At 43.4% G+C, this 57,671-nt stretch carries 45 protein-coding genes and 2 pseudogenes (1 of these 47 running past the window's edge); 26 read left to right on the top strand and 21 right to left on the bottom strand.

Annotation, left to right across the window (positions count from 1 at the left end; genetic code table 11):
- A pseudogene (locus tag ACE01T_RS05905) lies at window positions 1–267 on the top strand (class I SAM-dependent methyltransferase) (it extends 345 nt beyond the left edge of the window).
- Window positions 268–377: 110 nt separating this feature from the next.
- Here the strand turns inward: ACE01T_RS05905 and pta are convergent.
- The 4 genes from pta to ACE01T_RS05885 all read right to left on the bottom strand — a co-directional run bounded on the left by pta (window position 378) and on the right by ACE01T_RS05885 (window position 5,895).
- Window positions 378–2,519 carry a phosphate acetyltransferase gene (gene pta, locus ACE01T_RS05900; protein ID WP_395518913.1) on the bottom strand — a complete coding sequence of 714 codons (2,142 nt, stop codon included), beginning with the start codon at window positions 2,517–2,519 and terminating at the stop codon, window positions 378–380.
- A 55-nt stretch (window positions 2,520–2,574) separates the two neighbouring features.
- Window positions 2,575–3,798 carry an acetate/propionate family kinase gene (locus ACE01T_RS05895; protein ID WP_086197489.1) on the bottom strand — a complete coding sequence of 408 codons (1,224 nt, stop codon included), beginning with the start codon at window positions 3,796–3,798 and terminating at the stop codon, window positions 2,575–2,577.
- Window positions 3,799–4,101: 303 nt separating this feature from the next.
- Window positions 4,102–4,503 carry a hypothetical protein gene (locus tag ACE01T_RS05890; protein ID WP_016168218.1) on the bottom strand — a complete coding sequence of 134 codons (402 nt, stop codon included), beginning with the start codon at window positions 4,501–4,503 and terminating at the stop codon, window positions 4,102–4,104.
- A 126-nt stretch (window positions 4,504–4,629) separates the two neighbouring features.
- The gene (locus tag ACE01T_RS05885; RefSeq protein WP_180044058.1) at window positions 4,630–5,895 is read right to left on the bottom strand and encodes a glutamate-5-semialdehyde dehydrogenase; all 1,266 of its coding nucleotides are present in this window, start codon (window positions 5,893–5,895) and stop codon (window positions 4,630–4,632) included.
- A 303-nt stretch (window positions 5,896–6,198) separates the two neighbouring features.
- Between ACE01T_RS05885 and ACE01T_RS05880 the strand changes: the two genes are divergently transcribed.
- Window positions 6,199–7,530, top strand: a complete 1,332-nt coding sequence (locus ACE01T_RS05880; protein ID WP_180176171.1) for an alpha/beta fold hydrolase — start codon at window positions 6,199–6,201, stop codon at window positions 7,528–7,530.
- A gap of 29 nt (window positions 7,531–7,559) precedes the next feature.
- Here ACE01T_RS05880 and ACE01T_RS05875 read toward each other — a convergent pair whose 3' ends face one another.
- Both ACE01T_RS05875 and nagZ read right to left on the bottom strand, forming a co-directional pair.
- Window positions 7,560–8,420, bottom strand: a complete 861-nt coding sequence (locus ACE01T_RS05875) for a class I SAM-dependent methyltransferase (protein WP_395518912.1) — start codon at window positions 8,418–8,420, stop codon at window positions 7,560–7,562.
- Between the two features lie 183 nt (window positions 8,421–8,603).
- Window positions 8,604–9,626 (bottom strand): beta-N-acetylhexosaminidase, encoded by a 1,023-nt coding sequence (gene nagZ, locus ACE01T_RS05870; protein WP_180080887.1) that lies wholly within the window; start codon window positions 9,624–9,626, stop codon window positions 8,604–8,606.
- Window positions 9,627–9,825: 199 nt separating this feature from the next.
- Between nagZ and ACE01T_RS05865 the strand changes: the two genes are divergently transcribed.
- The 11 genes and pseudogenes from ACE01T_RS05865 (at window position 9,826) to ACE01T_RS05815 (ending at window position 26,456) form a co-directional block, all read left to right on the top strand.
- Window positions 9,826–12,024 carry a carboxy terminal-processing peptidase gene (locus ACE01T_RS05865; RefSeq protein WP_180080889.1) on the top strand — a complete coding sequence of 733 codons (2,199 nt, stop codon included), beginning with the start codon at window positions 9,826–9,828 and terminating at the stop codon, window positions 12,022–12,024.
- 357 nt (window positions 12,025–12,381) lie between these two features.
- Window positions 12,382–14,451: a putative bifunctional diguanylate cyclase/phosphodiesterase gene (locus tag ACE01T_RS05860; protein WP_086197483.1), complete on the top strand. Its 2,070-nt coding sequence runs from the start codon at window positions 12,382–12,384 to the stop codon at window positions 14,449–14,451.
- Window positions 14,452–14,575: 124 nt separating this feature from the next.
- Window positions 14,576–14,641, top strand: a pseudogene (locus ACE01T_RS05855) (hypothetical protein); the annotation flags it as partial.
- Between the two features lie 574 nt (window positions 14,642–15,215).
- Entirely contained in the window at window positions 15,216–19,001 is a 3,786-nt protein-coding gene (locus ACE01T_RS05850) for an autotransporter outer membrane beta-barrel domain-containing protein (RefSeq protein ID WP_395518911.1), read from the top strand.
- Between the two features lie 74 nt (window positions 19,002–19,075).
- On the top strand, window positions 19,076–19,618 hold the full coding sequence (locus ACE01T_RS05845) for an OmpA family protein (RefSeq protein ID WP_180044048.1): 543 nt from the start codon (window positions 19,076–19,078) through the stop codon (window positions 19,616–19,618).
- Window positions 19,619–19,971: 353 nt separating this feature from the next.
- On the top strand, window positions 19,972–21,561 hold the full coding sequence (locus tag ACE01T_RS05840; RefSeq protein ID WP_180043844.1) for a peptide chain release factor 3: 1,590 nt from the start codon (window positions 19,972–19,974) through the stop codon (window positions 21,559–21,561).
- 154 nt (window positions 21,562–21,715) lie between these two features.
- Complete coding sequence (locus ACE01T_RS05835) at window positions 21,716–22,540, top strand: hypothetical protein (RefSeq protein ID WP_180043842.1); 825 nt, start codon at window positions 21,716–21,718, stop codon at window positions 22,538–22,540.
- Between the two features lie 67 nt (window positions 22,541–22,607).
- Window positions 22,608–23,603 (top strand): RsiV family protein, encoded by a 996-nt coding sequence (locus ACE01T_RS05830; RefSeq protein WP_395518910.1) that lies wholly within the window; start codon window positions 22,608–22,610, stop codon window positions 23,601–23,603.
- A complete protein-coding gene (locus tag ACE01T_RS05825; RefSeq protein ID WP_395518909.1) occupies window positions 23,603–24,424 on the top strand; it encodes a TatD family hydrolase in 822 nt (273 codons plus the stop codon). The genes ACE01T_RS05830 and ACE01T_RS05825 overlap by 1 nt, the downstream gene beginning before the upstream one ends.
- Before the next feature lie 316 nt (window positions 24,425–24,740).
- Window positions 24,741–25,475 (top strand): Bax inhibitor-1/YccA family protein, encoded by a 735-nt coding sequence (locus ACE01T_RS05820; RefSeq protein WP_200223698.1) that lies wholly within the window; start codon window positions 24,741–24,743, stop codon window positions 25,473–25,475.
- 174 nt (window positions 25,476–25,649) lie between these two features.
- Window positions 25,650–26,456, top strand: coding sequence for an enoyl-ACP reductase FabI (locus ACE01T_RS05815; RefSeq protein ID WP_086197475.1), 807 nt, complete (start codon window positions 25,650–25,652; stop codon window positions 26,454–26,456).
- 178 nt (window positions 26,457–26,634) lie between these two features.
- Here the strand turns inward: ACE01T_RS05815 and secB are convergent, their stop codons facing one another.
- The 4 genes from secB to rsgA all read right to left on the bottom strand — a co-directional run bounded on the left by secB (window position 26,635) and on the right by rsgA (window position 28,963).
- Window positions 26,635–27,090: a protein-export chaperone SecB gene (gene secB / locus ACE01T_RS05810; RefSeq protein ID WP_395518908.1), complete on the bottom strand. Its 456-nt coding sequence runs from the start codon at window positions 27,088–27,090 to the stop codon at window positions 26,635–26,637.
- Window positions 27,091–27,129: 39 nt separating this feature from the next.
- A complete protein-coding gene (grxC, locus tag ACE01T_RS05805) occupies window positions 27,130–27,384 on the bottom strand; it encodes a glutaredoxin 3 (protein WP_086197473.1) in 255 nt (84 codons plus the stop codon).
- 18 nt (window positions 27,385–27,402) lie between these two features.
- Complete coding sequence (locus ACE01T_RS05800) at window positions 27,403–27,810, bottom strand: rhodanese-like domain-containing protein (RefSeq protein ID WP_092820866.1); 408 nt, start codon at window positions 27,808–27,810, stop codon at window positions 27,403–27,405.
- Between the two features lie 94 nt (window positions 27,811–27,904).
- Entirely contained in the window at window positions 27,905–28,963 is a 1,059-nt protein-coding gene (rsgA, locus tag ACE01T_RS05795; RefSeq protein ID WP_180080905.1) for a small ribosomal subunit biogenesis GTPase RsgA, read from the bottom strand.
- 125 nt (window positions 28,964–29,088) lie between these two features.
- On the opposite strand from rsgA, the gene orn reads away from it, so the two are divergent.
- Together orn and ACE01T_RS05785 are read left to right on the top strand one after the other, a co-directional pair.
- On the top strand, window positions 29,089–29,643 hold the full coding sequence (gene orn, locus ACE01T_RS05790; protein ID WP_086197470.1) for an oligoribonuclease: 555 nt from the start codon (window positions 29,089–29,091) through the stop codon (window positions 29,641–29,643).
- Between the two features lie 220 nt (window positions 29,644–29,863).
- Window positions 29,864–30,640, top strand: a complete 777-nt coding sequence (locus tag ACE01T_RS05785) for a tRNA threonylcarbamoyladenosine dehydratase (RefSeq protein WP_180080907.1) — start codon at window positions 29,864–29,866, stop codon at window positions 30,638–30,640.
- Between the two features lie 89 nt (window positions 30,641–30,729).
- On the opposite strand, the gene ACE01T_RS05780 is transcribed toward ACE01T_RS05785, so the two are convergent.
- Window positions 30,730–31,773, bottom strand: a complete 1,044-nt coding sequence (locus tag ACE01T_RS05780) for a hypothetical protein (protein WP_180080909.1) — start codon at window positions 31,771–31,773, stop codon at window positions 30,730–30,732.
- Window positions 31,774–31,930: 157 nt separating this feature from the next.
- Between ACE01T_RS05780 and pheS the strand changes: the two genes are divergently transcribed.
- From pheS to ACE01T_RS05765, 3 genes are all read left to right on the top strand, one after another.
- A complete protein-coding gene (gene pheS / locus ACE01T_RS05775) occupies window positions 31,931–32,911 on the top strand; it encodes a phenylalanine--tRNA ligase subunit alpha (protein WP_180080911.1) in 981 nt (326 codons plus the stop codon).
- Window positions 32,912–33,048: 137 nt separating this feature from the next.
- Window positions 33,049–35,430, top strand: a complete 2,382-nt coding sequence (pheT, locus tag ACE01T_RS05770) for a phenylalanine--tRNA ligase subunit beta (RefSeq protein ID WP_395518907.1) — start codon at window positions 33,049–33,051, stop codon at window positions 35,428–35,430.
- Entirely contained in the window at window positions 35,427–35,723 is a 297-nt protein-coding gene (locus ACE01T_RS05765; protein ID WP_086197465.1) for an integration host factor subunit alpha, read from the top strand. The genes pheT and ACE01T_RS05765 overlap by 4 nt, the downstream gene beginning before the upstream one ends.
- A 179-nt stretch (window positions 35,724–35,902) precedes the next feature.
- Here the strand turns inward: ACE01T_RS05765 and ACE01T_RS05760 are convergent, their stop codons facing one another.
- The 3 genes from ACE01T_RS05760 to trxA form a co-directional block, all read right to left on the bottom strand.
- Window positions 35,903–36,151, bottom strand: coding sequence for a hypothetical protein (locus ACE01T_RS05760; protein WP_395518906.1), 249 nt, complete (start codon window positions 36,149–36,151; stop codon window positions 35,903–35,905).
- A gap of 421 nt (window positions 36,152–36,572) precedes the next feature.
- Window positions 36,573–37,841 carry a transcription termination factor Rho gene (rho, locus tag ACE01T_RS05755; protein ID WP_005007569.1) on the bottom strand — a complete coding sequence of 423 codons (1,269 nt, stop codon included), beginning with the start codon at window positions 37,839–37,841 and terminating at the stop codon, window positions 36,573–36,575.
- Between the two features lie 329 nt (window positions 37,842–38,170).
- Window positions 38,171–38,497: a thioredoxin gene (gene trxA / locus ACE01T_RS05750; protein WP_092820879.1), complete on the bottom strand. Its 327-nt coding sequence runs from the start codon at window positions 38,495–38,497 to the stop codon at window positions 38,171–38,173.
- A gap of 261 nt (window positions 38,498–38,758) precedes the next feature.
- Here trxA and ppx point away from each other — a divergent pair, with 261 nt between their 5' ends.
- The 6 genes from ppx (at window position 38,759) to ACE01T_RS05720 (ending at window position 44,425) form a co-directional block, all read left to right on the top strand.
- Window positions 38,759–40,279, top strand: coding sequence for an exopolyphosphatase (ppx, locus tag ACE01T_RS05745; protein WP_395518905.1), 1,521 nt, complete (start codon window positions 38,759–38,761; stop codon window positions 40,277–40,279).
- Window positions 40,280–40,329: 50 nt separating this feature from the next.
- A complete protein-coding gene (locus ACE01T_RS05740; protein ID WP_086197461.1) occupies window positions 40,330–41,154 on the top strand; it encodes an acetyl-CoA carboxylase carboxyltransferase subunit alpha in 825 nt (274 codons plus the stop codon).
- Window positions 41,091–42,440, top strand: coding sequence for a tRNA lysidine(34) synthetase TilS (gene tilS, locus ACE01T_RS05735; RefSeq protein ID WP_395518904.1), 1,350 nt, complete (start codon window positions 41,091–41,093; stop codon window positions 42,438–42,440). The genes ACE01T_RS05740 and tilS overlap by 64 nt, the downstream gene beginning before the upstream one ends.
- A gap of 29 nt (window positions 42,441–42,469) precedes the next feature.
- Window positions 42,470–43,300, top strand: coding sequence for a pyrroline-5-carboxylate reductase (gene proC, locus ACE01T_RS05730; RefSeq protein WP_180174721.1), 831 nt, complete (start codon window positions 42,470–42,472; stop codon window positions 43,298–43,300).
- 27 nt (window positions 43,301–43,327) lie between these two features.
- On the top strand, window positions 43,328–43,897 hold the full coding sequence (locus ACE01T_RS05725; RefSeq protein ID WP_086197458.1) for a YggT family protein: 570 nt from the start codon (window positions 43,328–43,330) through the stop codon (window positions 43,895–43,897).
- Window positions 43,898–43,978: 81 nt separating this feature from the next.
- Window positions 43,979–44,425 carry a DUF2314 domain-containing protein gene (locus ACE01T_RS05720; protein WP_395518903.1) on the top strand — a complete coding sequence of 149 codons (447 nt, stop codon included), beginning with the start codon at window positions 43,979–43,981 and terminating at the stop codon, window positions 44,423–44,425.
- Between the two features lie 214 nt (window positions 44,426–44,639).
- Here the strand turns inward: ACE01T_RS05720 and polA are convergent, their stop codons facing one another.
- Entirely contained in the window at window positions 44,640–47,405 is a 2,766-nt protein-coding gene (gene polA / locus ACE01T_RS05715; protein WP_180044345.1) for a DNA polymerase I, read from the bottom strand.
- Window positions 47,406–47,568: 163 nt separating this feature from the next.
- Between polA and ACE01T_RS05710 the strand changes: the two genes are divergently transcribed.
- Window positions 47,569–50,283, top strand: a complete 2,715-nt coding sequence (locus tag ACE01T_RS05710; protein WP_180174719.1) for a DUF2339 domain-containing protein — start codon at window positions 47,569–47,571, stop codon at window positions 50,281–50,283.
- 100 nt (window positions 50,284–50,383) lie between these two features.
- Here the strand turns inward: ACE01T_RS05710 and ACE01T_RS05705 are convergent, their stop codons facing one another.
- Together ACE01T_RS05705 and ACE01T_RS05700 are read right to left on the bottom strand one after the other, a co-directional pair.
- A complete protein-coding gene (locus tag ACE01T_RS05705) occupies window positions 50,384–51,310 on the bottom strand; it encodes a mechanosensitive ion channel family protein (protein WP_395518902.1) in 927 nt (308 codons plus the stop codon).
- 9 nt (window positions 51,311–51,319) lie between these two features.
- Window positions 51,320–52,150: a DUF432 domain-containing protein gene (locus ACE01T_RS05700; RefSeq protein ID WP_086197453.1), complete on the bottom strand. Its 831-nt coding sequence runs from the start codon at window positions 52,148–52,150 to the stop codon at window positions 51,320–51,322.
- 93 nt (window positions 52,151–52,243) lie between these two features.
- Between ACE01T_RS05700 and gspE the strand changes: the two genes are divergently transcribed.
- The gene (gene gspE / locus ACE01T_RS05695) at window positions 52,244–53,731 is read left to right on the top strand and encodes a type II secretion system ATPase GspE (RefSeq protein WP_180174717.1); all 1,488 of its coding nucleotides are present in this window, start codon (window positions 52,244–52,246) and stop codon (window positions 53,729–53,731) included.
- 129 nt (window positions 53,732–53,860) lie between these two features.
- Here gspE and ACE01T_RS05690 read toward each other — a convergent pair whose 3' ends face one another.
- The 4 genes from ACE01T_RS05690 to ACE01T_RS05675 form a co-directional block, all read right to left on the bottom strand.
- Window positions 53,861–54,685: a carbon-nitrogen hydrolase family protein gene (locus tag ACE01T_RS05690; RefSeq protein WP_395518901.1), complete on the bottom strand. Its 825-nt coding sequence runs from the start codon at window positions 54,683–54,685 to the stop codon at window positions 53,861–53,863.
- Between the two features lie 24 nt (window positions 54,686–54,709).
- Window positions 54,710–55,228: an anti-anti-sigma factor GigB gene (gene gigB, locus ACE01T_RS05685; protein ID WP_131274982.1), complete on the bottom strand. Its 519-nt coding sequence runs from the start codon at window positions 55,226–55,228 to the stop codon at window positions 54,710–54,712.
- 113 nt (window positions 55,229–55,341) lie between these two features.
- Window positions 55,342–56,310, bottom strand: a complete 969-nt coding sequence (gigA, locus tag ACE01T_RS05680; protein ID WP_131274980.1) for an RsbU family protein phosphatase GigA — start codon at window positions 56,308–56,310, stop codon at window positions 55,342–55,344.
- 97 nt (window positions 56,311–56,407) lie between these two features.
- On the bottom strand, window positions 56,408–57,376 hold the full coding sequence (locus tag ACE01T_RS05675; RefSeq protein WP_395518900.1) for an MlaA family lipoprotein: 969 nt from the start codon (window positions 57,374–57,376) through the stop codon (window positions 56,408–56,410).
- Window positions 57,377–57,671: the final 295 nt, after the last annotated feature.

The following is a 57,671-nucleotide window of genomic DNA, read 5'->3' as shown; positions in this document are numbered from 1 at the left end:
TTTTTTCATTTGACTCAAGATGATCAGCGCAAGATGTTTGCTCAGTTTTCTAAGTTGGCTGAAACAGGGGCAGCTTTGATGTTCACCAGTGGGCCAAGTCATGGAGAGACTCTTGGAGATCTGTTTGGTGATGTACTGTATCATGCCAGTTTGTCGCAAGATGAATATCGCCAATTATTGAAAGATCACGGTTTTGAAGTGGTAAAGATGGTCGCGGAAGATCAGGACTGTACCGGGCATACGGTGTGGTTGGTGCAAAAGTTTTGATTAAGCCATGCTTAATAAAATGTCGGTGAATAGATAAGTTAAATTTTAAAATATCAAAAAAAACCACCCAATTTTTCAATCAGATGGTTTGGAAAACTTAAATTTACGAATTATTGAGCCGCTTGTTGCTCTGCCTGAATGGCAGTCAATGCAATAGTGAACACGATGTCATCGACCAATGCACCACGTGATAAGTCATTCACAGGTTTGTTCAGGCCTTGTAACATTGGACCAACACTCACCACATTGGCAGAACGTTGCACTGCTTTATAGGTAGTGTTACCTGTGTTCAAGTCAGGGAAAATAAATACATTCGCGCGACCTGCAACTGGCGAGCCTGGTGCTTTAGACTGAGCTACGCTTTCAACCGAAGCTGCGTCATATTGCAATGGACCATCAATCAGTAAGTCTGGACGGCGTTGCTTGGCAATTTCAGTCGCTTTGGCTACTTTTTCTACATCCGCCCCTGCACCTGAAGTACCGGTTGAATAAGAAATCATCGCGATGCGCGGATCAATACCAAACGCTTTAGCAGAGTCTGCAGATTGAATAGCAATTTCAGCCAGTTGTTCTGCATCTGGATCAGGATTAATCGCACAGTCACCATAAACATAAACTTCATCCGGCAACAGCATAAAGAATACTGAAGATACCAGTGAGTAATCCGGTGCAGTCTTGATTAACTGGAATGCAGGACGAACCGTATTGGCTGTCGTGTGGACTGCCCCAGATACCAAGCCATCAACCTGATCAAGAGCCAGCATCATGGTGCCTAAAACTACCGTGTCTTGTAGCTGTTCACGCGCTTGTAACTCGTTGAGTTTGCCTTTACGTAAATCAACCATTTTTCCGACATAATTCTCGCGAATCAGGTCTGGGTCAAGAATTTCTAAATCATGCGGTAATTCAATTCCACGTGCTTTTGCTACTTCAACCACAGCTTCAGGTTTTGCCAGCAGAATACAGTGGGCAATTCCACGAGATTGACAAATTGCTGCGGCCTGAATGGTACGTGGTTCATCCCCTTCAGGAAGAACAATGCGCTTTTTCGCTGCAATTGATTTTTGCACCAGTTCATGACGGAATGCAGAAGGAGATAAACGTGGTTTATGTGTATCGCTGATTAACTGTGTTAACCAGTCTGCATTGATGTGGCTGGCCACGAAACGGGTCACCTGCTCAGCACGCTCGGTATCATCTACCGGAATTTCATTGCTTAAATTCAGCAATTGTTGTGCTGTGTCAAAAGTGCTCAATTTGGTGTGTAAAATTGGCAAGCCATTTTTGATTGCTGTTTGACAGAATTCTAAAGCTTGAGTGCTTGGTGCCTGATGTTCAGTTAAAACCAAACCTGCCAGTGGAATGCCATTACTGCTTGCCAAGCTACTTGCAAGCAAGACATCAATACGATCAGAACCGCTGATGATGAGTTCACCTGCCACGAATTTATGCATTTCGTGTTCAATATTTGATGCAATTAAGCTGCTGTGTAATACACGGCGTTGTGCTGCTTCACCTTGGTTAATCCATTCTGCAGAAATATGCACAGCCAAGTCAGACATGCGTGGCACACTTAAAGTGTTGCTAAATGGAACTAAGCCAATGACTGGCATACAGTCTTTACCAATCATTGGGTGCGTGCTTTGAATTGCACTCACAAATCGGTTGGTATCACTAATTAAACGCAGGTTTGGATCAAGCGTCACAGGAATCTGTGCAGAATCTTCCGGCAAGCCTTTGGTACGCATGAACAATACGCCTGCAGTACGCTCGCAAGTCGCACCACCAAAGAAGCGTAATTGATTGTCAACTTTTGCCGCGGTTTTTGCCGCATTGTTAATGTCGGCATTGCTGACAATAATCACTTTGGCATCAAGCGCTTTCGCCAGAGTGGCATTGAGTTCTGTCGCAAAAGGATCACGTCCGTTTGGTAGCACGCCTTCTACAATAATGACATCGTGATGTTTGGAAATTTCACGGTGTAAACGTACTGCATCTTCAAGCAGCTCGTCATTTTCATCATTTTTTAAACGTTCAGTCAGGGCCGCATAGGAAATCGGTTCAACGGTTTCATGCTTGAACAGGTGACGATACAGTGCAGTGGTGCGATCTGCTTCAGGCTGTAATTCTTGAGAGAAAGGCTTTAGAAAACCTGCTTTTACACCTTGGCATTCCAATGCATAAATTAAACCAAGACATGCAGACGTTAAGCCAACACCAATTTCTGTAGGAACCAAAAGTATTGTTTTCATAATTTTTTCTAAATCATAAAGGGACTTATTGAAAGCATAAGTAGGCTACGATTGCTTAAGCAATCGTAGTCTCACATTCAGGCTTTTTTGCAGCTGACTGATTTACCTCGCCTTCTACAACGTGTGCTGTTTCTTTGGCAATACGGCCTTCTTCATCGGTTGGAATGACCCAGATTTGAGGACCTGTGCCAGCATCAATACGACCTTCTGTACCGCGTTTTAAATTATTGTTTTGTTCTTTGCTTAAGTTGAAACCGAAGTGAGGTAAGTAAGCCATGGTCTTTTCACGGATATAAGCCGAGTTTTCGCCAATACCGCCGGTAAAGAACAGACCATCAAGACGTGGCAGGCCACAGCTTAAAGCAGCCAGAGATTTAGCCAAACGGTAGCAGAATACTTCAATGGCCAGCGTTGCATCTTCATTGCCTTGTTCTGATGCTTCAATCAAGGTACGCATGTCATTTGAAAGATTGTCTGATAGACCGAGCAAACCACTTTCTTTGTTCAGCATTCTGTCAATTTTATACACATCCCAGCCCAAGTTGGCAGCCAGGAAGCTGTGCAAACTTGGATCGACATCACCGCTACGGGTACCCATCACAATGCCTTCAAGCGGGGTCAGGCCCATTGACGTATCTACACTTTGACCATTCCAGATGGCACAGGTCGAGCTACCATTGCCTAAATGTGCAGTTAACCAGCCACCTTGTTTTAAGCTGCCTGCCAATTCTGAACCGCGTTCAGACACGTAAGCATGGCTGGTACCGTGGAAGCCATAACGACGCACGTTGTGCTCTGTATATAAGAATTTTGGTACAGCATAACGGTAAGCATGCGCTGGCATGGTTTGGTGGAATGCTGTATCGAATACTGCCACTTGTGGAAGGTCCGGGAACAAACGCATGGTCGCGTCAATTCCTACAAGGTGAGCAGGGTTGTGAAGCGGGGCAAGTGGCGTCGCTTCACGAATACGATCAATGATTTCTGGTGTTAATAACTCAGCTTTGGTCAATGTGCCACCATGTACGACACGGTGCCCAATCGCTTGAGGATTATAATGAGAAAGACGTTCTAAAATGGTTTCCAAAGCCTTTTCATGATCGGCATGTGGAATAGACAGTTCGAGTGGCGCGCCACCAACAGTGACACCCTTAATGCGTGCTTCAGCAGAACCTAAATTTTCTGCTAAACCAAAAATACGATCTTCACGACGTTCTGAAACGAGTGCATATTTAATAGAAGATGAGCCGCAGTTAATAACTAATACTGATGTAGACACGTTTTAATACCCGAATTTTAATTGAAATAAGTCGTCCCTAAAGTGATCTTTATGCAGTACATTTCAATGCAATTCAGATCAGTCTGCATGTTGTATCATGTGTTGATTTTCTGTCCTAGATAGACTTTAGGAGATTAGACTTAAGCACTATCGACCAGTGAAATAATAATAAATAGAATTTATTGGTTGATGGTTTTCATTTATTAATAAAATAGTACTCAAGCATAAACGCTCTTTCCTGTACGCCTTTAACCCTAGCATGAGAAATGAATTTTGAGCAGGAGCTAAGTGTTGTTTTTATGCTTAGTTTTGATACTTGATTTCTGACCAGCGTACAATAACATAGGCAATCAATGCCACCATAAAAAACACCAGCATCATCCAGGCCAGACCTTGCAAGGTTTCAATAATTGTCCGGTAAATTTCCAGTACCCAGCGCTCTTGAGTCAGTTCAATCACAATTTTCTTGTCATTCTCGGTATACGTCAGCGGCGTGATATATTTTTCCATATCGTAAATACGAATGCCTGAAGATGTTCCGACCACCATGCCGGCAAATTTGGTGTATTTTGCCCAGGCTTCATGAATCGGATCGTGAATAATGCGTGCCAGAATGGCATTAATCGAATTGGAAAAAATTTTCATCACTGTAAAAGAAACCAGTAATGCCAGTAAAAAGGTACAAATGATCAAATAATAAAACATGTGATTTCCCTTTTATCTTTTTCAGTTTTTTTATCATGTTACAAAATTTAGGGCAGGGATAGTGTAGTCGCTGTGTCCAGCTTCAGGGTTGAAACTGAACACTTAAGGATGCTTTAAATAGAGGAATTATTGGCGAATTTGACCGTCACCAAACACTATCCATTTTTGCGAAGTCAGGCCTTCCAGACCGACGGGACCACGCGCATGAATCTTGTCGGTAGAAATCCCGATTTCAGCACCCAGACCATATTCAAAACCGTCGGCAAAACGGGTAGAGGCATTGATCATTACTGAACTTGAGTCGACACGTGCCAGGAACTGACGCGCAAGACTAAAGTTTTCGGTAATGATCGCATCGGTATGGTGTGAGCCATATTTGTTAATATGATCAATCGCTTCATCAATCCCGCTCACCACTTTAACCGCCAGAATTGGACCTAAATATTCAGTGTACCAATCTTCTTCGCTGGCTGGCTTTACGCTTGAACCGAGAATGCGCTGGGTTTCACGGCAGCCACGCAGCTCGACCTGTTTTTCTGCATACAGTTCAGCAATGCTTGGCAAGAAATCTTCAGCAATTTTTTCATCGACCAGCAAGGTTTCCATGGCATTACATACGCCATAACGATGGGTCTTGGCATTCAGTGCAATTGGCAGGGCTTTTTGCAAATCGGCCTGTGCTTCAACAAAGACATGGCAATTACCATCCAGATGCTTAATCACCGGAATACGTGCTTCATTGCTGATCCGTTCAATCAGCCCTTTGCCTCCACGTGGAACAATCACATCCACATATTCAGACATGGTAATCAGATGGCCGACTGCGGCACGATCAGCCGTATTAATGACCTGTACAGAAGTTTCAGGCAAGCCTGAAGCCTTTAAGCCATGTTGAATGGCTTCGGCAATGGCTTTATTGGATTCCAGCGCTTCCGAACCACCACGCAAAATAATGGCATTGCCTGATTTCAAGGCAAGTGAAGCAGCTTCCAGCGTTACGTTTGGTCGCGATTCATAAATCATGCCGACTACACCTAAAGGCACCCGCATTTTCCCGAGCTGGATGCCTGAAGGACGGTAAGCCAGGTCAGTGATTTCGCCAATCGGGTCAACCAGACTCATTACATCTTTTAAGCCATGGAGCATGCCTTTAAAGCGGCTGGGGGTAAGTTCTAAGCGATCAAGTAATGCACTGTCCAAATGATTATTACGACCATTGGTCATATCGATTTGGTTGGCAGCCAGAATTGCAGCTTCACTGTCTTGTAATGCAGTGTAAATTGCAGATAAGGCATTGTTTTTGGTTTGGGTAGAAGCGCTTGCTAACACGCGAGAAGCTTGGCGTGCCTGTTGTCCTACCGTTTGCATATATTGTTCAATCGAATCTTGCATAGCGGTTTGATCACTTAGAAATTACATCTTCGATAGTAACAGCCTGGAACCAGACAATGAAGCATCTGCTCAGAAAAAAGTCCCTGAAACTTTCGGTCTGTTAATATTTTGAAATCCTTTTGTAGGTAAATTTAGATAAGTGGTCATGGAATCAGTTGCTTGAGCTAACCTCCTCTGTATATTATGAAATGATAAGGACAGTGAAGTCTGATAATTACAGCGAAGAATGGATGCAGCATGACGCAGAAATTCTATATTTATTTTCTTGCAAAATAACAATAAGGCAAGAATGGAGGAAGGGATATGAATTCCATGATCCAAATGGACTCGGAAGTAGAAGAATCAAACTCAAATTCTGGTTTTTTTGATCTTTACCATAGGAACAGTTTTAAAGAACCAGCACGTACCACCTGGATTAATGGCTGGAAAATTGAATATATGGCTATTGCTCAGCCAGAAACCATCCATAACACTCCAATCGTTATTATTGGGGGGGCTTTTCAAAATTTTAATTCTTATAAATATTGTGTGGAGCAATTGCTCAGTGCAGGCCCGATCATTTTAATTGATCTGCCTTCCATGGGTGCCAATCAGCAAATTACCAATCGCGATACCGGCATTTCTGCAGGCACACTGGAATTACCTGATTTGGCTCGAATGTTGGGTGAGTGGGTCGATATTGAAAACTTATCTAAAGTTTCAGTGATGGGCATGTCGCTCGGTTCTGTTGTGGCTTCAAGTTTTGCCGTGCAACGTCCGGAACTGGTCGATCGCATGATTCTGATGGGCGTGATGCAAAAAACGCGTAAAAGCTGGCGTATGTTGCTGGAAGAATCCTTGCATTTAATGAATGAACAGCGCATGGATGAATTCGGTCAGGCGGTGATTTTGTATTTGGTCAATCATGCCAAAATCGATCAAACCCGAATGTCACCGACAGCAAAGCGTTTATTCTTTAAACAGATGGCTGAATTTACCGCAACAGAGCAAGACCGCTATGAAATCAACTGTAGCCGCTTATTGCGTTTAACCGATGTCCCTATTCCGCAATGTAAAGTACTGGTTGCATGTGGGCAATATGACAGTTTTACCTTGCCGCATGAAAATGCCAATTTTGCTTTGCAATGTCCAGATATGGAATTTGCAATGATTGCAAATGCCGACCATGTACCGCAATTACAGCGCCGTAAAGAAACCATGAGCCTGTTTGCAACCTTCTTGCAGGGGCAATCTATCCAGACTGTAGAAGGGATTATCCCGATGACACGTGCTCAGTTATTGACTTTGGAGCGCCGTGGTGAAGAACGTATTGCGGTACAAAAACCGATGACTGTATTAACGCATCGCCATTCAGATTTGCAGTTACCTACCCATATTGTTGATTTAAACTTTTTTGGCGTTTTACTTGAGTTTACTCAAGGCGCGGCAGAAAAAGCTGCACAATATCCACGTGATTTGGCCTTGCATCTGGAAGATGAAGAAGGTCGATTTAAAATTGAGTGCTTAATTTTTGAAGTTTATCCAACCCGAGTTCGGGCTTTATTCAAGCATGGTAGTTTTGATGTGGCGGAACGTTTATTGCGTTATGTGCAACGACAAAAAGAAGTGATGACGGTTTTAGAATCGGTCAGTTAATTTGTGATCCATCCCAAATAAAAACAGCGTTATATAACGCTGTTTTTTTTGCTTGCATGAATCATCCAGACCAGATCACCTAGATGCTCCTCGTTAGAGGTGAGGGGCACAGCTGAATTTTGAAAGTACTGCTGTGGCTGTACAATACTGACCTGTTCAAAACCGGCTTGCTGGAAAAATTCCTGGGCTTGCTGGGGATTAATAAAATGGAAACTAAACGCACTCTTGGACATCCATTTCAGCAATTTACTGCTGGCCCAAATAAAATTGGCTAGTTTATTTTTCACCGGTTCTGGATAGATGTCGGTAAGGTAATGCAGTTCTTTGAAATTCTGACCGTAATGTCTAATGGCTTGCAGCAGTTGTAATAACATGTCTTTGTTAAAATAGTTGATCAGACCTTCACTAATCACCACCAAGGGGCGCTTGGGATCAAATACATGAAAAGCCTGTTCAAAATCTGCAGTGAATAAGTCTACCGATAAAACCTCTGGACTATGGGTATCAATCTGTTTTAAAGCCTGGGTTTTGATTTTTGCCATATCGGGTAAATCCAGTTCACGATAATCAATATCAGGAAATTTCTGCCGGAAACTCCAGCCACGCGGAGAAAGCCCGCTGGCAATTTCAAGCACCTGTAAATCTGGATGCTGTTCGATCAGTTGGGCCAGATGCTGATCAATCATGCAGTGGCGTTGTTTTAAGGTGGTACGCATACTGCCGCCGACAAATTTTTCAGCCCAGCTTTCTAAAGGATGCACCAGTTTGGCCAGCATTTTCCCTTTAGAGGTCGCAAAAACTGGATGAGAAATTCCCATGGTATACCAGATGTAACCAGTGTAATGGGCAGTAAATGAAATATGTCGATGTTCTGAAAGTTGTTGTGTCATGTCATCTTGACCTTATCTTTTTTTTAGTTTTTAACTTTGGTTGTTTATTGGTCGATTATCTTACGTTGCCAGTTTTGCTTATTTTTAGTTTTGATGCAAAGCAAAATGAGCTGAATTAAGCATACTTTTATTTTTGTTTATCATAAAGAAAAAGGAACACCTTGTCGTGTTCCTTTTGTCGTATTAATTCAATGATTTTTTAAAGTTTTCGATGCTATCGCGAACTTTTTGCCATTCTGCTCCCAAGTCCAGCGCTTGCCCAACACTAATCTCTGGAATTTTACCACGCATACGCTCCAGACGTGTTTGATTCGGTAAAGGCAAATCACGAATCCCTTCTAATGCCGTACATGCTGCTGAGCGGTCATTACAGACCAGACCCATATCACAACCAGCTTTGAGTGCAGCCTGAATACGGGCATCGGCACCACCGGCAACACAGGCTGCCTGCATGGTTAAGTCATCGGAGAACAGCACGCCATCAAAGTTGAGTTGCTGACGCAAAATATTTTGAATCCAGTAGGGTGAGAAACCAGCAGGATTCGGATCAACCTGGTCATAAATCACATGTGCGGGCATCAAGGCATCCAGTTGCGGCATCAGCTGGATAAAGGTTTGCATGTCCTTATGATAGATTTCTTCATAGGAACGTGAATCTACTGGTGCGGCTATATGTGAATCGGCCTTAACCGAACCATGGCCCGGGAAATGTTTACCGGTATTGGCCATGCCCGCACGTTTCATACCCTTGATGAAAGCACGGGCAAGGGGAACAATATCATCAATATTTTTGGCAAAACCGCGATCACCAATCACATCACTGACATCATTCAAATCCAGTACCGGGGCAAAACTGAAATCAATCCCAACAGCAAGCACTTCGGTGGCCATCAGCCAGCCACATTGTTCAGCCAATTCCACAGCACGTTCAGGTTCAGTCAGATAAAGTTCGCCTAAGCGACCCATGGCAGGCAGCAAGGTAAAGCCCTGTTTTAAACGCTGCACCCGACCGCCTTCCTGATCGACGGCAATTAAAATATCGGGTCTGATATGACGCATATGATCGGTTAAAGCACGAACCTGCTCAGGTGATTGTATATTTCGTGAAAATAAAATCATGCCGCCTACTTGCGGTGCCTGTAATAGTTCAATATCTTCTTGAGTAAGTTCTGTGCCAGCGATGTCTAGCATCAATGCGCCAATCATATCGGTGTCCGTGTTGGAATTTTATAAAGAAAAACAATACCCGAATTCTGCAATGATTTGCTACATTTTGACAGTACAGAATATGATAAAACTACACGACATACACATATTAAGTTGTTTAAGATTTTGAATATACTGCGTTCATGTCGAAAAACGACGTTGTAATATTGGTCAAAGACCAAGGAAGTACGAATTATTTATGAAACTTCAATCATTAGCTTGTGCAGTTGCAATTGCGACTGGAGGGTTTTTCTTTACTCATGTAGTAAATGAGGCAATTGCTGCAAACAATACCATTGCAGTTTCTCAAAGCATTCAGCCAACGCAGGAACAAGCCCTTGTATCACGCCAATTGGCGACTTTGGTTGACCGTCAGCATTATTTAAATCAGCGTTTAGACGCGGCGACTTCCAATCGTATTCTTGACTTTTATCTAGATAGTCTGGATGCAGACCATTCATTATTTTTGGCATCTGAAGTTGAACAATATAAGAAAAAGTATGGTGCAAATTTTGGTGCAGCATTAAAAGCAGGCGATTTATCAGGCCCTTACTTGATTCATGCCCAATATCGTGACCGCTTGAAACAGTTTTATGAGTTCATGTTGGCGGAATTGAAAAAGCCGCAAAACCTGAAACAAACCAATGTCTATATTGATACTGATCGCGAAAAAGCGCCTTATTTCAAGTCCGCAGCAGAGCAGCGCGCACATTGGCAAAAAATGCTGGTATCGCAACTCATCAACTTAAACATTAGTAAAGAAGAAGAGTCTGCGAAGCAAAAAGCCTTAAAAGATGATCCGACACTGGCCAATGGTCAGGATCTGGCTAGCCCTGAAGATTTAACTCCAGTTCAAACCTTGACCAAGCGTTATACCCGTCAACTTGAACGCATTACCCGTGTTAAAAGTGATGATGTTCTCGACAAGACGTTGAATGCGATGATGCTGACCTATGATCCGCATAGCAATTATTTCCCGCCGGTTGATGCGATGGAATTGAACCGTCAAACCACCTTGCAGCTAGAGGGGATCGGGGTTTCGATTCGTCCTGAACGCGGTAATGAAGATTACACCAAGATTGAAACGATTGTTGAAGGTGGTCCGGCCAGCAAATCAGGTCAGATTAAACCGGGAGACCGTATTATTGGTGTAGCACAAGACGGCGATAAAATGGTCGATGTGATCGGTTGGGCTAGTAATGAAGTGGTCGGCCTGATCCGTGGCAAGCGTGGAACCAAGGTGAGTCTACGTTTGTTGGGTGCGGGTGCATCAATGGGGCAGGCACGTACAGTCAGCCTGGTGCGTGATGTCATTCAGGAAGAAGATGCGGGTGTTCGTTCACGTACAGTTGAGATCAAACGGGATGGCAAAAACCATACCTTTGGTGTAATTGAAATTCCGTCATTTTATTTGAATTATCGTGCGCGCCGTGCAGGTGCGGATTATCGTTCGGTTTCTGAAGACACCAACAATGCTTTAAAAAGCCTGGCAGCCAAGAATGTAGAAGGGATTATTATCGATTTGCGTAATAACCCGGGCGGCTCGCTGGAAGAAGTTGCACGTATGCTGGGACAAGTCATCAAATCTGGTCCAGTGGTGCAAATTCGCGACGGTAATGGCAATGTCAGCGTATTTGAGGACGATGACGGTGGTGCACAAACCTATGCCGGTCCACTGGCGGTCATGGTTAATCTGGCTTCAGCATCGGCCAGTGAAATTTATTCTGCTGCTATTCAGGATTATGAGCGTGGTATCGTGATTGGCAGTACCACCACAGGTAAAGGTACAGCCCAGGTTCAACTGGATACTTTGGCCTATGGTCAGGCAACCTTGACCCAGCGTAAGTTCTATCGTGTTACGGGTGGAAGTACCCAAAATAAAGGGGTAGTACCTGATATCAAGCTGGTTGATATCTACAATGAAGAGTTTGGCGAGCGTAAGGCGAAGAATGCCTTGAAATGGGATACCATTCCAACTGCACCATTTAAGCGTGAAGGTTCGGTACAACCTTATGTGCAAAATCTGGCACAAATGTCACAACAGCGTGTAAGTGTTGATCCGCAATTTAAATATCTGGAGCAACGTAAAGCGATTGCGAAAAAAACCGATGAGCAAAAGCGTGTAGTGCTGGATATTGATCAGCGCAAAGCCGAGCTGAACGCACTTGAGCAGAAAACTTTAGAGGCGGAAAATCAGCGCCGCAGCCTGACGGGGCAAAAGCCTTATGCTAATTGGGAAAGTTATCAAGCCTCAATGGATGCTTTAATCGAGTCGCGTGCGAAAATGAAAGCAACACAACGACCTGCTTTACCCGAAGAAGAAAGCTTTGTTATGGAATCTGCCAATATTTTATTAGATTATGCAAAATTACAATCCACTAAGGCTGCTGGCCAGTAGGCGCTGTAATTTGGTATTTTTCATTTAAATTTTCCGAAAAAGCCAGTTAGTTGATCTGACTGGCTTTTTATTGATGCATGAGCAAACAGAGGCATTAGTTTTAAAATGATTTTAAAAATATGAACGGTGTGAGGATAATGATAAAAATGTTGAACTATGTTTCTATTGTAAAATGAATACATTAGAAATAAAAAAGAATAGAGCAATTATCACTTGACCAAAATGGAATAGTATTAGATTCTTGTTTTAATTGATTGTTTTTATAACCACTCTTTAAAGATAAAAATTTTCTTGCTTGTATGAAAAGTATCAATCACGTGGATTAAAACAAGAAAGATACCTTATACGGAACTGAATATGGTTCATATACATTATGATTTTAGTCTGGTGATTGCTTCGATAGTTGTTACTATTTTGGTCTGTTATTTTACTGTTTCATTCGAACAATTATTATTCCGTGGCCTGCGTCAGAAATATGAAAAAATGCTTCTCATCATCAGTGGTCTGATGCTTGGAGCTGCAATTTGGTGTATGCACTTTGCTGGTGTGCTCGCTTGTCATTTACCAGCAGATTACTCTTTTGATTATAGTCTTACTTTTGTTTCCTATATTATTGCGTTCATTGCATCTACTTTTGCCATTTGGTTGACTACACGAGAAACCTTACCCTTCGGCCGGCTTGTTTTAGGTGCGGTACTGATGGGAATAGGTAGTGCCGGAATGCACTATACTGGCATGATGGCGCTGATCATCAATCAGCATCGGATTTATTATGATCCTTTGCTGACAATTTTTTCTGTTTTAATTGCAATTGCAGGTTCAGGTTTAACGTTCTGGCTTATTTTTAAATATAAAAATGCAGTACAGCAAAAGCTGATGATCAAGATTTTTCTGGTATTGATGATGGCGCTAACCATTGTCGCGATGCACTATGTCGGTATGTGGGCAATCGCTTTTTATGAAGTTTCTGCAGATCAACAGATTGCACCTTATCAAACTGGCCAGGGATTAATTTTATTAAGTGTGATTTTAGTCACCAGTTTAATTTTTCTCGCTGCATTTTGTGTCGCTGTGCTGGAACAAAGACTGGAAATCCGAAATATACAGCTTTCTAAAGCCAATCGTGAACTGGCCAATCAGGCTGTGCAGGACAATTTAACTAAGTTGCCCAATCGTTTATTCCTGGCGGAATATTCACATTTTTTATTTACCGATCATCGTTACAGGGATGATAAAATTGCCTTTCTCTATATCGACTTAGATCGTTTTAAAGCGGTCAATGATGTATTTGGGCATCATATCGGTGATCAGTTGCTGGTGCAATTGGCGACCCGCATTCAGCAGAATCTGAAACCAAACGAAAAACTGCTTCGTCTAGGGGGAGATGAGTTTTTGATGGTGCTGGAACAGGCTACCCTCGAACATGCAGTTGAAAAGGCCGAGCAGTTATTGGAACAAATCCAGGACAGCTTTTTGATTGCCGGTAAAGAGATCAATATTTCCAGCAGCATTGGCATCGCCCTGTATCCCGATCATGGTAATAATTTGCAGGATCTACTGATTAATGCGGATGCAGCCATGTTGACGTCGAAATATCAAGGGAGAAATACCTATTCGCTGTTTAGTTACAGTGCTGATCAGCAGGAGACCAAAAGTCAGACCAAGCTGATTAATGATTTATATAAAGCAGTTGAAGAACAACAATTTGTTCTGTTTTATCAGCCCAAATTTACCACTGGGGATTATGCCATTTGCGGCGTAGAAGCCCTGATCCGCTGGAATCATCCAAGCTTGGGAATGTTGACGCCAAACATGTTTATCGCGGGGGCTGAAAAAACCGGGCTGATTATTCAAATGGGCTATTGGGCACTCGAGCAAGCCTGTAAGCAAATTCAAATCTGGGAACAGACCGATTCCAACTATTTTCCAGTCGCAGTGAATTTATCCGCCGTACAATTTGAACATAAACATCTGTTTACAACACTAGAAAAATTATTTGCTCAATATCAGATTAATCCTAATCATTTAGCCATCGAAATTACAGAATCGACAGCTATGCATCACGTGGACTCTACCATTCGGAGTTTTGAGCGCTTACGTCAGATGGGAATTAAACTGGCGATTGATGATTTTGGAACCGGGCATTCCAGCTTTTTATATTTGAAGAACCTGCCTGTGGATGAGTTGAAGATAGACCGGGAATTTATCCGGGATCTGGCAGTCGGCTCAAAAGATGAAATCATTCTGGCAAGTATTATCCAGCTGGCCATAAAACTGGGTTTGGTGGTCACTGCAGAAGGGGTTGAAACACCTTTGCAGGCAGACATCCTGACCCGTTTAGGCTGTCAGCAATTGCAGGGTTTTCTGTTGGGAATGCCAATGGATGTGAACCGTCTGGAAACAATGGACAAGGCACTATTTACTTAAAATTGATGCGGGTTGAACAGGTTTAGTTTATTTCAAAAGTTTTATGATCTGTTGCAATATGGTCAATTTTTCATATTGATCGTATTTGATCTTGAGCACTCTGGTTCTGCAGTAAGTATTTTCCATAAGTTTTAAAGATGAGTTAGCGGTGCAGGTCGCTCAGCGACGTACATTTGCCATTATTTCCCACCTAGGGTGAATAATATCATTAAGTTTATTTGATAAATTCATAGTCTGGCTGAAGAGTAGTTTGAAAATCCACTTTATATTTCAACTATATTCAGCTGCTTTTGATTTGGTCTAGTTACAATGGAATAAAATGTCAGCATTACAAATATAAGATAAAAATAATAATGATTGCTTTTACCAGTTCCAATCATCTTTAAAAAGTTATTTTTTAACTAAGTTGTTGATATAAATAAATATAATTATTTTTTATTCAATGGACTTTTTTGTGCAACTTTAGTCGGAGATAATGTATATGGTTGAAATTTATACATTTTACAAAAAATTAAAGTATTGTTTCCGATTTAGGTGACTTAGATGATTTTGTCTAAAAATGATACAAAAAGCCATATTTGTGTTGTTGGAAAAGCTCTAAATTGTAAACATTATGAATAAAAAGTGAAGGAAACACTTTAGTAATCTTTAAATGTATTTTCACGAAATCATTAACTTTTAAATAAAACGTTTCAATTTAAGAAAAAAAGGATGCTGGTCAAAGGCATCTAATTTCCACCTCATTTTGTTGAGAGGACTAGATTATGAATAAGATTTATCGTTGTATATATAATGAAGCATTAGGTACATGGGTGGCTGTTAGTGAGCTAGCACAGGCAAAGGGCAAGCGCAGCCGGGGACGTTTAGCAAAAACCATTTTGGCGACCAGCCTTGCTGTGGCGGGAACCGTAGGCAGCTCTGCAGCTTTTGCAGTTGATTTACCAGCAGCCAGTTATTCACAAATTATTGTAGATGGAAGTGATGCGAGCGTTACTCTGACTTCTGCAACAACGCCTGTTGTTGTAGGGCCGATTGATGCTGAAATTGGATCTTATCCTGAAATTTTGCCAGATCCTCAACCAGATTCAACCATTGTCGTGGCCAATGGCGCGCAGTTTAATTATTCATCGCTGGAAGCTACCAATAACTATGCATCAACTGCTTTCAATTTATTGGGAGATGGAAGCGGTACATTAACGCAAGCACAGCAGGCCTATTTGGATAAGAATGCCACCGATATGGCCAAGACCACCAAAGGCAAGCATGGTGAATTAGAGCTCGCCGCTGTTCCTGCCGGTGTTGTACAGATTGTTGGCAATGGTACATTTGGAACTGTCGGGCAAGCTGCCGATGCAGGCAATACTTTAATTCATTTAGGTGCTGAAAGTAGTTTGACTGCTACAGGTACTGCACATGGTATTTATGCAGCCAACCAGACCGGTAATGTGAACGTAACCATTGCGGGAGATATCAATACCCCAGATCGTGTGTTTGGTGCCACGTATACCGGAAATGTATTAGGCCCTGCTGTGGATGGAAGCGGCAATCCTCTCTATGTTCAGCAAACCGATGGAAATGGTGAATTGGTTGTTGATGAGTTCAATAATCCTGTCTATGTCCAGTTAATTGAACACGACAAACCTGTATTTGATGAAAATGGTGATCCTGTTTATCTTCAGGTCATGGAGCCCACCGGGGATACCCGCGAAGTAGCTGTAGTGACCGCCGGTGGTGGTCATGGTGTTTATGTCGATACTCTATCACCAACAGGAATTTATCCTGAAACGCCACAAGCCATTTCTATCACACAGCTGTCTACGAGTACCATTGCGGCTGGCGGTGCTGGAATTAAGGGAGTTGCAGGTGGCTTGGGAACCGTAAGTATTAGTCAGGATGCGGGTGCAGTCATTGGTGCTGGTGATGGTGGTATCGCTGCGGAAGGTGAAGCCGGTGATGTCACTGTAGCGATGGCTGGCACGATTAATTCTGGCGGTAACGGTATTCATGCGCATGCTGGCGCAGGCGATGTAACAGTGAATTTGGCTTCAACTGCGCAAATTGTTGCTGGTGAAAGTGGTATTCATGCCCATACTAGCAACTATAAAGGCGAAGATGGATTAGCATCGGGAAATAAAAGTGTTGTAACTGTCGCGACCGCTGATGGTAGCTCGATTCAAGCTGCTGAATCCGGCATTCATGCCCATTCCGGTGGTGGTAACGTGATTGTCAATAATGCTGCTAATATTGTGGCTGCAACGCTTGAGCCTATCAATAATGAAGTGGTTTATGCCAATAGTTCAACCGCCATGCAGGATATTAGCAATGGTGGACGTGCGATTCATGCCCATTCTGGCGGTGGAACCGTTACAGTAAATTCTTCAGGTGATTTGTTGGCCTATGAAGATGGAATCTATGCTCACTCAGGTGGTCATAATGACGATGGCACCGAGTTTGTGAATGCCAACAAAGTTGTCGTCAATACATCTGGAAATATAATCAGTGCTATTGGTAATGGTATTCGTGTCAATACCGCGGGTGCTGCTGAAATTACCAATACTGCAAATATTACGGCTGCTTTTAGAGATTATGTCCCAGTTGAAGGTGATTTACCTTTCCCTAACGAACCAGAAAATCCTGCGAATTGGGAGTTGGCAGATATGTACGCCATTTTAGGTGGCGCTGGTGACGAAACGGTTAATCAGCAAGGTGGTACGCTAGTCGGTGGTATTAATCTGAAAGCAGGTGACGATACGCTGATTGCAACTGGCGGTAAAATAGTCGGTGATATCTGGATGGAAGCTGGTTCAGATACCCTGAGCCTGAAAGCAGGAACTGATGTTTCAGAACTTAGCTATCTGGACGGCGGTTCGCAAGCGGATACCTTAAATATCGGTGTGGATTTGACGGGTTTTTCAGCCGAAGAGCCAGCCGAAGTGACTTATCCTGATAAGCCTATCTTGCCAGGTGCAGCGGGTAATGTCGCACTGGTAGGCTGGGAAACCGTTAATGTGCAGGATGGTGCAGTCTTTAGCCTGAGTGGTGATCTTAATTTATCAGGTGATTCTGAGCCTGTGCCAACAATCATGATGCTCGCGCCAACTACAACAGGTACATTGAATATTGAAGAGGGTAGTACGCTCGCGTTGGCACCAGGAACCCTTGCATCGACAGTAACTGCGAATGTGAACAATTTTGGTACTATCGACTTGCATCGTGGTGATGCAGCACCTGTCAACACGTTAACCGTTGAAGGGAATTATGCTGCTGGTTCAGATTTAATTGTGGATGTGAATCTGGCTACAGGCGCATCAGATCAACTTGTGATTAATGGGACTGCAACAGGGAATACCCATGTGACCGCGATTAACGGTTTAGGCGATGTTACTGCGGCAGATCAGATCACTCAACTTCCGACGGTCATTGTTACAGATCCAACAGGTGGTGGTACATTTACTGGAATGGCAGGAACGTCAAATGCTGGTGAAGGTCAACTAATATCAAATGAACTAGGAACGGAATATAGCTGGACGCTGAATGCCTTGAATGCAGAAGGTACTCCAATCTATAAAGCGGAAGTATCGGGCTATACCCAAATGCCATATGCCAACACCTTGCTGGGCTATGACATGCTGGGTACCTTGCATGATCGTGTCGGTGAGCAGCAGACTTGGGCTTGGGACAAGTGTGGTGAATGCCAGGAAACTCAGGGCAACCAGGTATGGGCACGAGTACGTGGCGGCAATACCGAGTTAACGGGTGATAACCGTCTGGATATGGAAATGGATAACTTCGTAGCGCAACTGGGCTATGATTTTTCAGTCAACTACAATCCGGACAATGGTTCACGTCGTCATACCGGTTTCATGCTGGGCTATGGCCAAAGCAAGATCGACTTCTTTGACCAATACCGCGCCGAAAATGCACAGATCGTTGCAGATAAATTTACCGGTGAAGGCACTACCGATGCAGCAAGTGTAGGATTGTACTCGACTTATTACGATAAAAATGGCAGCTATCTGGATTTAGTTGGTCAAGTGTCTTATTTGCAAAACGAATATAAAGCTCGTGATGGTCATAATGCTGATCAGGACGGTTGGGGTGCTGGCTTATCCGCTGAGGTGGGTCGTCCGTACAAATTGGGCAACAGCCACTGGCTGATTGAACCGCAGGCTCAATTGTCTTATCAGTTTGTTAGCTTGGAAGACTTCAATGATGGCAGTGCACATGTAGATCAGGATGATCAACACAGCCTGAGAGGTCGTATTGGTACACGTTTAGCCTATAACGCACCGACTGCAGACTACCGTACCAAAACTTTCTATGCAGTTGCCAATGTACTGAGCGACTTTATTGAACCGACTGATGTCAATATTGGCCGTGACAAGTTGAATGAAGACTATAGCCGTACTTGGGGTGAGGTTGGTTTAGGGATGCAGTTGCCGATTGCCACATCTGCCTATGTTTATGCAGATGCACGCTATCAGCAAGAGCTGTCTGGTGAAGACCGTAATGGTTACACCGGCACGATTGGTCTGAAACACAGCTGGTAATTCTGAAGCAGGTCATTCCCGGCATATGCCATGCCGGGGATGACCATTCAAGCATGAAATAGAAGGAAATCGTGATGAAACAAAAACTGATAATGACATGTGCGGCTTCAGCTTTGCTTAGTTTGACAGCGTGTGCCAGCCTGCAGAATGTTGATAATAAATGGTGTCCGCCGGTAGAAGCGGCTCCTGCACCAGTTGTGGTTCCACCAGCACCTGTACAGATGGAGCGTGTGGAACTGTCTGCGGATGCCCTATTTAAGTTCGACCGTTCCACTGTTGCGGATCTGTTACCTGAAGGACGCCGTCAGCTGGATGAACTGGCGAGCCGCATCAGTAATGGTTATGTACGGATTGAACAGATTCGTATTACTGGTCATACTGACCGTCTTGGTTCGGAAAGCTACAACCAGCGTCTGGGCCTAGCCCGGGCAACCACGGTCAAGGATTATCTGATGAGCCAAGGTGTGAATGTGGCGATGGAAGTGGCAAGTGCCGGTGAAAGTCAGCCTAAAACCACCAGTTGTGTGGGCAATAAGGCAACTGCAACACTGATTGCCTGTTTGCAGCCGGATCGCCGGGTAGAAGTTGATGTCACTGGTGTGAAGAAAGCAGAATAATTTAAGTGTTAATTGGGCCCGGGTGAAATCATCCGGGCTTTTGTTTATCTACAGTTTGTTTATTGTTGTGTAGAATTATTTTCTCATGCTGATGATGTTTATGTGTGAACAGCAGCCTCATTGCTACAGCAATTCTTCTTAATTTTCACTGAATAGATAGCTAGGGGATAGAATGATGCCATCTAGAGATATGAACCGTCTATCAGTGTTGATCAGAGTGCTTTAATCACCAACACCCCGATACAATAATTATAAATCTGCTACAATTGCGCCAATTTTAAGTTATCACTTCACTGGCTTGATACACATTGATACGTGTGTACAAAACGGTGTACATATTGAAGATTTTTCCTATGTTTAAAGAGCAACTCGCTAGAGAAGTCGCGACTCGCAGGACGTTCGCGATTATTTCCCACCCCGATGCCGGTAAAACTACCATGACAGAAAAACTGCTGTTATGGGGTCAGGCGATCCAGGTTGCCGGTATGGTGAAAAGCCGTAAGTCTGACCGTGCGGCGACTTCAGACTGGATGGAAATGGAAAAAGAGCGTGGAATTTCGATCACCACCTCGGTGATGCAGTTCCCGTTTAAAGACAAGATGATCAATCTGCTGGACACCCCGGGGCATGAAGACTTCTCGGAAGATACCTACCGTACCCTAACGGCGGTGGACTCTGCACTGATGGTAATTGACGGTGCGAAAGGGGTCGAGGAACGGACCATTAAATTGATGGATGTGTGTCGTATGCGTGACACGCCAATCATTTCTTTTGTCAACAAAATGGACCGTGAAATCCGGGAGCCTTTAGAGTTGCTGGATGAAATTGAAAACGTCCTGAAAATTAAATGCGTGCCCTTAACCTGGCCACTCGGCACCGGGCGTGATTTTGCCGGTGTTTATAATCTTCTGGAAGAAAAATTCTACGTTTATAAAGCCGGTTTTGGTTCCGTGATTACCGATATCGAAGTCCGTGATGGTTATGATCATGCCGATCTGCGTGAGAAAGTCGGGGAACTGGCTTGGGCTGCATTTGAAGAATCGCTGGAACTGGTACAAATGGCCAATGAGCCACTGGACCATGAAGCATTCCTTGCTGGTCGTCAAACTCCGGTCTTGTTCGGTACCGCGCTGGGTAACTTTGGTGTAGATCATGTACTGGAGGCTTTCAGCAATTATGCACCTGAACCTAAAGCACATCCGACCCAAGACCGTAAAGTAGACGCCACTGAAGAAGGTTTTACCGGTTTTGTCTTCAAGATTCAGGCCAATATGGATCCGAAACACCGTGACCGTATTGCTTTCATGCGAATCTGTTCAGGTAAGTACGAAAAAGGCATGAAAATGAAGCATGTGCGTATTGATAAAGACGTGCGCATCAGTGATGCCTTGACCTTCCTGGCCGGTGACCGTCAGCACCTAGAAGAAGCATGGCCGGGCGATATTATTGGTTTACACAACCACGGCACCATCCAGATTGGTGACACCTTTACTTCAGGGGAAAAACTACAGTTTACCGGTATTCCACACTTTGCTCCGGAAATGTTCCGCCGTGTGCGTCTGAAAGATCCATTGAAGTCGAAACAGCTACAAAAAGGTCTGAAAGAGCTTTCAGAAGAAGGTGCAACCCAGGTGTTCATGCCGCAAAACAGCAATGACCTGATTGTGGGTGCAGTCGGTGTGCTGCAGTTTGAAGTGGTCGCGTACCGTCTGAAAGAAGAGTATAAAGTAGACTGCGTCTACGAGCCGGTCAGCATCAATACCGTTCGTTGGGTATCTTGTGAAGATGAGAAGAAATTCAACGAATTCAAGAAAAAAGCCCATGACCAGTTGTCAGTGGATGGGGGCGGTCACTTGACCTATCTTGCACCAAGCCGGGTGAATTTGCAGCTGATGCAGGAGCGTTATCCGGATATCGTGTTCCGTAATACCCGTGAACACTAAGACAACCAGAAAACAGCTTCTTTATGAAGCTGTTTTTTTAGGGAGTTGATGACATTTCATCAATATGTATCGTCGCAAACATAGATGAAGTGTCAACAGACCCTGTGTAAAATTATTAAGATAAATGAATTGCTTGAAAAAAAGAGTGGTCAGCATGAACGGAAAACTCGGGGCTACATCCGTAATCATCATGGGGCTGATGCTCAGTGCCTGTGATGCTTCAAAACAAGAATCCAAACAACCTGATCAGGAACAGTCATCCACTTCGGTATTTAAAACCGAAAAGGCAGATGTCTTGCCGTATTTAAATATTCAGGAACAGCCGGCAAAAATTGCCTTGCCTTTTTGCGAAACCAAGAACTGTATAGACCTGAGTATTCAAACGGTACATACCGAAGATGCCTGGTTAAATGACTGGATTGCCAAGAGTCAAGCCAAGGTTATTCAAGATCAAATTGGCTTAAAACAGGACATGAGCCTGCAGCAGGCCGTAAATGCCTATGTGAAAAAGTCGGATGCCTGGCAGGCAAAATTTGCCAAAAATAAGCCCTATGAACTGTCAATGTATACCCGAATTGCCTATCAGCGGAACCAGTATGTGCTGATGCAATTAGGAGTTGACACGATGCAAGAAGAAATAAAAGTAAAAGAGCGCTATTATTTCTTTGTAGCTGACCGTAAAAAACACAAAGCGGTGACGTTGCTGGATATTCTGGAACCTCAGCAGCAAACCGCCATGAATAGTATTGTGCAGCAGGCTTATCAAAAATGGTTAAAGCAACAAAAGGCTGAAGTCAGACAGAAAGCGCCAAAGAAACTGTATTGGGGACAGGCAGACTGGTTCTTTGATCAGGAAGGGATCGGTTTGCATTATCGCACCCATGAAATTGTTAAAGATGGTGCCCAGCTGGATATTTATTTAACCAAAGAACAAACCAAGCAGATATTGAAAGCTGACGCTTATCAGCATATGTTTTAGTCATCGGTAATCAATCCAGATATTGAGTGAACGTCCATTTACCAGATTTAAGTTTATAGGTCAGATGATGCTAAAAAATAAAACGATCTTTACTCTCAGTGTTGTTGCGGCGGCAATTACCTTGAGTGCATGCCAACCTAAACAAGCTGAGCCTAAAAAAGAGGACAAAGTAGCCCAATCGCAAGCTGCTCAAGCCAAAGCTTTAACATTGGCAGGCGACACGGAAAAGCTGACTTTAAATTTGCCTGAATGTGATGGGAATAGTTGTCCTGAAATAAATGTCGAGCGTCTTTCCAGTAACCAGGCATTTATTGATGAATTTATTGATCAACAAGTTTTAAAGCAGCTGGATCAAATTTTAGATATTTCGCCGAAATTGTTGAAGACAGAGCAGCAGGCGACTACAGCAAGTGGAAATTCGAAAGATTTAAATCCAGCTCAGGCATCTGAAGCTGCTGCATCGGAAACTATTGAAACACCGAAACAGAAACTGGAAAAACAGGTGGCGCCTTATCTACAGACCTTTTTATCGCTGGATAAAGAACTAAAAGCCTTAAGTGCCAATCATCAGATCAGCCTGATGATCAAGCCGAAGATTCTCAATGCAGGCCAACCTTTGGCAACTGTGGTGTTAAATTCCAGCAGTTATCTGGGTGGCGCACATGGTTCATCCTCACAGTATTATTATAACTTTGATTTGAAAAAGAAAAAAATGGTCGAGTTGGATGATATTCTGGCGCCCAAGCAGAAAGCTGTACTGGAACAGAAAGCTCATGAAGAGTTTAAACGTTGGGTTATTGAGTCCAAGTTGGCAAATAGCGTTGAAGAATACGAACAGGCGTGGAAATTTACTTTATCGGACAATTTTTACCTATCCACTCAAGGTCTGATTTTGCAATATGGCGAATATGAAATTGGGCCTTATGTGGTGGGATTGCCACGTTTGACCATTCCTTATGAGCAGTTGCAAACCGTACTGAAGAAAGAGTACTTGCCTCCAGTTGAAGTCAAAAATGATGCTGCATCGGCAAGTGCACCTGTCGCAAATAAAGCCCGATCTTAATGTCTTATTCACTGTTTGATACCCATACCCATTTTGACGTTCCCGATTTCGATGCAGATCGCGAGCAACTGGCGCATGCGGCCAAAGCAGTTGGAGTAGAACGCCTGATTTTGATTGGTTTTGTTCAGTCACGTTTTCAGGATCTGCTTTACACGCAGCATTTTCTCAATCAATTAAAAGATGCTCCCCAAAGTTATTTAGCACCGGGATTGCATCCTGTTTATATTGAACAGCATCAAAATGCACATTTGGCCGCTTTAGAATCATTTTTGAAAAAGGAAGATTGTGTCGCAGTTGGAGAAATTGGTTTAGATAGCTTTTTATTACAGCACAAGCAGCCAGCCATGTTTCAGAAACAAAAAGATTTTTTTGCTGCACAACTGGAATTGGCGCAACAGTTTGATAAGCCAGTGTTATTGCATATCCGCAAATCACATGCAGAAACGCTGGCGATATTAAAACAGCAACAATTTAGCTTGGGGGGAATTGCCCATGCCTTTAGTGGCGGCATAGAAGAAGCCAAGGCCTTTATTCAACTGGGCTTTAAAATTGGCGTCACTGGGCAAATTACCAATCCCAATGCCAAAAAACTGCATCGCGTGGTTCAGGCTATAGGTGCTGAACATCTGGTCCTGGAAACTGATTGTCCGGATATGACACCCTTATGCTGTCAAAGTTCCACTGAACATCGAACTCGCAATACGCCAGTCAATTTACCTTATGTTCTGGATGGATTGGCACAATCGCTGAATCTGGATCAGGCTTTTCTTGCCGCACAACTCTGGCAAAACTCCCTGGATGCTTTAAAGTTGGCATCTTGAAAAATATTGTAAAAGCAGGTTTTATCCATCAGTATGGGTTTTTAATGGCATGTTTTGCCATGAATCGGTTTTGTTCTCTGACCGATATTTTATGCAATGTTGCAAAGATTCATTTTCTGTTCTTAAATGCGTTTTATACTAGGGCGTGTCCTCATTTCATTTAACGAAGCAAATTGCTTTGTATCTTGTTTAATAAATCAGCAATTTCTTCATTAAACATTCAATTTTAAACATCTAAATAGTCATTTTTTTGAGCTATTTATCAAATGAGGACAACCCCTAATTCAAAAATCTAAATGACAATAATGAGGGAATTATGCAAAGTAATAATCCTATTTTAACCCGGGTCGAAACCCAGAGTGATTTTAACCATGCCATGACGGTGCAAGGTGCCATTCAAAAGTCGGTGATATTGACAGTAATTGCTGCTGTAGTCGGTATATCACTCTTTTTATATAGCTTTCTGACCCTGAATATATCGATGGCTTATGCTGCCGCAATGGTGGGAGCGATTGGTGGATTTATCCTGGCACTCATCGTCACATTCAAGCCGAATACCGCCCCCACATTAGCCATTCCTTATGCACTGTTTGAAGGGGCATTTTTAGGGGGAATTTCGGTTGTATTTCAGCTGAAATTTCCAGGTGTTCCTTTACAAGCCTTGCTGGCAACCTTTGTTACCACATTGGTCATGTTTGGGTTATACCGCTTCCAGATTATTCGTGCCACAGAAAAATTTAAAGCTGTAGTGATGTCCGCTTCGATTGCCATTGCCATTGTATTTGTGGTGCAAATGGTTATGGGGTTGGCTTTTGGTTCTAGTATTCCCTATATTTTTGAAAGTAACTGGTTGGGGATTGGCTTTGCTGCCTTTGTCGCCGTGATTGCTTCTTTAAACCTTATACTCGATTTTGACCTGATCGAATCATCTGCGGCACAGTATGCGCCAAAAGCGATGGAATGGTTGTGTGGTATTGCCTTGTTGGCGACCTTGGTCTGGATGTATTATTCCTTCCTGCGCTTGCTGGGTTTATTACAAGGGGATGATTAATCCTTTTAACCAGGACAGCGAGCTAGATAGCACGATCAGTTCGGAAATGCTCCCCAATGGTGGAGCATTTTTTTTTGATTTTTACACAACATGTTAAAAAAAGGCGCATTATGCAATTTCGCAAATGCTTCAGACTTGGCATTATGCTGCTAAATTATTTTGAGTGAGATTCACATGGCACAAGGACTATTGGCGGGTAAGCGTTTTCTCATCGCGGGTATTGCAAGTAAATTATCCATTGCATTTGGTATTGCTCAAGCCTTGCATCGTGAAGGTGCTGAACTGGCATTTACCTATCCGAATGAAAAATTAAAAAAACGTGTTGATGAGTTTGCTGCACAATTCGGTTCAACACTGGTTTTCCCTTGTGACGTGGCGGTAGATGCTGAAATTGACCAAGCTTTTGCAGAATTGGCAAAACATTGGGATGGTCTGGATGGCGTGGTTCATTCAATCGGTTTTGCACCAGCACATACTTTAGATGGTGACTTTACCGATGTTACCGACCGTGAAGGTTTTAACATTGCCCACGACATTAGTGCATACAGTTTTATTGCCATGGCACGTGCTGCAAAACCTTTATTAAAAGTTCGCCAAGGCTGCTTGCTGACTTTGACTTATCAGGGTTCTGAACGTGTAATGCCAAATTACAACGTTATGGGTATGGCGAAGGCATCATTGGAAGCGGGTGTGCGTTATTTGGCATCAAGCCTTGGCGCAGAAGGCATTCGCGTAAATGCCATTTCGGCAGGTCCAATCCGTACTCTTGCAGCTTCAGGTATCAAGTCTTTCCGTAAAATGCTCGACCTGAATGAAAAAGTTGCGCCACTGAAACGTAATGTGACCATTGAAGATGTCGGTAATGCGGCATTGTTCCTGTGCTCACCTTGGGCAAATGGTATTACTGGCGAAATTATGTATGTTGATGCCGGCTTTAATACTGTGGGTATGAGCGCTGATTTAATGATGGATGGTGAGTAAATTCATCTAAAAGCTCCTCCCTTTTTTAAAGGAGGGTTGGGGAGGATTAAATTTATGGAAATTATAATCTAGATTTTTTAATCCCTCCCAGCCTCCCTTTATTAAAGGGAGGAGTAAAAGAAAGCCAATAAAAAAGACCGCATATGCGGTCTTTTTTATATCAGGTTGGCTTAAACAATTAAGCCTGGCCTTCAGCAGCGGCTGCTTGTGCACGCTGCATATTCGCTTCGAATTCAGCATCGAAGTTAATTGGTGTAAGCAGCAATTGCGGGAAGCTTCCTTTGGTGACCATGTCATTGACTGCTTCGCGTAAGAACGGGAACAGGATATTTGGACAATAAGCACCCAGAATATATGGCAGGCGTTCTTCTTCAACACCGTCAACCAGGAAAATACCGGCTTGAGTTACATCCACGATAAATGCAGTATCACCTGCATTGTTCGCTTGAACCACGACTTGTAATGACACTTCGTAATGCGTCGCATCAATTTTTTCTGCAGAAGAAGACAGGTTGATATTTAATTCAGGCTGCCATTCTTTAGTAAATACTTGTGCCCCAGGTACTTCAAAAGAAATATCTTTAGTGTAAATACGTTCTAGTGCTAATTGTGGTTGAGCTTGTTGTTCACTCATTCTTTAATCCTTAATATGAAGAGCTGACTTAATATAGGGTTAAGCCAATAGTTCGTTTAGTTTTCCTTCACGCTCTAAAGCATAAAGTTGATCAAAACCACCAATAAACTGGTCGTTAATAAAAATTTGTGGAACAGTACGATGGTTAGTGCGTTGCATTAGTTCCACACGTACTTCAGGCGCTTCGTTAGATAAGTTAATTTCTTTATAAGCCACGCCTTTACGCTCAAGAAGTTGCTTTGCGCGAATGCAATAAGGGCATACGGTGGTGGAATAAATAATTACTTCAGCCATTCAAAATCTCCAAGCGTATTATTTGCTTTTAATCAGGGGTAAGCCTTGAACTTTCCAGTTATTGATTCCACCATCCAGGCGGTAACTGTCAGCATGCCCCACTTGTTGTAATGCTGAGCCTGCGATTTGACCCAGGTTACAAATGAACACCAGTGGTCGATCGGCAGATTTTAACTCTTCAATATGACTACTAATCTGGCTATAGGGAATATTACGGCTACCGCTGATATGACCTTCACGGAAATCTTTGGCATCACGTAAATCAATCAGCATGGCATTTTTAGCTTTGACTAAAATACCTAAAGATTGTGGTGAAATTTTACGGCCATTGCGTTGTCCTTCTAAAATAAAGAACAAAACAACCAACACCCCGAGTGTTCCAAACAAGAAGGGGTGATTCCCCATAAATTCGAACCAACGTTCCACAAGTCACCTAATTACAATTTCAAAATTGCGTAGAGTATAGCCTATAAATATGGCGATCAAAATCACCGCTTCAAGGGCTAAGGGTTAAGAAAAATTAATTTTTTTGCTGCGCTTCAGTAATTTCATCCATTAAACGCAAATAACTGTCTAAACGGCGTTGCAAGATTTCACCAGATTGAGCGGCCTGACGCAAAGCACATTGCTTTTCATGTTTATGGGTACAGTTACGGAACTGGCAATGTCCCAGCAAATTTTCAATTTCAGGAAAGCCATGCTGCACTTTGGCCAGGTCCAGATGCCATAAACCAAATTCACGGATTCCCGGAGAGTCAATCAGTGCTGCACCTTCACCAAAGGCAATTAAACGGGTAGAGGTGGTGGTGTGCTGACCCAGCGCCGAGTTTTCCGAAATGATATTGGTTTTTTGCGCCGCTTCGGGAACCATGGCATTAATCAGCGAGCTTTTGCCGACACCGGACTGACCGACAAAGGCGACCGTTTCACCGGCTAGGCGTTTTGCCAGTTCAGTTAAATCGCCATCAGATTGAGTTTGCATCACTTCATAACCCAAGGCCTGATATTCTTTGACCAAGTCTAAAATCGGGTCATTTTCCTGAATTAAATCTGCTTTATTTAGTACCAGTAAAGCTGGAATTTCGGCATCGGCACAGGCCACCAGATAGCGGTCAATCAGGCTGGGGGCAACTTCCGGAAAAGAGGCAAACACAATCACAATCAGGCTGACATTGGCCGCAACAGGTTTAACCTTGTGATAACGGTCAGGGCGGGTTAGCAGTGATTTACGTGGATGAATGGCGGTAATAATACCGAGTCCGGTATTCGGATCGGCCTGCCATTTGACCCGGTCACCTGTGACCAGTGCTTCCAGATTGGTTCGGGTATGACAGCGCCATACACTGCCGACTTCGATCGGCTTCCAGAACGGTTCGGGTTCACCTGCTGCAACGACAGGTTTACTCGGGTGGTTTTCGGGTGTTGATAAGGCTTGCACTTCAAGTTGACGGCCATAATGTTGAACCACCAGGCCTTCTAAATCATTTGAAGTGTCGGGTTCTTCTTGACGTGTTTGATGCTGTTTCTGAATGCGACGTTGCTGCTGTTCAGTTAAACGACGTTTACGAATTAAAGCCATTCATATCCTAAAAAAAGCATGGACTAAGAATGGCAAAAATAGCATGAAGCGGGGTCGGAGTTACAGCCAAGTTGCAATAAATTTGCTACTATAGTCGTTTTTAAGCCCAATAAGATTGCACATTTATGAGCAGCACCCCTGATACCCGCCTGATTTGGATTGACCTGGAAATGACAGGTCTGGATACGGATAACGATCAAATTATTGAAGTTGCAACGATTGTGACTGACGATAACCTGAATATTCTGGCGGAAGGGCCGGTGCTGGCTGTGCATCAGTCGGATCGCGTACTAAATGCGATGGATGAATGGAATACGCGTCAACATGGACAATCAGGTCTGATCGAACGGGTACGCCGCAGTAAATTGACTGCACAAGATGCCGAACAGCAAACCCTCGAATTCTTGAAAAAATGGGTCAATCCAAAATCATCCCCGATGTGTGGTAACTCGATTTGCCAGGATCGCCGTTTCTTGCACCGTTTAATGCCGGAAATGGAACAGTATTTCCATTACCGTAACCTAGACGTCTCTTCAGTAAAAGAGCTGGCAAAACGCTGGCGCCCGGAAATTATGAGTGGCTTGAAAAAGAATGCCTCACACCTGGCAATGGATGACATCCGTGATTCCATTGCAGAGCTCAAATATTACCGTGAATATTTCTTTATCATGAATAAGTAACAGGATTCTTTCATCACGCTTTTTATTTCTCCCTCTGGGAGAAAAATAAAGAGGGTATAAACAGTGATGAAAGAGGACTGAACAGGGTTCAAAGAAAAAGAGGCGAAAGCCTCTTTTTTTATGTCTGCTACAGTTATTGAATGATGCGAAAGAGATAGATTATCGAATTGAGCCGGAATTTGATAAAATGCGTCGGTGTTTTTTAGCTGTTAGATGACGAATGACTGATCTTCCTGAAGATGATGAATATGAGCGCCGCTTTGCCGGGGTAGAAAAAATTTATGGAGATGAAGCTTTTCGTCAGTACGAACACAGCCATGTGATGGTGATCGGGATTGGCGGCGTGGGTTCCTGGGCGGTTGAAGCCTTGGCACGTACCGGCATTGCTGAGCTGACCCTGATTGATATGGATGTAGTCGCGGCATCGAATATTAATCGTCAATTGCCCGCCATGAGTTCGACCTTGGGTCGGGAAAAAATAGAAGTGATGGCCGAGCGCTGTTATTCAATTAATCCACGGATCAAAATTAACGTGGTGGATGATTATCTAACCCCGGACAATGTCAAAGAACTATTAGCAAATAAACCTGATGTGGTTCTGGACTGTATTGATGATGTCAAAGCCAAACTGGCTTTAATGCTGCATTGCCGTTTTAATAAAATTCCGCTGATTGTATCGGGTGGGGCTGGCGGAAAGCTGGATCCGTTAAAAATTCGGGTTGCCGATTTGTCTAAGACGGAACAGGACCCGATGCTGGCGAAACTGCGCAGTCAGTTACGTGCCAAAGGTATTTGTAAAAAGCCGAAAGAAAAATTCGGCATTACCTGCGTTTATTCTATAGATAATCCGTTCTCTAGCGCAGAAGTTTGTGCCAGTGCCGGCTTGCGCTGTGGTGGTTATGGCTCGGCAGTGGTGGTCACTTCAAGTTTTGCTATGGTAGCAGTATCAGAAGTGTTAAAAAAACTGGCACTAAAAAAGCCTAAAAAATTGCAATGACTCAATCACGATAAAAATTAGAAGCCCATAAAAAGATGAACTCGATGCGATTGGATCGGGTTCATCCAGATTTTGAAAGCTTATAAAAATTAAAGTCCAAAATAATAAGCCAATACACAAATCACAATAGTCAGCAGAATCAGTTTAATCACGCCCGATGTACCGACCTTGTGCGAGGTATGAGCAGGATGGCTTTTCACCTGTGGGGCAGTATGCGGAGTGCTTGGCGCACCATCTAGTGGATTGGCCACTTCAACTTTGGTCAATCGTGCGGATTGATAATGATTGGCAACTTTAACTATAAATTTTGCGGTTAAATCATCCAGTTTTTGCGAGAAATGGCGTAGATTTAGCTGCTCTTCTGCTGTCAGTTCACTGCCATCCGCATGATAGGGATGTTGCTGTTTTTGCTGAATATAACTGGATAATGCTTCCAGGCGATGCAGTGTGGTATGTGCATAATCCGCCTGATAATCGCTTGGCAGTAAAGGCAGATATTTACTCTCGGATAATGGGGAGCCATCGGCATTTTCCGTTGCAGTTTGCGGCATTCCATAATATGGAAAATCACGATTGGCAGGCTCGATAAAGCCCTGTGCAAACTTGCTGTCAAATAATTCGTTGTTGGTATAAATCTGAATGTCATCCCACTTCGGCTGCTGCAGATCGGCATCGATACGCTTTGCCAGTTTTGAATTCAGCTCGAAACGCCAGAAGGTTTCCTGACGACACTGTTCCTGTTGTGGCTTGGGCGCTGCATAGTCATGATCTGCGTTATACCACTCCGCCAATTCCTTGCCGAAAATCCAGGCCGTTTTCTTATTTTGTTCATGGCTGACAATAAAATGTGGAATGGCTAGCAGTTCAACATTGGCATTTGGATTCTGTTCATCATTGAGCAGGCTGGAACTGTGCAGGCTGATGCGCAGCGTTCCCTGTTTTTTTAGACCTTCCAACCAGATTTGAAAATGTTGTGCCAATAAATGTTGTGACAGCAGATCTCGGAAACGCAAATTGTGCTGGTTAAAAATGGCATGTTGTACCCAATGATTAAAGCTCAGATTCTGGCTGAGATATTCATTGCCATAGGTCACCAAAGTAAGCTGCTGTTTCCAAATCTGATCGAGTGCCATTGTTATTGATCTCATAGATATTGGCTTTATCTTATACTTTTTCTAAATATGGTTGCCAATCTAATTTTTCCTCTACAGGGAACTTCATCAATGCGCTTAAAAACTGTTAGAATATGGGGTTTTATTATATTTTTAAATTGTTGCTTTGAGAGTTACTATGTCACTGGAAGCCCTGACCACTGAAGCGCTCGCTGCGATTGCAGCAGCAGAGGACCTTGCTACACTCGATCAAGTACGAGTGCAATTTACAGGGAAGAAAAGCCAGCTCGCGGAACAATCCAAGGCACTGGGTAAAATGAACCCTGAAGAACGTAAAGTTTTCGGGGCAAAAATTCATGCTGTGCGTGAAGCCATCACTGGTGCATTAACCACACGCCAGGCCGAATTACAAAAAGCTGCACTAGAACAAAAACTTGCCAGCGAAACGATTGATATTACCTTGCCGGGTCGTGGTCAAAGCGTAGGCAGTATTCATCCTGTGACTCAAGTGCAAGAACGTATTTGCCAGTTCTTTACCAAAGCCGGTTTCACTGTTGCGACAGGCCCTGAAGTTGAAGATGATTATCACAACTTTGAAGCGTTGAATATTCCGGGTCATCACCCTGCACGTGCAATGCATGATACTTTCTATTTTGATGCCAACCACTTGCTTCGTACCCACACTTCAGGTGTGCAAGTGCGTACTATGGAAAAGAATCAGCCGCCAATTCGTATTGTCTGCCCGGGTCGTGTATATCGCTGTGACTCTGACCAGACGCATTCGCCAATGTTCCATCAAATTGAAGGTTTATACGTGGCTGAGAACACCAGCTTTGCAGAACTGAAAGGTTTGCTGGTGAACTTGCTGAACGAATTCTTTGAAAAAGATTTAACTGTCCGTTTCCGTCCATCTTATTTTCCATTCACTGAACCAAGTGCTGAAGTGGATATCATGGATGAACGCGGTCGTTGGCTAGAAGTTTTAGGCTGCGGTATGGTGCATCCGAATGTGCTTCAGGCAGCAGGCATTGATCCTGAAAAATATAAAGGTTTTGCGTTTGGTTTAGGTGTAGAGCGTTTTGCCATGCTGCGTTATGGCATTAATGATTTGCGTATGTTCTACCAGAATGATGTGCGTTTCTTACGCCAATTTGCTTAAGGCTTTTATTTAATCCTCTCCTAACCTCTCCTTTAAAAAAGGAGAGGGACTCCGCGAAAAGATAGGGGTTTTCCCCCTTTGAAAAAGGGGGAGTCAGAGGGGGATTCTAGAGATTGAAATTACAGGTTTTTATAGAAATGAAAATTAGCGAAAATTGGTTACGCACCTGGGTCAACCCAGCAATTGACAGCGATACCTTATCTGACCAACTCACCATGCTCGGTTTGGAAGTGGATGAACTGGCGCCAGCGGCAAAACCATTTACGGGTGTGGTTGTGGGTGAAGTACTCACTGTAGAACAGCATCCGGATGCAGACCGTTTACGTGTGACTACAGTCAACATCGGTTCAGGTGAGCCTTTACAGATTGTCTGCGGTGCACCGAATGTACGTGCAGGCATGAAAGCACCTGTAGCCACCATTGGTGCAGTTTTACCGGGTGATTTCAAAATCAAGAAAGGCAAACTGCGTGGTATCGAATCACAAGGCATGCTGTGTGGTGCTTCTGAAATTGATCTTGAAGATAAAATTGATGGTCTGTTAGAGCTTCCAGGCGACGCACCTGTTGGTGTCAACATCCGTGAATATCTGGATCTGGACGATCACGTGATTGACATCAGTATTACGCCAAACCGTGGTGACTGTTTCAGTATTCGCGGTATCGCACGTGAAATTGGTGTCATTAACCAGCTTGCTGTGACTGCACCTGAAATCACAGAAGTGGCTGCAAGCATTACTGACGAGAAAAAAGTCGTTGTGGAAACTGCAGGCTGCCCACGCTATTTAGGTCGTGTCATCAAAAACGTCAATACCAAAGCCCCTACACCGGAATGGATGGAGCGTGCGCTTGCCCGTTCAGGTATCCGTCAGCACAGCATTTTGGTCGATATTACCAACTATGTACTGATTGAACTGGGTCAGCCACTGCATGCTTTTGATGGCGGAAAAGTTCAAGGTTCAGTGCATGTACGTCAAGCCACTGCTGCTGAAAAACTGGTTCTACTCAATGAACAGGAAGTTGAGCTATCTGATGACGTGATGGTGATTGCTGATGATGAAAAGGCATTGGCGATTGCGGGCATCATGGGCGGCCTGTCTTCATCTGTGACTGATGAAACCACGGAAATCTTCCTGGAATCTGCTTTCTTCGCGCCTTTACATATTGCGGGCCGTGCGCGTAGCTTTGGTTTACATACCGATGCATCTCAGCGCTATGAACGTGGTGTGGATTTTGAATTGCCGCTTATTGCCATGCACCGCGCATCACAGCTGATTGCTGATCTTGCTGGTGGTGAGTTTGGTCCAATTACTGTTGCAGAAAAAACGGAGCTTTTACCAAAACGTGAAGCGATTGAGCTGAATCAAGCTCAAGTGGATCAGTTATTGGGTTACAAAGTTGAATCTGACTTTATTACCGATGCACTGCAACGCTTAGGTTGTGTGGTGACTGTAAAAGCACAAGGTGAGTGGACTGTAGTTCCTCCATCACATCGCTATGACATGGCAATCTATCAAGACCTGATTGAAGAAGTTGCCCGTATTCACGGTTATGACAATATTAAAATCAGCCTGCCTGTGATTGACGTGAAACTTGCCAAACATCAAGATCAGTTTGAAGTGGCTCAACTTCGTCAAACCCTGGTGACTTTAGGATATCAGGAAGCGATCAGTTTCAGCTTCGCTGATGCCAAACTTGAAAAACAGCTGAATCCTGCGGTAAATCCGTTGATGTTGGCCAACCCAATCTCAAGTGAATTGGCAGCAATGCGTTCTACACTGTTGTCCAGCCTGATTCCATGCGTGCAATACAATATCAACCGTCAGCAAAACCGTGTGCGTTTCTTTGAGTTAGGACTACGTTTTGATTATCAAAATGCGCAAAGCATTCATGATCTTAAACAGATTCCGACTTTGGCTTTAATTGCAGTGGGTGCCAAAACAGCTGAATCTTGGCATGGCAAAGCTCAGCCAATGGATTTCTTTGACTTAAAAGGTGAAGTTGAGGAAATTTTGGCGGCAGGACGGGTTAAAGTTGAATATGTTCGTTCAGAGCGTAGCTGGTTACATCCTGGACAGTCGGCTGAAATTTTAGTAGATGGTCAGTCTGTGGGTTATCTCGGTCGTTTACATCCTTCTTTGGAAGATGAACTCGACTTGGGCATGACTTGGGTTGCCGAACTTGATCAAAAGGCTGTTTTGCAAACTTATGTATCTAATTTTACAGAATTATCACGTTTTCCATCGGTAAGACGTGATATTGCGCTTTTAATTAATGATAAGATTAATGTTAGCGAAATTCAGGGACTTATCGAAAAAACAGGTGGGGAGCTGCTAGACTCGACATGGTTATTCGATGTGTATACTGGACAAGGAGTAGAAGAAGGGAAACGCTCACTGGCATTTGCCCTTCTGTGGCAGCATCCAAGCCGTACATTGGAAGATGCTGAAATTAAATCAGGTATGGATAATATCCTTCAAGTGTTGGAAAACACTTACCAAGCGACATTGAGGGCTTCATGACAGCACTAACAAAAGCAGAAATGGCTGATCATTTAAGTGAGCTCACGAGTTTAAACCGTCGTGAAGCTAAACAAATGGTCGAATTGTTCTTCGATGAGATTAGCCAGGCGCTAATCTCGGGTGAACAGGTTAAACTTTCGGGTTTCGGTAACTTTGAGTTGCGTGACAAGCGTGAACGTCCAGGCCGTAACCCGAAAACCGGCGAGGAAATTCCAATTTCAGCACGCCGTGTAGTCACATTCCGCGCAGGACAGAAATTCCGTCAGCGCGTAGGAAATGAGCAGATCGATTGATCTGCTTTTTTTTGTTTTAAGTTTTTTTAAAGGATTCTGGTTTTCTATCTAGAATAGGAAAGGAAGCGTATTGTTTGAAAAATTAGATATTTTTATTCAATATGATTTGATTGACCTTTATTTCAGTCATAAAAAAAGAGAGCCAATGGCTCTCTTTTTTCACTGAATAATCGTAAAGATTATTGAGCAGCAGAAGCAGCAGCTTCAGAAGCAGCTGGAGCAGCGTCAACAGCAGAAGCAGCAGCTTCAGTAGCAGAAGCAGCTTCAACAGTAGCAGCAGAAGCAGCAGCAGTAGCTTCAGATGCAGCTACAACAGCTTCAGATGCAGCAGCATCAGCAGCAGGAGCTTCTTCAGTTTTTTTAGCACAACCAACGAAAGCTAAAGTAGTAGCAACTGCAGCAGCAATAGCGATTTTTTTGAATAACATGGCATCACTCTCTAAAATATGAGATTAAAAAAAACCTATGTTAGCCTGTTGAGTGCTTTTATTCTTCCTAAAATCTGTTAGGCAGTAACAATGCAGAGGCAGTCTAACTGGTCTGCGAATATGCTATCACTGCGCATTTTGAATTGCTACTAGGGGGCTAGTAAAAAATGCAAAAAAAGATAAAAAATGAGCGTTTTTTTAACAGAAAATAACAATCAATCGGAGAGTTTATATTGGATAAATACTAAATAACTCGCTAAAAATTATGGTTTTTTAAAGTTAATATTTTTAACAGGTATGAAATTTTCCCTTAAGTTTACAAAGAAAAGACTTGATTGTAGCTTTATGTAAATAAAGTCAACCAAATAAAAAGGCTATCGTTAGAGATAGCCTTTTATAGAAAAAAAGAATAATGCTGTGTTTAGTTGGTCGCTTTACGCTTCATTTGATCGAAGAAATCATCATTGGTTTTGGTTTCTTTCATACGATCCAGCAAGAATTCCATGGCAGCCAGTTCATCTTGAGTATGCAACAATTTACGCAAAATCCATACTTTACGTAAGTTGTCTTCAGACATCAGGCGTTCTTCACGGCGAGTACCGGATTTTTTGATATTCATTGCAGGGAATACACGTTTTTCGGCAATGCGGCGATCAAGCGTAATTTCCTGGTTACCGGTTCCTTTGAATTCTTCGTAAATCACTTCATCCATTTTACTACCGGTTTCAATCAGGGCAGTAGAGATGATGGTCAATGAGCCGCCTTCTTCAATGTTACGTGCAGCACCGAAGAAACGTTTTGGGCGCTCTAAGGCATGCGCATCCACACCACCAGTCAACACCTTGCCTGAAGAAGGGATGACAGTGTTATAGGCACGCGCTAAACGAGTAATCGAGTCCAGTAGAATTACCACATCTTTCTTGTGTTCTACCAGACGTTTTGCTTTTTCAATGACCATTTCAGCCACTTGTACGTGACGTGCTGGGGATTCATCAAAAGTTGAAGCAATCACTTCACCACGAACGGTACGTTCCATTTCGGTTACTTCTTCAGGACGTTCGTCAATCAGCAGCACGATCAGGAAACATTCAGGATTGTTACGGACAATCGACTGTGCGATGTTTTGTAACAACATGGTTTTACCCGCTTTTGGTGGCGCAACGATAATAGAACGTTGGCCTTTACCAATCGGGGCCACCAAGTCCACTACACGTGCAGTCAAATCTTCAGTCGTACCGTTACCCAGTTCCATCACCAATTGTTCAGTCGGGAACAATGGGGTCAAGTTTTCAAACAGGATTTTGTTGCGCGAGTTTTCAGGCGTGTCGTAGTTAATTTGATTAACTTTTAAAAGCGCAAAATAGCGTTCGCCTTCTTTGGGTGGGCGAATTGTGCCAGTAATGGTATCACCGGTGCGTAAGTTGAAACGGCGAATTTGCGATGGGCTGACATAAATGTCATCTGGGCCTGCAAGATAAGAGCCCGCTGCTGAGCGGAGGAAACCAAAACCATCAGACAGAATTTCCAGAACACCATCACCAAAAATCTCTTCGCCATTCATTGCATGGCGTTTTAAGATGGCAAAAATGATGTCTTGCTTGCGGTTACGAGCCATTCCTTCCAGGCCCATAAACTCGGCAATTTTGATGAGTTCGCCAATCGGTTTTTTCTTGAGTTCAGTTAAATTCATAGGGGGTCAGATAGAATTAAAATTCTGGGATAGAGATGAGAAAAGGGAGCAACATTCAGCCGCTTACACGCAATAAACGTAACGCAATTGTATTTGCACAATAACAATCCAGAGGTCTGATTCATTGTTTCGAAGAGAAAAGTGTAAAAACAATTTCTGTTGCCGAGCGGCGATCTTATGTGTTGTGTCTTGTAAGAAAATGACGGATTAGAAATCCTTTATTCCTTGAACAAGCAATATAAGAGCTAATCAAGTTTTTGTCAATTTATAGACGAAAAAAATACGCTATCTGGTGATAGCGCATTGGATTCAATTACACTGTTTTTAAATTAGATATTTTCTTCAATAAAAGCAGTTAATTTAGATTTTGGCGCAGCACCGACTTGTTGAGCGACAACTTCACCATTTTTAAACATCAATAGTGCAGGAATGTTGCGGATATTGTAGTTTACGGCAGTCGCTTCACAAGCAGTTACGTCAACTTTAACAACTTTTACTTTGCCTTCGAATTCTGTAGATAATACTTCAAGTACAGGTGCAATAGCTTTACAAGGTGCACACCAGCCTGCCCAGAAATCGACAAGTACAGGAATGTCAGATTGTAAAACGTCAGCTTCGAAGTTCGCATCAGTTGTGTTTACGATATTGCCAGACATGGAATGCTCCAAATAAATTTTAAGTTAGTTCTATAACTATAAGTATTACATAGCCTCGTTTAACTATGTAGAGGGATATGTAAATTTTCAATCATTATATTGAGTTTGTCTAATTGATGCTCACGATATTGATTATCGTGTCCTACAATTGTTTAAGCGATTAAAAAAATTAAAAACTGCTTCAGTTGAACTGATAAATGGCTTTTAAATTGCATGCATGTGAATTACTCTAAGCACAATTCTTATAGGTTTGTTTGAATAATGTCTGATTTTTTGATTGATGAAGAGTTACTTGCTGCCATCGATATGGGGTCGAACAGCTTTCACTTGGCGATTGCACGTGTAGATCATGGCGAAGTAAAAAAAGTGGCTTCAATGTCAGAAAAAGTACAATTGGCCGCGGGTTTAGATGAAAACAAAAATTTGACTGAGGCGGCACAGCAACGAGGTCTAGCCTGTCTGGCACGTTTTGTCGGGCGTTTAAGTTCTGTACAGGCCAACCGGTTGCGTATTGTCGCCACCAATGCTTTACGTCAGGCCAAGAATGGTCATGAATTTATTCAAAAAGCAGCAGAGATTTTACCTAAACCGATCGAAATTATTGCCGGTCGTGAAGAAGCTCGTCTGATTTATTTAGGTGTATCGCATACCATGGCCAATAGTGGCCGCCGCCTGGTGATTGACATTGGTGGTGGATCAACTGAACTGATTATCGGCGAGGCATTCGAGCCGATCCATACTGAATCTGTACAAATGGGATGTGTGGCCTTCACCAAAGCCTATTTTATGGAGGGTGAGATCAATCAGAAAGTTTTTGATAAGGCGGTGACCGCTGCCCGTAAGGAAATTTCAGGCATTGCCAATACCTATAAAGCCGCCGGTTGGGATACTGTGGTGGGTTCAAGCGGAACAATTAAAGCTTGTCGTCAGATTACCGTGAATATGGGCTGGAGCAATGAAAAAGAAGAGCTCACCCGTGAAGGTCTGGAAAAACTCAAAGACAAGCTGCTCAAATACAAGCACGTGACCGAAATGGAATTTGATGGCCTGAAAGAAGACCGCCGAGCAGTTTTGCCAGCAGGGATTGCCATTTTATATGCGGTATTTGATGTGCTGGGGCTGGACAAACTGGTTTATTCAGATGGTGCGTTACGTGAAGGTGTCATGTATGACCTGCTTGGTCGTTTCCAGCATGAAGACGTTCGCGACCGTTCTGTGCATGCTTTAATGGGACGCTATAACGCAGATAGCAAACAGGCTGAGCGTGTAGTCAATACGGCACAGCAATTGTTTAATGGCGTTGCACAATCATTAAATTTAACTAATGATGACAGTGACTTACTGCGTCGTGCTGCATATTTGCATGAGATTGGCCTGGCGATTAGTCACAGTGGTTACCATCGCCATGGGGCTTATTTATTGCAGCATTCGGATATTCCGGGTTTCTCGCAAATTGACCAAAACCATTTGTCACATTTGGTCGCTCATCACCGTCGTAAACTTCGTGGCGATGCACGGGTTGATGTTGCTAAGGTCGGTGGTAGCAAACTTGTGTACTTATGTCTATTGCTGCGTTTAGCAGTTTTACTGAATCATAGTCGTAGTGATGAGATGCTTCCTGCCATTGAATTAAGTATCATCAATGAGCAACAATGGCAGCTCAGCGTTTCTGGCGATGCCAAACAATGGCCTTTGCTTGTAGCAGACTTGCATGATGAACAGATGCAGTTTAAGCATTGGGATATTGAATTGAATATTCAGTCGGAACAATTTATCTATTAACAAGTGATTGGTTAACAAGGTATTGTTAATTTAGGGATAATGGTCGACCTATGAAAAATAAAGCTGCTCAATCTAAAGCATGGACAACGGTTCAAATTGCGCGTCATCCAGAACGTCCGCAATTCCTGGATTATGTTGGTGAAATCTTCACTGAATTCGATGCTTTACATGGAGATCGGGTATTTGGTGATGATGGTGCGATGATCGGTGGCTTGGCACGTTTTAATGGTCAGCCAGTGATGATTGTTGGGCAACATCGTGGTCGCAGCACTCGTGAAAAATTGCAACACAACTTCGGTATGAGTAATCCCGAAGGTTACCGTAAAGCACAGCGTTTACTCGACATGGCTGAACGTTTTAAACTGCCAGTATTCACTTTTATCGATACCATGGGTGCATATCCTGGGGTCGGTGCGGAAGAACGTGGTCAGGCAGAAGCGATTGCCACTAGCCTTGCACAGCTTTCAAGCCTGAAAGTTCCGGTAGTTGCGACCGTTTTAGGTGAAGGCGGTTCAGGTGGCGCACTCGGTATTGGTGTGGCGGATCGCGTGGTGATGTTGTCTCACAGTATCTATTCGGTGATTTCTCCTGAAGGTTGTGCATCCATTTTATGGAAAACAGCAGAGAAAGCGGAACAAGCCAGCGAAGCCTTGGCATTAACTGCAGAGAAATTAAAACAACTTGGTATTGTTGAATATGTGGTGGATGAAGGTGAAGGCGCACATTTGCAGCCTGAAAAAGTGATGCAAGATCTTAAAGATGTGTTACAACAGGCTTTAGAAGAATTGCAATCGATGGATGCGAATGAGAGATGCGAAGCACGTTACCAGCGCTTAATGAAGTTTGGCAGCGACAATTCCGGTCTGGCATCTTAAAACAAATCCAGTGCTTTTCTCCTGAAAGCACTTTCTTGATTGGATGTAGTGGCGGCATGGATTCCATGCTGCTATTGCGTTTAATGTCTGATTTATTTCCTGAAAAAATCCGTGCGATCTATGTCGATCACCAGTTGCAAAAAAATAGTGCAGACTGGGGGGAATTTGTATCTGATCAATGTGCAGCGCTGAATGTACCGTGTATTGTTGAAGCCGTTGAAGTGCAAGATGGCAACCTGGAACATCAGGCACGTAACGCGCGTTATCAAGCTTATTCAAAACATTTAAAAGCCAATGATATCTTGGTCTTGGCGCATCATCAGCAAGATCAGGCCGAAACCTTGATGCTACGCTTGCTTTCGGGTGCCGGCGTACATGGTTTATCCGCCATGAAGCAGGTCGATGTACGAAAGCAATTCACCATTTGGCGACCACTGCTCGATATTTCCCGTGAGCAGATTTGCCAATGGGTAATTCAGCTGGGTGTGCAAAATATTGAAGATCCCACCAATTTAGATACCTATTACGATCGGGCTTGGTGCCGTCATGAATTGTGGCCGCTGTTGCAACAACGTTATCCGAAAATGCAGCAGGCTTTAAGCCGAACCAGCTATCTGATGCAGGATGCAGAAGACATTTTACTGGACGTATTACAGCAGGATTTAAACCATTGCGGATCGGCCACTGAACTGGATTTAGAAAAGTTATCCCAATTATCAAGTGCACGGCAAAGGCAATTGCTCTCTGTCTGGATGAAAGGGCAGGATGTCTATCGTCCGAGTTTTGAAATGGTGCAACGCTTGTTGCTTGAAGTGATTGGATCCAAATCTGATGCACAGGCCGCATTGCACTGGAATCAATATTATTATGTGCGTTATCAGCAAAAACTTTTCCGCTTAAGTGCAGCAGAATATCTGGCTGGAAAAAGTCAATCGAATAGTTCCGAACAAACCATCTGCCTAGCGTTAGGGCAAAAGATAGAAATGCTTTCAGGAAATTATCTTGCTGAAACTGCAAAAGTAGGCCTGTCAGCAGCATTGCTGGGTCAAAAACTGGATTTAGTGATGCGCCAAGGCGGCGAAAAAATTCATTTGTATGGACGAGTGGGGGCTTGGCCGTTAAAAAAAGCCATTCAGGAAGCACAAATTTTTCCCTGGCAGCGTTATAGAATTCAAATATTAAGCATAGATAATGTTATGCTTGGTGTTTTTACACCAAAAGGGTTTTGGTTAGCCCAATCTGAATATTGTGAAATCGGTGGATGGCAACCAAATTTGATCTCTTAGTTAAAAAATTCTAAGTCGAGTATGAATCCATGAGTGCAGCTTTAAATTGTAATATTAGTTTTATTGGTGGCGGTAATATGGCCCAAGCCTTGATTGGCGGGCTGATTTCGCGTGGCTTGCCGCCAACACGTATTACAGTTTCTGATCCGGTCGAAAAAGTCCGTCTTTTATTAACAGAAAAAGATGTACATGTGACAGATGACAATATTGCTGCCATTCGTGATGCTGATATCGTACTTTTTGCAGTGAAGCCGCAAGTACTGGCCAGCGTATTAAAACCGCTTAAAGGTTTGTTTGAAGGCAAACTGGTGATGTCGATTGTGGCTGGGGCTGAAATCGCGACTATTGCCAACCTGCTAGAAACCAATCGAATTGTTCGTGTTATGCCCAATACTCCTGCTTTGGTACAAACTGGAGCACATGGCCTGTATGCAACGGAAGCTGTGAATGCACAGGATCGTGAATTGGCCAGTCAGGTTTTGGCTGCAACCGGTTTAACCATTTGGGTCAATTCAGAAGCACAAATTGATGCTGTAACGGCAGTATCTGGCTCTGGTCCGGCTTATTTCTTCTATATGATGGAAAGCATGATTCGTGCAGGCAAAAACCTGGGTCTGGATGAAAAAGTGGCGACTGCATTGACGTTGCAAACAGCATTGGGTGCCGCACAAATGGCGATTACCAGTTCAAACACTCCGGCTGAATTGCGTAAAAACGTGACTTCTCCAAATGGTACAACTCAAGCTGCACTGGAAGTATTCGATCGTGCGCACATTTCTCAAAATATTCAGGCCGCTTTGGCTGCCGCGCAAAAGCGCAGTCAAGAACTTGCTCAAGAGCTAAGTGAAAGTAGCAAATAACTCGTTTTTATTTAGGAAAGTTCCAGTATGGGTGCAAATTCTGCGCTGATTTTTGGCATTATTATTAACGTAGCGATTTTGCTCGTATTCTTTCGTTTTCTGATGCAGCTTGCAGCGGTGAATGCTTATAATCCTGTCGTCATGTCTACTGTGAAAGCGACAAAAATCGTCGATCTGTTTGGGCGTATCTTTCCCACCTTGGCAAAAGGTCGTGTCAATTCGGCAGCCTTGGCTTTGGTGGTGCTTTTATATTTACTCAAGATTTTTGGGGTAATGTACCTTTCAGGTGCTATGCCGAACAGTCCGGTACATCTGGTGATTTTGACCTTTGTCACCATGATTCAGGATCTGATCCGCTTCTGTCGTTACCTGATTTTTGCAACGATTATTTTAAGCTGGGTGGTGATGTTTACTCAATCTCGCTCACCGTATATTGAAGTCATTCAAGAGCTGGCAGAACCATTGTTGGCTCCGTTCCGCCGTATTTTGCCGAATATGGGTATGATTGACCTGTCGCCAATTGTTGCCTTCTTGGCATTGTATATTGCCGAAATTATTATGAATGAAGTGGCGATTGTACTTCTGACTGGGCTATAACATTCAGGTAGTAAAAAAGGACTCTCTTTGAGTCCTTTTTTTATTGTGAAATAAAATAATTTTAAATCAGGATATTAGTGGATGAATAGCGAACTTGAACCTCAATTTATGCTTATTGATCATGAAGCTGATGCATATTTGGCAACGATAAAAATCGCAAGAGAATCATTGGATATTTTTAAAGAAAATTTAGAAAAAGTATCTGAAGGTGATTTTGCATGCGTCAAATTTTATATTCCAGTTAGCCTTGATTCCGAAGAGGGTGCGAATATCTGGCTGATGACGCCATTTTTTGAAGATCACTTTTGCTTTGCACGTCCTTTTGAATTGCCAGAAGAATTTAGATGGATTCAGATTGGACAGTGGCTGAAATTCAGTGAGTTTGATCTTTTGGATTGGTATATTTTAAAGCAGAATGGGGAAATGATAGGAGGATATTCATTACGCCATCAGCGTTCCAAGCTTTCTGCAGAACAGCAGGTAGAGTTTGATCAGCGTGTAGGAGTAACCCGATTTATTGATTTATAATCTTTTTCTATGATGATATAAAATATATTCGATTGAATAAAAAGGATTTTTTACGATATATCGTTTATGTAGTTTAAATGGAAAAGTTCTTCAAGTTGATTAAAGAACTTCTCTCTTTTGGATTAAAAATACATTTTGAGGAGGTTCATCATCTATAAAGATGAAAAATGAATCTCCCCTAACCCCTCTTTATAAAAGAGGGGAAATGTCTGGATTAATGCGCCTCATCCCAGTTCATGCCTTTACCCACTTCGACAATCAGCGGTACTGAAAGCTGAATCACCGATTGCATCACTTCAGCCAGTTTCGGTGCCAGTTCATCGGCAATGTCGGCATCGACTTCAAACACCAATTCATCGTGTACTTGTAACAGCATTTTAGCTTGATCTTTAGGCAGCATTTTATCCACTTCAATCATGGCTATTTTAATGATGTCAGCAGCGCTTCCTTGTAGCGGGGCATTGATGGCCGCACGTTCGGCACCTTTACGTACCATCATGTTACGGGCATCAATATCCGGCGTATATAAACGGCGACCTAGAATGGTTTCGACAAAACCTTGTTCCAAAGCCACCTGACGCGTACGTTGCATGTACTCATAAATGCCCGGATAACGATGGAAATATTGCTTGATATAGTTTTGCGATTCTTCACGGGTAAAGCCCAATTGACGAATCAGACCAAATTCGGACATGCCATATAAGAGACCAAAGTTAACGGCTTTGGCCTGGCGACGCTGGTCATTGGTGACATCTTCCAGTGCAATACCCAGAACTTCGGCAGCAGTACGGCGGTGTACATCCTGACCATGCTTAAAAGCATCAACCAAAGCTTCATCTTGGGAAAGATGCGCCATTAAACGCAGTTCAATCTGTGAATAATCGGCAGCCAGTAAAACCCTGCCTTCAGGTGCAATAAAGGCCTTACGGATTTGACGGCCAATTTCTTCACGTACCGGAATGTTTTGCAGGTTTGGATCAGTCGATGATAAACGACCCGTTGCCGTTAAAGCCTGATGGTAGCTGGTATGCACACGCCTGCTGTCATTGTTGGCCTGTTTTTGCAAGCCATCGGTATAGGTGCTTTTCAGTTTGGAAAGACCACGGTATTGCAAAATTAAATCGGTAATCGGATGGTCGATTTTTTCCAGAATACTTTCACTGGTGCTGTATTGACCGGTCGAGGTTTTCTTGCCACCTTTCAGTCCGAGTTTATCAAACAGGATTTCACCGACCTGTTTCGGCGAGCTGACATTAAACGGCTGACCGGCCAATTCGATAATCTGGTTTTCCAAGTCCTGAATGGTATTGGAGAAATCGACACTCAACTGATCTAAAAATTTCAGGTCCAGCTCGATGCCGTTTTCTTCCATAATGGTCAGCACACGCGCTACCGGCATTTCAATATTGTGCAAAATATTGTTCAGCTCAGGAATGGCCTGCAATTTTTTCGACAATACCTCGTATAGACGATAGGTGACATGGGCATCTTCCGCCGCATAATGCGCTGCTGTTTCAATGTCGATCTGGTTAAAGGTCTTCTGTTTAACACCTTTGCCGGCAATTTGTTCAAAGGTGGTGGTCAAATGACTCAAATACACACGAGCAACATCATCCATGCCATGACGGGTCGCCACAGAATTTAAAACATAGGATGCCAGCATGGTATCGAAATACCAGCCTTGCAGTTCAATGCCGTGATTTTGCAGGATGTGGGCATCATATTTTAAATGATGGCCAATTTTTTCAACCGATGCATCTTCTAAAATCGGTTTGATTTGCGCCAGAATAGTTTCACGATTCAGCTGTTCCGGTGCCCCTTCATAGTCGTGGGTCAGCGGAATGTAATAGGCATCGTTGGCATCAAAAGCCAGTGAAAAGCCAACCATTTCCGCTACGCGATAATCCAGACTGGTGGTTTCGGTGTCAAAGGCAAAGCGTTTTTCAGTGCTTAAACGCTGGAACAGTTTGTCCCAGTCCGCTTGAGTTAAAATGGTGTGATAATTGGCTTTGCCTAGTTGATCATCCACACTGGTCAGCTCTGCCTCATCTTCAGTATTGATGACAGCAGTGGTATTGATCTCAGTTTCAATACTCTTGGCCGCCTGTTTATAAACTGAATTGTTTGGATTATTCGGATGATCGAGGGATTGTAACTGGTTACGGAACTCAAGTTCGGTATACAGACGGCGCAGTTCTTCAACATTCGGATCGCCAAGTTTTAGATCTTCATAACAAAGACCCATATCCAGGTCACAGACAATACTGGCCAGCTGATGATCCAGGGTAATGCCTTCAACATTATCTTTAATACTTTGACCGACTTTGCCTTTAATTTTATCGACATTTTCCAGAATGCCGCCAATGGAGCCGTATTCGGTCAACAGTTTGGCCGCGGTTTTTGCACCGACACCCGGTACGCCACGGATGCCATCCGACGCATCACCCATCAGGGTTAAATAATCGATAATCTGATTTGGCCATACGCCAAATTTTTCAAAGACAGCATTCACATCCATCGGCTTGTCTTTAAAGCTGTCTTCCAGAGTCACTTTGTCAGTGACCAGCTGCGCCATGTCTTTATCACCAGTCGAGATCAGCACCTGATAACCTTTGGCTTCTGCGCGTTTAGCCAAGGTCCCGATCACATCATCTGCTTCGGCGCCGGGAAGGGTGTGTAAAGGAATGCCCAAAGCACGAATCAGGTTATGAAGATAGGGAATCTGCTGCGACAGTTCATCCGGCATGCTTGGACGGTCACCTTTATAAATGGGTGATAGGACATGACGGAACGTCGGCTCAGGCGTATCAAAAATCACCGCCATATGCGTCGGTTGAATACGACGCATTAACTTTTGAATGGCAGAAATGGCACCACGAATTGCGTTAGTCTGTAAACCAGTCGAAGTGGTTAGTGGTGGCAGTGCATGATATGCACGAAATAAAAAATATGAGCCATCGACCAAAACAAATGGTGGCATTGAAGGATTCCTAATTCAAATATCGGCCTTATTGTACGTGATTTTGCCCATGAACATAGATACATCATTCAAGATGCGTGTTACCGAATATCTGATGAATGCTTAAAAATCAAGGTCACAGCTATTGTATGATCAAGTTAATCAGGATTGAGATAAAGAAAAAATGAGGAAAGGACAGGGCGAAATCCGGATGATTTGGCTGATGGTACTGATTATTGTCGGGGTGGGGGCCTGGTTTTTGGATGTACGCATCTTCACCTATTTATGTGGCTTGGCTTTTGTCATGAGCGTGATGCAATATGTCGATGTGATCCAGTCCCCGGCAGCACAAATTGCTGTAGAAACAAATATTTCAGTACAGGAAAACTCTAAAGTTCCTTTATATCTTTGTTCAATTATTGCCATTGTCGGTGGTATTCTGGATTGGGAGTTTGCCGTAGGATTGGGTATCACAGCGTGGATTTTTTTCTTTTTAAGATGGTTACGCCGTTTAGAAGGTTTATTGAACCAGATTCAAACGCAATTGCAGCACACTCAAACGCTGGCTTCTCCGGTTGTTGAAAATCGACCGTCTCAATTTCTTGACTCTCAGCCTGCATCATCGTCATCGGAATTGATTGAACAGTTAAAGCAGTGGATTTTTCAAGGTAATCCAGTTTTAAAAGTAGCCATCTTGGTGCTGGTCATTGGCATCATCTTGTTGCTACGTTTTGCCACCGAACATTGGCAACTCAGTTTGGCGATGAAACTGGCGATTGTTGCAGGCGTCAGTGGCGCTGTAACGGCCCTCGGTTACTGGATGCAGAGTAAAAACCGCAGTTTTGCACTGGCCTTGGAAGGCTTAGGCTTAGCCGCATTATTCCTGACGCTATTTTTTGCCTATTACAATGCGGTGATTCCGACGCTCGCCATCGCTGGACTGTGTTTTGCTCTCATCATGGGCGTGACCCTGATTCTCAGCTTAAAACAGCAATCCATTGAACTGGCGTTGATGGCGATGATCATTGCCTATATTGCACCGTTTACCCTGCCGGTTCGCAACGCGACCGCGATTGAACTGATTACTTATTATGTGGTGATCAATCTGGCCGTTGCGATCTTAAGTACCTTACGCCCTTGGAAAATGCTGAATCAAATCGCATTTTTAATGACAGTGATTGTTGGCGGTGGTTACGCTTTTTATCGTGGAGAGGAATCTGAACGAAATGCTTTAACCTTATTGGTTGCGGTGCATACGGCAATTTTTGTCTGGCTGAGTTTTCGTTTTAGCCAGCTACTGGCCAAAGAAGATCTGGCACAGTTCAAACTGAAACCTGCTTTGGATATCGCCCTGATTTTTGGTGCGCCTCTGGTCGGTTATATTTTTATTTATTTGATGCATTTTGAAGAAACGCGCTGGCAGGCCGGAGCGAGTCTAGCCTTTGCTGCCGTGTATGCAGGTTTTTATCAACTTTCAAAACGCCATCAGGCGGTGCAACTGATTTCACAAAGTTATTTCAGTTTAATGCTGATTTTCCTGGCCCTGATTCCCCCCATTCTGTTGTATAAACAGTGGAGTGTGATCGGCTGGGCGGTGGAAGGACTGATCATTTTTATTTATGCCTTGTATCGCCAGTCAGAGATCAGTCGCTATCTGGCCATGGGGCTGATGATTGTTGCTGGCTTGTCCAGTTTGTATTATCTGGTAGAGCTGAATGATTTTCCCCGTGAAATGTATTGGGGCTTATGCCTGAGCTATTTTGCTGTGGTTGTGGTGGCGAATAGTCGAGAATCTTTTAGAAATCAATTAAGCAGTTCTACCATTGCCTTTCACTGTTTGCAGATGCTGTCTGCAACCACGATGTTGATTGTATTGTTGCTGGATGAAATTGACGGCCCTCAACAGCAGGTGATGAGTCTGTTGATTGTCAGTGGCTTCTATCTGCTGATCAATGAGTTGATGCTGCGTTGCAAAGCCACTTGGACCTGGCTATTTCCGAAATGGCTGGGGCTGATTCCGGTCTTTGTTTTTGCCCTGATTATTGTGATTGATCAAAGTCAGCAGGGCATGATTATTTGGCCGACCATGTTTGACCGTCTGAGTTTTGCACTTTCCGGATTGATGTTGACTGCATTGTGGCTGCGCCCGATGTTGGGTGTGCGAACTGAAAAAGAGTGGGTCAGTTTTGGCACCTTGACCAGTCTGGCCATGACCAGCTTAACCCTGCTTCCGAGTATGCCTTATATCAGTATCGTAATTTTACCTTTGCTGTTCTGCGCCTGGTGTTATTGGCAACTGGATAATCCAGATTGGAAAATGTTCTGGCAAGCCCGCAGCAGTTTGGTGCTGATGGCAACCTGGATTGTCTGTTCGCAACTTTTTACCCAGCAAGCCTTTCAGGCTTATATCTTGCCGATCATCAATCCTTTTGATCTGGTCAGTATTGCCATGTTGGCGTGTTTTATCTGGATGCTGTCTTTGCAGGTTAAATCGGGGCTGGATAAAGGTATTGTCGCGGTGCTGATGGTGCTGATGGTGCTGAGCTTGCTCTGGCTTAGCAGTTATATTGTGCTGCGTGCATTACATATTTATTTAGGTACGCCATTTAATGAGCTGGCTTTGTGGGGCAATGCGACCGTTCAACTGAGTCTGACTTTGCTGTGGGTCAGTTTAGCCTTTATGACCATGAGCTTGGCTAGCCGTAAACAGTTACGCTCTGTGTGGATTTTAGGCGGCAGTATTTTAGTGATTGTCACCTTGAAATTGGTGCTGTTTGACCTTTCACATATCGGCACTTTAACCCGGGTGATCTCATTCCTGGGTTCAGGTTTTGTGATGTTGCTGATTGCTTATATTGCACCGATTCCTGAACATCATCTGAATGAAAAATCCCCCTAAATACCCCTTTGATAAAGGGGGACTAAATCTGAATTATTTTTAATTGATTTCTCCCTCCTTTTTTAAAGGAGGGATGGGGAGGATTAAATGATTAAAAGAATTATTTTAACCCCGCCTCACGCTTTACTTCTTTGGTATTGGCATACTGATCAATATCTTCCTCATTTAAAGGCTGAACAGTTGTGGGACGATCAACAAAGCCCATTTTCGGTACAGGAATTTCAATCTGATTGTCCAGAAAACCGTTACGGATGCGTTCCTGCATTTCATCACGAACTTTCAGGAAGTTTTCACGGTTACACCAGATGGCGAATAACAGCTCAATCGAGGATTCACGGAAGGCAGTCACGGTTACGGCCGGTTTTGGATCGGCTAACACGAGCGGGTATTTATTGGCAACATCCAGCAATACTTCCCGAACTTTAATGATGTCCTCATGAAAGTTAATGGCTAAAGTGATGGGAATACGCCGAATCGGGAATTTGGACAGGTTATAGACGGGAGCACGAATCAGCTGTTCGTTTGGTACGCGTACATAGACATTGTCCTGAGTCAGCAGTTTTACCGAAAGCAGGTCAATTGAAATCACTTCACCTTCAATGGTATGTCCGCGAATCAGGGTCATTTGTACCGTATCCCCAATCTCAAAAGAGCCTTCCCCAATCAGGAATAAACCACTGATGAGGTTGGATGCAGAGGTTTGTGAAGCAAAACCCAGCGCCACAGTTAAAATACCGGCTGCACCTAAAAACACGCTCAGTTTAAAACCGGCTTCTTTCAGGCTGGCCATCACAAAAATCAGGAAGATGAAATAAAAAATACCACGGCGCCAAACCAGACTTTGATGGGCATTAAAGCGTGAGCCAACAGTGCGGATAAAGGTGTTGGATACAAAACGTGCAATTAAAAAACCAATAAGACACAGTACGACGGCAACGATAATTTCAGTCAGGCGTTCTGTGTTGATATTGGTAAAAATACTTTTGAGGCTGCTGGTAATTTCTTTTGGGATATTCGAATCTGCCATATTGCCGCCCTAGAAAAATGAATCAAACATGTTGAATAAAGCACTTGCCTGTTCACGTGGTGGATGGACATACATTACTTCACCCGCATGAGGAGGGGTACGGTTTTCAATTCGAATTCGTGGCGGTTTATCCAACCCTTCATGCAAAACTTTAATCTGTGACGTCCATAAGCGTCCGGTACTTTCACTGTAGAACAGGGGAAGTGCAGAAACCGGCACATTCATCCGGTCAAAGCGTAACTGCTGATGGCTGGTATTATGAAATTCAATTGGAGTCACCGCGCGAAAGGCACGTGGCTTGAGCTGATGCAGTTCAGTACGGCCATCGACCGCGGTGGCATAACAAATTTCACCGATACGATGATTGGGCCCGAACCAGGTATCTTTGGGCAGAATCACCGGAATATCAAACAGCGGGTCTTTTTGGCTTTCGACAAAGCCTGCAATCCATAACGGGGTGCTGATATACAGCGTACCGCGCTGTCCTGCCGGAATATAAATCGGATCGACCGGTTTAATCACCACGGAACGATCGGCCAGACGCGGCATCAGCTGTAATTTATTGTGAGTGGACTTGAACATATAACGTTCAACTTTCAGCGGTTGCGGAAAAGCAAAATTCGGATCTTCAATCGCATGCCACTTCTGTTCATAGTCGTACTGCACCTGTGGACGATGATATTCCATGCGCCATTCTTGCAGACCACGAGTCAGACGAAATAACAGTGAACCAAACTGCCAGGCCTTAGGCTGATTCAATTCAAAGCTTTGTTCGCCCCACCATTTGATTAAATTGGGCTGCTCTGCATCTATCAGTTCATCGTTTTTAGACAACGGCATATTTCCTTTATAGCTTAATCATTAAAAACAGACTTCACGCTGTCTTATGCTTAGAGTACACTCAAATCAATTTATTCATCATTATAAACTTTGATGCAAGTACTTAAACAATTACAAATACCATATAGTTTTGCCAAGCGTCATGGCGTATTGCTGCGTTACGAGGGCAATCAGGCTTTTATTGTACGCCGTGAAAATACGCCCTTGCTGGCGATACAGGAAGCACGTCGCTATTTGGGGCATCCGGCACAGCACCAGTTGTGTTCTGAGCAGGAATTTCATCAGTTACTCAGTTCCAGTTTTGCTGGTGATACCGGAGAATCGCAGCAAGTGGCAGCCGGTCTGGAAGATCATCCTGATTTACTCAGTTTGGCAGATTCGGTGCCAGAAGCTGAAGACTTGATGGATCAGGAAGATGATGCTCCGATTGTACGTTTGATCAATGCCTTGCTGTCTGAAGCTATCCGCGTGGGGGCTTCCGATATTCATATTGAATCCTTTGAAAAAAAACTGTCGGTACGCTTACGCGTCGATGGGCAGTTGCGTGAAATTGTGCAGCCACGCCGCGAACTGGCACCATTATTGGTGTCACGGATTAAAGTCATGGCCAAACTGGATATTGCTGAAAAGCGTATTCCACAAGATGGCCGTATGTCTTTAAGACTGGCTGGACGTGAAGTGGATGTGCGGGTTTCGACGCTGCCTTCATCACATGGTGAACGGGTGGTCATGCGTTTACTGGACAAGCAGGCCGGACGTCTGAATATGACCCATCTGGGTTTAATGCAACCGGATTATGAACGCTTAACCCATCTGGTACATCGTCCACACGGCATTATTCTGGTGACTGGACCAACCGGTTCGGGTAAAACCACCACCTTATATGCAGCCTTGTCTGACCTGAATGATGGCTCAAAAAATATTCTGACGGCTGAAGATCCAATTGAATATCAACTGGAAGGTATCGGACAAACTCAGGTCAACAGTAAAGTAGACATGACCTTTGCCCGTGCTTTAAAAGCCATGCTGCGTCAGGACCCGGATGTGGTGATGGTCGGGGAAATCCGTGATCTGGAAACCGCCGAAATTGCCGTGCAAGCATCCTTAACTGGTCACTTGGTTTTATCGACATTACATACCAATACCGCAATTGGTGCAGTCACCCGTTTAAAAGATATGGGCATCGAACCGTTCTTGCTGGCCAGCTCCCTAATTGGAGTGATTGCCCAGCGTTTGGTTCGAACCTTATGTTCACGCTGTGCCACATGGCATGATGCAGATGCGTTTGAAACCGAAATTTTCAGGCATTTGGATGTTGGAGCTGAACTGAAGTTACCGAAACCGAAAGGTTGTGATCACTGTTCGCATAGCGGTTTTATGGGACGTACAGCGATTTATGAAATTGTCCCTGTGGATGAGCCGATGCGCCGTCTGATTCATGGCAATGCTGCGGAATATGAGCTGGAAAGTTATGCGCGTAAACAGTCCGGTTCAATCCGCGATGATGGTTTATGTAAAGTACTGGCAGGAAAAACCACTTTGGAGGAAGTACTGCGTGTGACCAATGAAGCTGCCGAATAAGTGGGATCATGACTGATCATCTGTAATGGTAAAAACTATCTGTAAAGCTTTGTGGCACTGTACTTAAAATTAAAAAGGTTGATCGTATTTGTTGATCAACCTTTTTTATGGGTATTAAAAAATCTAAGTTTAGAATTGCAGCAAACGACGGTGCTGCATCAAAGGCATTGACTCACGGATTTTGGTTTGTTCGGCTAAATCAAACGGTACGGTAATTAGTTGAGTGCCTTCATTCTCTACTATTGCCAACAACTGCCCGCGTGAGTTAGCAGCGCCTGCATGCCCCCAAGTTTGGCGTTTTTCACCATGCCAGCCTTGTTGAGCTGCACCTAAAACCTGGCATTGGCTGTCTATCGCACGGGCTTGTAGCAGTAATTGCCAGTGCATTTGGCCGGTAGTGTAGGTAAAGGCTGATGGTGCGGTAAGTATGTTTGCACCTTGACTGCGTAAGGTTAAAGCCAGTTCTGGAAAACGCAAGTCATAACACACCATTAAGCCAATATTACCAAACGGGGTTTTGGCAATCACTACATCAGTACCCGGTTCAAAGAATCGAGATTCCTGATAGCCACCCACAACATCACCCACTTGTACATCAAACAGGTGAATCTTGTCATAACGTGCTTCAGTCCCTTCAGGACTAATACATAAACTGACGGTACGTACACGGCCATCACTAATGATGGAACCATCTGGGCGGAATGGGCAGGGAAGTGTTCCTGCTACAATCCAGATTTGATATTGATGTGCCAGTTTTTCCAGACGCTGCTGTAGGTTTTCGAACTGCGCTGCAGTCTCGCGTTGTTTTCCTGCGGCAAAACAGACAAAGTTTTCCGGGAAAACAATCAGCTCGGCCCCATCTGCTTTACTTTGTTGTATCAATGACTCGATCACGATGAAATTCGCTTCAATATCATCTTGGGAATTCATTTGTACAACAGAGAGTAAAGTCATGGTGTGAGCTCTAAATCATCATTTTTATACGTTTTGTTGAGAGACCTGTTCTAGGCTCTCTTGTTCTTTTTGTAATTGTTTCACCAAAGGCTCAAACATGTTCTGGTTACTGTCATTTAACTTCATCAAGGTTTTATGCGCATCTAAAACAGTGGTTAACATGGCATTATGGGTAATGTGCTCTTCAATTAACTCGCGGGTACAAACTTTCGGGTCACCGCAGTAATTTAAAATCACAAAAACCTGTCCCAGGCCCATGCTATTGGCCAAGGTGGTAATATCAGGATTGGTAGATAACATGACGGCCTGAATTTGATGGGTTTGCTTCAGCTTTAAACCCAGCTTGGCAAGGACACCCAAAACCGTACTGTCAATAAATGTAGTTTGGGTTAAATCTACGATTGCCCCAACGACATTTGATTGCTGTTCAAGTTTACTAAGAAGTTTGTCTAGACTGATACAAGATTGAGCACGCACTTCGCCAATAAGCTTAAAAATATGCGTTCCATTCAAGCTTGCATATTCAACATGACCTGTTGACATATAAATGCCATTTGCAGAGAAGGATATTAAAATTATCACATAGGGCCACTATAGACTCAAGTAGCCAACAGTCGTATATTGCTTAGTTGAAAGTTAACGTATTGATTATGTGATTAATTCATTCGGCGTAAACTTAAGATGGCAATATCGTCTGCCACATGTTCCGGGGCCTGGAATGATTGATTTTGCAAATGAAAGACTAATTTTTCAAATTGTTCATTGAGTCCGCCATCAAATGGTTCAAGTGCACCATCTGAACAAATAATAAACCGGGCATGACGATTCAGTACGCATTCAAACTCTTCAACTTCCAGGTCTTCAGTGAGTCCCAAAGGGAAACTGCTGGTATTTAAAATTTTAGGCGGCTGATTGGGTTCAAAGATAATGGCGGGAGGATAATGCCCGGCACTTGACCAACGCAGTTGATGCGTTTCCAGGTTTAAAATTCCGGCAATCATGGTGATGTGCTTTTCAATATTTTCTTGCACCAGCATGCCATTGAGTTTTTTAACCAATTCACGTGGTGTTTTAGAGCGCCCGTGAAAAGCCGCCATCCAGGAGGTGAGTAGACTGCTGGTCACGCCATGTCCGGAAACATCCGCCAGATAGAACATGATCTCTTTATCGCTGATTTTCCAGTAATCATACCAGTCACCAGACAGATAGGCAGAAGGTTGAAACAGGGTTTCAACTTTATAGTTCATCAATTCTATAGGGTTGGGGAGTAAGCGTTTTTGTAATTCTGCGGCTGAAGGGAGGTCGCGACTATCCTGATTGCGCTTGTACTGAGCATCAATTTTCAGTAAGGAATCTTCCGGATCACGTGGCAGCTTGTTCCAGATCCAGCCGGCTAAAGCCCCAAGCTCCCAGGCTTGGGCTAAAGCTGTACCTTCATTTTCAAACGCCAGCACAATCGTGGGAAGTGACCACTGATGGATAAGATAGTCCTGTACATCAGCAATTGCCAGGATGGTTGGGTCATACAAATCAATATCGTCTATGTGAATCATTTGCACACCGGGAAGTGCGCTGAGTACCTGATCTAAATAAGGAATATTGCGAGTCGGTTGAATGAAATACATAAAGAAATTGTATGATCCTTAAATTGATAACATCGAGAGCTGTACTATAACAATCTAATGATCAGCAAAGGAAGATGCTGTGCTGATCATATTACTATTAAATAAATGCGACTTGTGTGGTGTTTGCATAATCTTCAGAGGTTTCATCACTGGATTGATCAGGATTGTCCTGTTGATCCTGATCTTGAGAGCTGTCTTGGTCATCTTCAATGAACAGGGTTTCAGGTTCCAGTCCTTTCTTTTCGGCAATCGAGAAGTTTTTACGCTGTAAATAAATATCGCGAATTGCAGAATATTTGTCACCTTGCAACACATCTTCAATATCTAAAAGTTGCGAACGTGCATCAATACCGCGTAGCACTTGCTCACTCCAGTACAGTCCTTCACGATCTTCTAAAAGATACTTTTGGGGACGGGCCTGACCATCGACAACCAGCCCCACACTATCACGGAAGGTACTTGGACCAAACACAGGCAACACCAGATAAGGACCGGAAGGAATGCCGTAATAACCCAGTGTCGTGCCAAAGTTTTCCTCTTCGGCAGATAAACCGATACGACGAGCAGGATCAGCAAAGCCCAAGGTGGTGAGGGTATTAATGGTAAAGCGTCCTAAAGATTCTGCGGCACGCAGCGGACGACCTTGAATCAGCTGGTTTACCACATTCCATGGTTCGCCTAAATTTTTACGAAACTGGCGATAAGAGCCACGCACTTCAGTCGGTACTTTTTCCTTATATTGAATGGCGAGAGGGCGGGCAACATTGCGATCCAATACCTCATTAAAAGCAAATATCTGTCTATTTAAGGGCTGTAATGGATCTTTCTGGTTTTCAGGTTGAGTTGCACTTGCATCCACTTTCAAATCTTTGGCTTTAATGTTTTTTAATTCTTTCAATACTTCAAGTCTGGAGTTGGTATGTTGAGCAGATTGAGTTTGTGCTGTAGCAGATTCTAGCTCTGAAGTATTCTGTGCTTCAGAAGGAGCAACTAAATCCTGCGCAAATACAGGAGAAATTAACCCTAAAGATAAAAAGCTAGCCCAAATATAATGAAAGTGACGCATAAAAAATCCTAGAGCTCTATTAAGCTGGTACTTAAAGCAAAATACGTAATTGAATATATTAACAGGTCTTTGAACAGGCGTATTAAAACAAATTTGATCAAAATATGTAGGAAAAAATACTAAAATGGCTGAAAAATGTCCTTATGGCGTGGAAAGTTAAAAAAAGGGTGTTGCATTGAGGGTGAAATGCTGTAGAATGCACATCCATCGGCGGTGATGAAGATTAAAACTTCTGATAAAACAGCAACTTAGCACGAAGTGTTAAGATTGGGTTTTAGAAAGAAAGTTTAAAATA

It is taken from the genome of Acinetobacter uliginosus (genome assembly GCF_044130295.1).
GTDB lineage: Bacteria > Pseudomonadota > Gammaproteobacteria > Pseudomonadales > Moraxellaceae > Acinetobacter.
This window is presented reverse-complemented; position numbering and strand designations above follow the sequence as displayed.

Coding starts and splice junctions, on each gene's coding strand:
- pta (WP_395518913.1), bottom strand. CDS start 2,519: ATGAAAACAATACTTTTGGTTCCTACAGAAATTGGTGTTGGCTTAACG.
- ACE01T_RS05890 (WP_016168218.1), bottom strand. CDS start 4,503: ATGTTTTATTATTTGATCATTTGTACCTTTTTACTGGCATTACTGGTT.
- ACE01T_RS05885 (WP_180044058.1), bottom strand. CDS start 5,895: ATGCAAGATTCGATTGAACAATATATGCAAACGGTAGGACAACAGGCA.
- ACE01T_RS05880 (WP_180176171.1), top strand. CDS start 6,199: ATGAATTCCATGATCCAAATGGACTCGGAAGTAGAAGAATCAAACTCA.
- ACE01T_RS05875 (WP_395518912.1), bottom strand. CDS start 8,420: ATGACACAACAACTTTCAGAACATCGACATATTTCATTTACTGCCCAT.
- nagZ (WP_180080887.1), bottom strand. CDS start 9,626: ATGATTGGCGCATTGATGCTAGACATCGCTGGCACAGAACTTACTCAA.
- ACE01T_RS05865 (WP_180080889.1), top strand. CDS start 9,826: ATGAAACTTCAATCATTAGCTTGTGCAGTTGCAATTGCGACTGGAGGG.
- ACE01T_RS05860 (WP_086197483.1), top strand. CDS start 12,382: ATGGTTCATATACATTATGATTTTAGTCTGGTGATTGCTTCGATAGTT.
- ACE01T_RS05850 (WP_395518911.1), top strand. CDS start 15,216: ATGAATAAGATTTATCGTTGTATATATAATGAAGCATTAGGTACATGG.
- ACE01T_RS05845 (WP_180044048.1), top strand. CDS start 19,076: ATGAAACAAAAACTGATAATGACATGTGCGGCTTCAGCTTTGCTTAGT.
- ACE01T_RS05840 (WP_180043844.1), top strand. CDS start 19,972: ATGTTTAAAGAGCAACTCGCTAGAGAAGTCGCGACTCGCAGGACGTTC.
- ACE01T_RS05835 (WP_180043842.1), top strand. CDS start 21,716: ATGAACGGAAAACTCGGGGCTACATCCGTAATCATCATGGGGCTGATG.
- ACE01T_RS05830 (WP_395518910.1), top strand. CDS start 22,608: ATGCTAAAAAATAAAACGATCTTTACTCTCAGTGTTGTTGCGGCGGCA.
- ACE01T_RS05825 (WP_395518909.1), top strand. CDS start 23,603: ATGTCTTATTCACTGTTTGATACCCATACCCATTTTGACGTTCCCGAT.
- ACE01T_RS05820 (WP_200223698.1), top strand. CDS start 24,741: ATGCAAAGTAATAATCCTATTTTAACCCGGGTCGAAACCCAGAGTGAT.
- ACE01T_RS05815 (WP_086197475.1), top strand. CDS start 25,650: ATGGCACAAGGACTATTGGCGGGTAAGCGTTTTCTCATCGCGGGTATT.
- secB (WP_395518908.1), bottom strand. CDS start 27,090: ATGAGTGAACAACAAGCTCAACCACAATTAGCACTAGAACGTATTTAC.
- grxC (WP_086197473.1), bottom strand. CDS start 27,384: ATGGCTGAAGTAATTATTTATTCCACCACCGTATGCCCTTATTGCATT.
- rsgA (WP_180080905.1), bottom strand. CDS start 28,963: ATGGCTTTAATTCGTAAACGTCGTTTAACTGAACAGCAGCAACGTCGC.
- orn (WP_086197470.1), top strand. CDS start 29,089: ATGAGCAGCACCCCTGATACCCGCCTGATTTGGATTGACCTGGAAATG.
- ACE01T_RS05785 (WP_180080907.1), top strand. CDS start 29,864: ATGACTGATCTTCCTGAAGATGATGAATATGAGCGCCGCTTTGCCGGG.
- ACE01T_RS05780 (WP_180080909.1), bottom strand. CDS start 31,773: ATGGCACTCGATCAGATTTGGAAACAGCAGCTTACTTTGGTGACCTAT.
- pheS (WP_180080911.1), top strand. CDS start 31,931: ATGTCACTGGAAGCCCTGACCACTGAAGCGCTCGCTGCGATTGCAGCA.
- pheT (WP_395518907.1), top strand. CDS start 33,049: ATGAAAATTAGCGAAAATTGGTTACGCACCTGGGTCAACCCAGCAATT.
- ACE01T_RS05765 (WP_086197465.1), top strand. CDS start 35,427: ATGACAGCACTAACAAAAGCAGAAATGGCTGATCATTTAAGTGAGCTC.
- ACE01T_RS05760 (WP_395518906.1), bottom strand. CDS start 36,151: ATGTTATTCAAAAAAATCGCTATTGCTGCTGCAGTTGCTACTACTTTA.
- rho (WP_005007569.1), bottom strand. CDS start 37,841: ATGAATTTAACTGAACTCAAGAAAAAACCGATTGGCGAACTCATCAAA.
- trxA (WP_092820879.1), bottom strand. CDS start 38,497: ATGTCTGGCAATATCGTAAACACAACTGATGCGAACTTCGAAGCTGAC.
- ppx (WP_395518905.1), top strand. CDS start 38,759: ATGTCTGATTTTTTGATTGATGAAGAGTTACTTGCTGCCATCGATATG.
- ACE01T_RS05740 (WP_086197461.1), top strand. CDS start 40,330: ATGAAAAATAAAGCTGCTCAATCTAAAGCATGGACAACGGTTCAAATT.
- tilS (WP_395518904.1), top strand. CDS start 41,091: ATGCGAAGCACGTTACCAGCGCTTAATGAAGTTTGGCAGCGACAATTC.
- proC (WP_180174721.1), top strand. CDS start 42,470: ATGAGTGCAGCTTTAAATTGTAATATTAGTTTTATTGGTGGCGGTAAT.
- ACE01T_RS05725 (WP_086197458.1), top strand. CDS start 43,328: ATGGGTGCAAATTCTGCGCTGATTTTTGGCATTATTATTAACGTAGCG.
- ACE01T_RS05720 (WP_395518903.1), top strand. CDS start 43,979: ATGAATAGCGAACTTGAACCTCAATTTATGCTTATTGATCATGAAGCT.
- polA (WP_180044345.1), bottom strand. CDS start 47,405: ATGCCACCATTTGTTTTGGTCGATGGCTCATATTTTTTATTTCGTGCA.
- ACE01T_RS05710 (WP_180174719.1), top strand. CDS start 47,569: ATGAGGAAAGGACAGGGCGAAATCCGGATGATTTGGCTGATGGTACTG.
- ACE01T_RS05705 (WP_395518902.1), bottom strand. CDS start 51,310: ATGGCAGATTCGAATATCCCAAAAGAAATTACCAGCAGCCTCAAAAGT.
- ACE01T_RS05700 (WP_086197453.1), bottom strand. CDS start 52,150: ATGCCGTTGTCTAAAAACGATGAACTGATAGATGCAGAGCAGCCCAAT.
- gspE (WP_180174717.1), top strand. CDS start 52,244: ATGCAAGTACTTAAACAATTACAAATACCATATAGTTTTGCCAAGCGT.
- ACE01T_RS05690 (WP_395518901.1), bottom strand. CDS start 54,685: ATGACTTTACTCTCTGTTGTACAAATGAATTCCCAAGATGATATTGAA.
- gigB (WP_131274982.1), bottom strand. CDS start 55,228: ATGTCAACAGGTCATGTTGAATATGCAAGCTTGAATGGAACGCATATT.
- gigA (WP_131274980.1), bottom strand. CDS start 56,310: ATGTATTTCATTCAACCGACTCGCAATATTCCTTATTTAGATCAGGTA.
- ACE01T_RS05675 (WP_395518900.1), bottom strand. CDS start 57,376: ATGCGTCACTTTCATTATATTTGGGCTAGCTTTTTATCTTTAGGGTTA.